The sequence below is a fragment of the Actinomyces sp. W5033 genome, assembly GCF_051303165.1.
Genome location: NZ_JBPPGD010000012.1, coordinates 11,563 through 58,060, shown reverse-complemented (window position 1 = coordinate 58,060; position 46,498 = coordinate 11,563). Strand labels below are relative to the sequence as shown.

General features: G+C 72.9%; 38 protein-coding genes, 4 tRNA genes and 2 pseudogenes. 32 read left to right on the top strand and 12 right to left on the bottom strand.

Annotated features, from left to right (window positions below; all coding sequences use genetic code 11):
• Positions 1-178 precede the first annotated feature (178 nt).
• The 8 genes from gdhA (at position 179) to purM (ending at position 10,862) form a co-directional block, all read left to right on the top strand.
• Positions 179-1,516, top strand: coding sequence for an NADP-specific glutamate dehydrogenase (gene gdhA / locus ACSJJR_RS09155; RefSeq protein ID WP_435943126.1), 1,338 nt, complete (start codon positions 179-181; stop codon positions 1,514-1,516).
• Between the two features lie 149 nt (positions 1,517-1,665).
• A complete protein-coding gene (locus tag ACSJJR_RS09150) occupies positions 1,666-2,085 on the top strand; it encodes a sterol carrier family protein (RefSeq protein ID WP_435943110.1) in 420 nt (139 codons plus the stop codon).
• A gap of 187 nt (positions 2,086-2,272) precedes the next feature.
• The gene (locus ACSJJR_RS09145) at positions 2,273-3,055 is read left to right on the top strand and encodes a DeoR/GlpR family DNA-binding transcription regulator (RefSeq protein WP_435943109.1); all 783 of its coding nucleotides are present in this window, start codon (positions 2,273-2,275) and stop codon (positions 3,053-3,055) included.
• The gene (locus tag ACSJJR_RS09140) at positions 3,052-4,062 is read left to right on the top strand and encodes a 1-phosphofructokinase family hexose kinase (protein ID WP_435943108.1); all 1,011 of its coding nucleotides are present in this window, start codon (positions 3,052-3,054) and stop codon (positions 4,060-4,062) included. Before ACSJJR_RS09145 ends, ACSJJR_RS09140 begins: the two co-directional genes overlap by 4 nt.
• Before the next feature lie 62 nt (positions 4,063-4,124).
• Complete coding sequence (locus ACSJJR_RS09135) at positions 4,125-6,227, top strand: PTS fructose transporter subunit IIABC (RefSeq protein ID WP_435943107.1); 2,103 nt, start codon at positions 4,125-4,127, stop codon at positions 6,225-6,227.
• 64 nt (positions 6,228-6,291) lie between these two features.
• Entirely contained in the window at positions 6,292-7,863 is a 1,572-nt protein-coding gene (locus ACSJJR_RS09130; RefSeq protein ID WP_435943106.1) for an RNB domain-containing ribonuclease, read from the top strand.
• Between the two features lie 153 nt (positions 7,864-8,016).
• The gene (gene purF / locus ACSJJR_RS09125; protein WP_435943125.1) at positions 8,017-9,708 is read left to right on the top strand and encodes an amidophosphoribosyltransferase; all 1,692 of its coding nucleotides are present in this window, start codon (positions 8,017-8,019) and stop codon (positions 9,706-9,708) included.
• On the top strand, positions 9,705-10,862 hold the full coding sequence (gene purM, locus ACSJJR_RS09120) for a phosphoribosylformylglycinamidine cyclo-ligase (protein ID WP_435943105.1): 1,158 nt from the start codon (positions 9,705-9,707) through the stop codon (positions 10,860-10,862). The genes purF and purM overlap by 4 nt, the downstream gene beginning before the upstream one ends.
• A 218-nt stretch (positions 10,863-11,080) precedes the next feature.
• Here the strand turns inward: purM and ACSJJR_RS09115 are convergent, their stop codons facing one another.
• The 4 genes from ACSJJR_RS09115 to ACSJJR_RS09100 all read right to left on the bottom strand — a co-directional run bounded on the left by ACSJJR_RS09115 (position 11,081) and on the right by ACSJJR_RS09100 (position 12,798).
• Entirely contained in the window at positions 11,081-11,287 is a 207-nt protein-coding gene (locus ACSJJR_RS09115) for a DUF3073 domain-containing protein (RefSeq protein WP_435943104.1), read from the bottom strand.
• 187 nt (positions 11,288-11,474) lie between these two features.
• Positions 11,475-11,807 carry a DUF3618 domain-containing protein gene (locus tag ACSJJR_RS09110; RefSeq protein ID WP_435943103.1) on the bottom strand — a complete coding sequence of 111 codons (333 nt, stop codon included), beginning with the start codon at positions 11,805-11,807 and terminating at the stop codon, positions 11,475-11,477.
• Positions 11,804-12,361: a DUF3618 domain-containing protein gene (locus tag ACSJJR_RS09105; protein ID WP_435943102.1), complete on the bottom strand. Its 558-nt coding sequence runs from the start codon at positions 12,359-12,361 to the stop codon at positions 11,804-11,806. The genes ACSJJR_RS09110 and ACSJJR_RS09105 overlap by 4 nt, the downstream gene beginning before the upstream one ends.
• Positions 12,358-12,798: a phage holin family protein gene (locus ACSJJR_RS09100; protein ID WP_435943101.1), complete on the bottom strand. Its 441-nt coding sequence runs from the start codon at positions 12,796-12,798 to the stop codon at positions 12,358-12,360. Before ACSJJR_RS09100 ends, ACSJJR_RS09105 begins: the two co-directional genes overlap by 4 nt.
• A 227-nt stretch (positions 12,799-13,025) precedes the next feature.
• Between ACSJJR_RS09100 and ACSJJR_RS09095 the strand changes: the two genes are divergently transcribed.
• Entirely contained in the window at positions 13,026-14,459 is a 1,434-nt protein-coding gene (locus ACSJJR_RS09095; RefSeq protein ID WP_435943100.1) for a hypothetical protein, read from the top strand.
• A gap of 26 nt (positions 14,460-14,485) precedes the next feature.
• On the opposite strand, the gene ACSJJR_RS09090 is transcribed toward ACSJJR_RS09095, so the two are convergent.
• The 3 genes and pseudogenes from ACSJJR_RS09090 to ACSJJR_RS09080 form a co-directional block, all read right to left on the bottom strand.
• Positions 14,486-15,469 carry a glycoside hydrolase family 3 N-terminal domain-containing protein gene (locus tag ACSJJR_RS09090; protein ID WP_435943099.1) on the bottom strand — a complete coding sequence of 328 codons (984 nt, stop codon included), beginning with the start codon at positions 15,467-15,469 and terminating at the stop codon, positions 14,486-14,488.
• Between the two features lie 235 nt (positions 15,470-15,704).
• A pseudogene (locus tag ACSJJR_RS09085) lies at positions 15,705-16,047 on the bottom strand (ABC transporter ATP-binding protein); the annotation flags it as partial.
• Positions 16,048-16,229: 182 nt separating this feature from the next.
• The gene (locus tag ACSJJR_RS09080) at positions 16,230-16,607 is read right to left on the bottom strand and encodes a metallopeptidase family protein (RefSeq protein ID WP_435943098.1); all 378 of its coding nucleotides are present in this window, start codon (positions 16,605-16,607) and stop codon (positions 16,230-16,232) included.
• A gap of 219 nt (positions 16,608-16,826) precedes the next feature.
• Between ACSJJR_RS09080 and ACSJJR_RS09075 the strand changes: the two genes are divergently transcribed.
• The 3 genes from ACSJJR_RS09075 (at position 16,827) to ACSJJR_RS09065 (ending at position 17,116) form a co-directional block, all read left to right on the top strand.
• Positions 16,827-16,902, top strand: a tRNA-Glu gene (locus tag ACSJJR_RS09075).
• Positions 16,903-16,921: 19 nt separating this feature from the next.
• Positions 16,922-16,995: transfer RNA gene (locus tag ACSJJR_RS09070), tRNA-Asp, on the top strand.
• Positions 16,996-17,043: 48 nt separating this feature from the next.
• A tRNA-Phe gene (locus tag ACSJJR_RS09065) sits at positions 17,044-17,116 on the top strand.
• A gap of 60 nt (positions 17,117-17,176) precedes the next feature.
• Here ACSJJR_RS09065 and ACSJJR_RS09060 read toward each other — a convergent pair.
• Together ACSJJR_RS09060 and ACSJJR_RS09055 are read right to left on the bottom strand one after the other, a co-directional pair.
• Positions 17,177-18,229: a permease prefix domain 1-containing protein gene (locus tag ACSJJR_RS09060; protein ID WP_435943097.1), complete on the bottom strand. Its 1,053-nt coding sequence runs from the start codon at positions 18,227-18,229 to the stop codon at positions 17,177-17,179.
• Between the two features lie 25 nt (positions 18,230-18,254).
• Positions 18,255-18,584, bottom strand: coding sequence for a PadR family transcriptional regulator (locus tag ACSJJR_RS09055; protein WP_435943096.1), 330 nt, complete (start codon positions 18,582-18,584; stop codon positions 18,255-18,257).
• A 142-nt stretch (positions 18,585-18,726) separates the two neighbouring features.
• Here ACSJJR_RS09055 and ACSJJR_RS09050 point away from each other — a divergent pair, with 142 nt between their 5' ends.
• The 4 genes from ACSJJR_RS09050 (at position 18,727) to ACSJJR_RS09035 (ending at position 22,806) form a co-directional block, all read left to right on the top strand.
• Positions 18,727-20,127: a mechanosensitive ion channel family protein gene (locus ACSJJR_RS09050; protein ID WP_435943095.1), complete on the top strand. Its 1,401-nt coding sequence runs from the start codon at positions 18,727-18,729 to the stop codon at positions 20,125-20,127.
• Between the two features lie 129 nt (positions 20,128-20,256).
• A complete protein-coding gene (msrB, locus tag ACSJJR_RS09045) occupies positions 20,257-20,688 on the top strand; it encodes a peptide-methionine (R)-S-oxide reductase MsrB (RefSeq protein ID WP_435943094.1) in 432 nt (143 codons plus the stop codon).
• Positions 20,685-21,695 (top strand): endonuclease/exonuclease/phosphatase family protein, encoded by a 1,011-nt coding sequence (locus ACSJJR_RS09040; protein WP_435943093.1) that lies wholly within the window; start codon positions 20,685-20,687, stop codon positions 21,693-21,695. The genes msrB and ACSJJR_RS09040 overlap by 4 nt, the downstream gene beginning before the upstream one ends.
• Positions 21,688-22,806, top strand: coding sequence for an AEC family transporter (locus tag ACSJJR_RS09035; RefSeq protein ID WP_435943092.1), 1,119 nt, complete (start codon positions 21,688-21,690; stop codon positions 22,804-22,806). Before ACSJJR_RS09040 ends, ACSJJR_RS09035 begins: the two co-directional genes overlap by 8 nt.
• Before the next feature lie 55 nt (positions 22,807-22,861).
• On the opposite strand, the gene ACSJJR_RS09030 is transcribed toward ACSJJR_RS09035, so the two are convergent.
• Complete coding sequence (locus ACSJJR_RS09030) at positions 22,862-23,398, bottom strand: gluconokinase (protein ID WP_435943091.1); 537 nt, start codon at positions 23,396-23,398, stop codon at positions 22,862-22,864.
• A 123-nt stretch (positions 23,399-23,521) separates the two neighbouring features.
• On the opposite strand from ACSJJR_RS09030, the gene ACSJJR_RS09025 reads away from it, so the two are divergent.
• The 3 genes from ACSJJR_RS09025 (at position 23,522) to ACSJJR_RS09015 (ending at position 26,985) form a co-directional block, all read left to right on the top strand.
• Positions 23,522-24,445, top strand: a complete 924-nt coding sequence (locus ACSJJR_RS09025; protein ID WP_435943090.1) for an EamA family transporter — start codon at positions 23,522-23,524, stop codon at positions 24,443-24,445.
• Positions 24,446-24,528: 83 nt separating this feature from the next.
• Positions 24,529-25,032: a hypothetical protein gene (locus tag ACSJJR_RS09020; RefSeq protein ID WP_435943089.1), complete on the top strand. Its 504-nt coding sequence runs from the start codon at positions 24,529-24,531 to the stop codon at positions 25,030-25,032.
• Positions 25,033-25,410: 378 nt separating this feature from the next.
• Complete coding sequence (locus ACSJJR_RS09015; RefSeq protein ID WP_435943088.1) at positions 25,411-26,985, top strand: DEAD/DEAH box helicase; 1,575 nt, start codon at positions 25,411-25,413, stop codon at positions 26,983-26,985.
• Positions 26,986-27,138: 153 nt separating this feature from the next.
• Here ACSJJR_RS09015 and ACSJJR_RS09010 read toward each other — a convergent pair.
• A tRNA-Lys gene (locus ACSJJR_RS09010) sits at positions 27,139-27,212 on the bottom strand.
• A gap of 172 nt (positions 27,213-27,384) precedes the next feature.
• On the opposite strand from ACSJJR_RS09010, the gene ACSJJR_RS09005 reads away from it, so the two are divergent.
• Genes ACSJJR_RS09005 through ACSJJR_RS08995 form a run of 3 tightly spaced genes read left to right on the top strand, consistent with a single transcriptional unit; the run spans position 27,385 to position 31,585 of the window.
• Entirely contained in the window at positions 27,385-28,014 is a 630-nt protein-coding gene (locus ACSJJR_RS09005) for a hypothetical protein (protein WP_435943087.1), read from the top strand.
• 35 nt (positions 28,015-28,049) lie between these two features.
• On the top strand, positions 28,050-30,527 hold the full coding sequence (locus ACSJJR_RS09000) for an RNA degradosome polyphosphate kinase (RefSeq protein ID WP_435943086.1): 2,478 nt from the start codon (positions 28,050-28,052) through the stop codon (positions 30,525-30,527).
• 26 nt (positions 30,528-30,553) lie between these two features.
• Positions 30,554-31,585 carry an NUDIX domain-containing protein gene (locus ACSJJR_RS08995; protein WP_435943085.1) on the top strand — a complete coding sequence of 344 codons (1,032 nt, stop codon included), beginning with the start codon at positions 30,554-30,556 and terminating at the stop codon, positions 31,583-31,585.
• A gap of 86 nt (positions 31,586-31,671) precedes the next feature.
• Here the strand turns inward: ACSJJR_RS08995 and ACSJJR_RS08990 are convergent, their stop codons facing one another.
• On the bottom strand, positions 31,672-32,613 hold the full coding sequence (locus tag ACSJJR_RS08990; RefSeq protein ID WP_435943084.1) for a tellurium resistance protein TerC: 942 nt from the start codon (positions 32,611-32,613) through the stop codon (positions 31,672-31,674).
• A 90-nt stretch (positions 32,614-32,703) separates the two neighbouring features.
• Here ACSJJR_RS08990 and ACSJJR_RS08985 point away from each other — a divergent pair, with 90 nt between their 5' ends.
• The 10 genes and pseudogenes from ACSJJR_RS08985 (at position 32,704) to ppdK (ending at position 46,421) form a co-directional block, all read left to right on the top strand.
• Positions 32,704-33,375, top strand: coding sequence for a winged helix-turn-helix domain-containing protein (locus ACSJJR_RS08985; RefSeq protein WP_435943083.1), 672 nt, complete (start codon positions 32,704-32,706; stop codon positions 33,373-33,375).
• 284 nt (positions 33,376-33,659) lie between these two features.
• On the top strand, positions 33,660-34,367 hold the full coding sequence (locus ACSJJR_RS08980) for an FABP family protein (protein WP_435943082.1): 708 nt from the start codon (positions 33,660-33,662) through the stop codon (positions 34,365-34,367).
• Complete coding sequence (ygfZ, locus tag ACSJJR_RS08975; protein ID WP_435943081.1) at positions 34,367-35,560, top strand: CAF17-like 4Fe-4S cluster assembly/insertion protein YgfZ; 1,194 nt, start codon at positions 34,367-34,369, stop codon at positions 35,558-35,560. Before ACSJJR_RS08980 ends, ygfZ begins: the two co-directional genes overlap by 1 nt.
• Before the next feature lie 10 nt (positions 35,561-35,570).
• Positions 35,571-35,948: a DUF2516 family protein gene (locus ACSJJR_RS08970; protein ID WP_435943080.1), complete on the top strand. Its 378-nt coding sequence runs from the start codon at positions 35,571-35,573 to the stop codon at positions 35,946-35,948.
• Complete coding sequence (dtd, locus tag ACSJJR_RS08965; RefSeq protein WP_435943079.1) at positions 35,948-36,412, top strand: D-aminoacyl-tRNA deacylase; 465 nt, start codon at positions 35,948-35,950, stop codon at positions 36,410-36,412. Before ACSJJR_RS08970 ends, dtd begins: the two co-directional genes overlap by 1 nt.
• 232 nt (positions 36,413-36,644) lie before the next feature.
• Entirely contained in the window at positions 36,645-39,233 is a 2,589-nt protein-coding gene (locus tag ACSJJR_RS08960) for an ATP-dependent Clp protease ATP-binding subunit (protein WP_435943078.1), read from the top strand.
• A gap of 275 nt (positions 39,234-39,508) precedes the next feature.
• Positions 39,509-40,921 carry an MFS transporter gene (locus ACSJJR_RS08955; protein ID WP_435943077.1) on the top strand — a complete coding sequence of 471 codons (1,413 nt, stop codon included), beginning with the start codon at positions 39,509-39,511 and terminating at the stop codon, positions 40,919-40,921.
• Between the two features lie 31 nt (positions 40,922-40,952).
• Positions 40,953-41,396, top strand: a pseudogene (locus tag ACSJJR_RS08950) (universal stress protein); the annotation flags it as partial.
• Between the two features lie 588 nt (positions 41,397-41,984).
• Positions 41,985-43,583 carry an MFS transporter gene (locus tag ACSJJR_RS08945; protein WP_435943076.1) on the top strand — a complete coding sequence of 533 codons (1,599 nt, stop codon included), beginning with the start codon at positions 41,985-41,987 and terminating at the stop codon, positions 43,581-43,583.
• 108 nt (positions 43,584-43,691) lie between these two features.
• Positions 43,692-46,421, top strand: coding sequence for a pyruvate, phosphate dikinase (gene ppdK / locus ACSJJR_RS08940; RefSeq protein WP_435943075.1), 2,730 nt, complete (start codon positions 43,692-43,694; stop codon positions 46,419-46,421).
• Positions 46,422-46,498 lie beyond the last annotated feature (77 nt).

Sequence of the window (46,498 nt, the reverse complement as noted above, 5' to 3'; positions counted from 1 at the left end):
GGGTCTTTTTTTTTTGTTTCGTTGCTTTTCTGTTTCTCCCTCCCCCACCACAAAACCAGCGCCCGGTGTCCCCTGGAATGAGATGTTTCATCTCAGTTTCCGGCCGAGTGGGAGCCTGTCAGTGGGCGCCGCGGCGCAGTCCCGGCCGCCCTACACGATTCGATGAATGGAGTCCCGTATGCAGGAGAGTGTCGAAAAGGTCTACGAGCAGGTCGTTGCCCGCAACCGTGGCGAGTCCGAGTTCCACCAGGCCGTCCGAGAGGTCCTCGAGTCCCTCGACCCAGTCATCGCCAAGCGTCCCGACTACGCCGACAACGCGCTCCTCGAGCGCATCGTCGAGCCTGAGCGTCAGATCATGTTCCGTGTCCCGTGGACTGACGACGCCGGCCGGGTCCACGTCAACCGCGGCTTCCGCGTCGAGTTCAACTCCGCCCTGGGGCCCTACAAGGGGGGCCTGCGCTTCCACCCGAGCGTCAACGCCGGCATCATCAAGTTCCTTGGCTTTGAGCAGATCTTCAAGAACGCCCTCACCGACCAGGGCATCGGCGGCGGCAAGGGTGGATCCGACTTCGACCCGCACGGCAGGTCCGACTCCGAGGTCATGCGCTTTTGCCAGTCCTTCATGACCGAGCTGTCCCGCCACATCGGCCCCGACACCGATGTGCCCGCCGGCGACATCGGCGTTGGAGGGCGTGAGATCGGCTACATGTTCGGCCAGTACAAGCGCCTGACCAACCGCTACGACGCCGGCGTGCTCACCGGCAAGCCCGTCGCCTGGGGTGGCTCGCTCACCCGCACCGAGGCCACCGGCTACGGCACGGTCCTGTTCGCCCAGTCCATGCTCGCCACCAGGGGCGACAGCCTCGAGGGCAAGAAGGTTGCCGTCTCCGGCTCGGGCAACGTGGCGATCTACGCCATTGAGAAGCTCCAGCAGCTCGGCGCCGACCCGGTCACCTTCTCCGACTCCTCGGGCTACGTCGTTGACGAGCGCGGCATTGACCTCGAGCTGCTCAAGCAGGTCAAGGAGGTCGAGCGCGGGCGCGTCGCCGACTACGTCGCCCGCAAGCCCGGCGCCCGCCTGGTGACGCAGGGCCGCCCCTGGGACGTGCCGGTCGATGTCGCCCTGCCCTGCGCGACGCAGAACGAGCTCGACGGCGACCACGCCGTCACCCTGCTGCGCAACGGCGTCGGCGTCGTCGCCGAGGGTGCCAACATGCCCTCGACCCCCGAGGCGGTGGAGGCCTTCCAGGCTGCGGGCATCCTCTACGCCCCCGGCAAGGCCTCCAACGCCGGTGGCGTGGCCACCTCGGCGCTGGAGATGAGCCAGAACTCCTCCCGCACCCGCTGGAGCTTCGAGGAGGTCGAGGCCAGGCTCACCGGCATCATGGCTGACATCCACGACTCCTGCGTCGAGGCCGCGCAGGCCTACGGGCACCCCGGTGACTACGTCCTGGGCGCCAACGCCGCGGGCTTCACCAAGGTCGCCGACGCGATGATCCAGCACGGCATCGTCTGAGCCGCGCCCGCCAGGGCCGCACCTTCCTGAGCCCTCGCGCCGTCCCCGAGCCACCCGCCCGGGGCACGGCGCGAGGGCTCGGCACGCGACGCCCTCGCCGAGGCCCGTCCCCGGCGGCGCCCGGGGTCCTGGGCGCTAGGGTCGGGGCCATGGCAGCACGACGACGCATTGACCCTGGCGCGGGGGCCCACGCCCTGCGCCAGTGGGCGGCCGAGCACGACGTCCGCGCCGGCGGCGGTGAGCCGCCCGCGGGCCTCAGCCCCTTGGAGCGCTCAGCCCGCCGGCGGCGCGACGCCACCGCCGTGCGCTACACCCTCGAGGAGCTCAGCGCCTGCGCCCCGGGCCGGGCGGTAGAGGTCCGGGTCCCTCCCTACGGCGTCACCCAGGCCGTGGCCGGCACCGTCCACCGCCGCGGGACCCCGCCCTCCGTCGTCGAGACCGACCCCACCACCTGGCTCGCCCTGGCCGCGGGCCGCCTCACCTGGGACCAGGCGGTGGCCGCGGGGGACCTGCACGCCTCCGGTGAGCGCTGCGACCTCAGCCCCTACCTGCCGCTCCTGCGGGTCTGAACGGCGGCGCGAGCAGGGCCCGCAGGGCTCATGCCCGCCCTCAGTCACAAGAATGCCCGGACGGACATCCAGAATCGCTTTGATTCAAACATATGACGACGTTTCCTCTTCCCAACGTGCCCGAACGGGCATACTCTGGTGATCGGACGGACAGCCGACGGTGGCTGTCCCGGCACGAGGAGGTCGGATGAGCGCCGAGCAGCGTCAGCAGGCGATCCTCGATGCCGTCGCCCGCGAGGGGCGCGTCACGGTCGTGGACCTCGCCGCGGACCACGGCGTCACGGTTGAGACCATCCGCCGCGACCTCGCCGCCCTGGACCGCGCCGGAGCCCTGCGCAAGGTCCACGGCGGTGCTGTCGCCGCCACGAGCCTCGCCCTGCCCGAGACCGCCGTCGCCGAGCGCGAGCACCTCGCCGCCCCGGCCAAGCAGCGCATCGCCTCAGCGGCGCTCACCGCCCTGCTCGAGCGGGGGGCGCTCGCCAGCGGCTCCACCCTCATCCTCGACGCCGGCACCTCAGTGGGCGCCCTGGCCCGGATCCTGCCGGAGGACCTGTCCCTGACCGTCATCACCTCCTCCGTCCTCACCGCCGCCCGCCTGGCCGGCAGGGACGGCCTCACCGTGCGGGTCCTGGGCGGTGAGGTGCGTGGTATCACGCAGGCCGCCGTCGGGCCGGAGGCCCTGGCCACCCTCGCCTGCGTGCGGGTTGACCTCGCTGTGCTGGGAACCAACGGCCTGTCCGCCGAGCACGGCCTGTCCACACCCGACCCGGACGAGGCGGCGGTCAAGACCGCCATGGTGCGCGCCGCCCGCCGCGTCGTCGTCCTCGCCGACGCCACGAAGACCGGTCAGGAGCACCTCGTCTCCTTCGCCGACCTGGCCGACACCGACCTGCTGGTCACCGATGCCCCGCCCCCCACCGCCCTGTCCCGCCGCCTCACCGACTGCGCAACGGAGGTCCTCGTCGCATGATCACCACCCTCACCCCCAACCCCTCCCTCGACCGCACCGTCACCCTGCCCGGACCGCTCCAGCGCGGCGGCGTCAACCGCCTCGCCTCCGTCACCATCGAGCCCGGCGGCAAGGGCGTCAACGTGGCCCGGGTGCTCGCCGCCTCCGGGCTCGCGGTCACCTCCGTCCTTCCCGCACCCCCCGGCGACCCCCTCCTGGCCGCCATCGCCGCCGCCGTGGTGCCCGGCGACGCCACCGTGAGGACCCACGCCGTGCCCGTCTGCGGATCCGTGCGGGTCAACACCGCCGTCACCGAGCCCGACGGGACGACGACGAAGCTCAATGAGCCCGGAGCCGGCCTCAGCGCCGCCGAGACCGAGGCCGTCGAGGCCGCCTTGATCGAGGCGGTGGCATCGCCCGCCGCGGACGCCGCCCCGTCCTGGGCGGTGCTGTCGGGCTCACTGCCCCCCGGGGTGAGCACCGACTGGTACGCGCGCCTCGTGCACCTGCTGAGGCAGGCCGCACCGGGGCTGCGCATCGCCGTGGACACCTCCGACGCCCCGCTCGCCGCGCTGGTGGCTGCCCTGCCCTCGGCGGCGCCCGACCTCATCAAGCCCAACGGCGAGGAGCTCGGCCAGCTGGCCGGGTTGTCCGCCGACAGGGCGATGGTGCTGGAGGAGGGGGCACTGGCCGGAGACCTCGGCCCCGTCGTCGAGGCCGCCCGGGTCCTCGTTGCTGCCGGCATCGGCGCCGTCATGGCCACGCTCGGCGAGGCCGGGGCCGTCCTCGTCACCGACGAGGCCGCCTGGCACGCCACCGCCCCCGCCATCGTTGTGCGCTCCACCGTCGGGGCGGGGGACTCCTCCGTCGCCGGGTACGTCCTGGCCGACACCCGGGGTGAGGACGCCCCGGGCCGCCTCGCCACCGCCATGGCCTACGGCTCCGCAGCCGCCTCCCTGCCCGGCACCCGGCTGCCGACCCCGCAGGACCTGCCCCAGGCGGGCGCCGTCGTCACCCGCCTGGGCTGACCGGGCCCCAGCACGCACCGATTCCCTCACCACCGCCAACCCACGCCACCCAAGGAAGCAGCATGTCCCCCACCTCATCCGCAACGAGCGTTCCGCTCATCATCCCTGAGCTCGTCCGGCTCGACGTGCCGGCGGGCTCCGCCAAGACGGAGGTCATCGGCTACCTCGCCGAGGTCGTCGCCTCCGCCGGCCGTGCCTCCACCGCCGAGGGCCTGGCCTCCGACGCCCGCGCCCGTGAGGCCACCGCCCCCACCGGCATCCCCGGGGGCATCGCCATCCCGCACTGCCGCAGCCCGCACGTGCTGGCCCCCTCGCTGGGCTTCGCCCGCCTGAGCGAGCCGGTCGACTTCGGCGCCGCCGACGAGCAGCCCGCCGACCTCGTCTTCATGATCGCCGCCCCTGACGGCGCTGACGACTTCCACCTCCAGCTGCTGGCCAAGCTCGCCCGCGGCCTCATGCGCAGCGACTTCACCGACGCCCTGCGCTCGGCCGCGACCAGCGAGGAGGTCGCCCGGATCGTCACCGAGCAGGTCCAGCCCGAGCTCCTCGCCGCCGAGGCGGCCCACGCGCCCGCCACCCCGGCCCCCGAGGTTCAGGCCGCTCCCGCTGCGGCGGGCCCCGGCCGCCTCATCGTCGGCGTCTCCTCCTGCCCCACCGGCATCGCCCACACCTTCATGGCCGCCGAGGCCCTCGAGCAGGCCGGCAAGGACCGCGGCGTCGAGGTCCACATCGAGGGGCAGGGATCGGGCAAGGTGGACTGGCTCGACCCCGCCCTCATCGAGCGCGCCGACGCCGTCGTCTTCGCCCACGACCTCCCCGTCAAGGGCCGTGAGCGCTTCGCCGGCAAGCCGGTGGTCGACGTCGGCGTCAAGGCGGCCGTCAACGACGCCGCCTCCCTCATCGACCGTGCGCTGGCCGCCATTGACGACCCCGCGGCCCCGACCGTGCCCGCCGGCGCCCCCGGCGCCTCAGGGGAGGCCGTCGCCGAGGAGAAGGTCCACTGGGCCCGCCGCCTCCAGCGCTCGGTCATGACCGGCGTGTCCTACATGATCCCCTTCGTCGCGGCGGGCGGTCTGCTCACCGCCCTGGGCTTCCTCTTCGGCGGCTACGACATCGGCGCCACCGCCCACACGATCGTCATGGGCAACAGCGACGAGGGGCTGGCGGCGGCCAGCCTGTGGAACCTGCCCGACCTCGCCAACCCCGCCTACGCGGCGCCCCACGCCCTGGGCGGCTCCGCCCTGGCCGCCTACCTCGGTGCCGTCTTCTCCCTCCTCGGCGGCGCCTCCATGGGGCTGCTCGTGCCGGCCCTGGCCGGCTACACCGCCTTCGGCCTGGCCGGCAGACCCGGCATCGCCCCCGGCTTCGTCATGGGCCTGGCGGCTCTCGCCACCGGGTCCGGCTTCATCGGCGGCCTCATCGGAGGCGTCCTCGCCGGGTACATGGCCGCCTGGCTCGCCGGGCTGAGCACGCCGCGCTGGCTGCGCAGCCTCATGCCCGTCGTCGTCATCCCGCTGTCGGTGACCCTCGTCGTCGGCACCGTCATGTACGTCATCCTCGCCGGCCCGCTGTCCTCCCTCATGAGCTGGCTGACCACCTCGCTGACCGCCATGGCTGACAACGGCTCCGCGGTCATCCTCGGCGTCATCCTCGGCCTCATGATGTGCTTCGACCTCGGCGGGCCCGTCAACAAGGCCGCCTACCTCTTCGCCACCGCCGGCCTGGCCGCCGCCACGACCGCCTCCTACGAGATCATGGCCGCCGTCATGGCCGCCGGAATGGTGCCGCCGCTGGCCCTGGCCCTGGCCACGACCCTGCGCCCGCGGCTGTTCACCGACGTCGAGCGCGACAACGGCCGAGCCGCCTGGCTGCTGGGCGCCTCCTTCATCTCCGAGGGCGCCATCCCCTTCGCCGCAGCCGACCCGCTGCGCATCATCCCGCCCGCCATGGTGGGTGGTGCCGTCACCGGTGCTCTGTCGATGGCGATGCACGTGGGCTCGCGTGCCCCGCACGGTGGTGTCTTCGTCTTCTTCGCGATCGACAACATCCTGTGGTTCGTCCTGTCCATCGCCATCGGCGCGGTCATCACCTGCGCCGGAGTGGTCCTGCTCAAGCAGATGGCGGCCCGCTCGCACGGTGACGCTGTGGCCGCCGACGCCGCCTGACCGGGCGGGGCATGGGCCCACCTACCGGGCCGCGCTTGGTCGGCGCCCTCGGTAGGTTCAGCCCATGCCCCGCCCCCGGCTCAGCGCCTACACCGCCCCGCCCGCCGCCGTCGTCGCCGCCCTGGACGCCCTGCGTGAGCGCCACCAGGTCGCCGAGGCCTTCCCGGCCGCGGCGCTGGCGGAGGCCGAGGCCGCCTGCCGGGACTGGCGCACGGGCGGCCCCGAGCGCTTTGTGGCCCGCGGGCACGGCGACGGCCTGCCGGTGCGCGACGCCCGCGACCTGCCACTGGTCACCATCGACCCGCCCGGCTCCCAGGACCTCGACCAGGCGCTCCTGCTCCAGCGGAGCGGCCCGCAGGACGCCGACGGCGGCTACCGGCTCCTGTACGCCATCGCCTCACCCACCACCTTCATCACCCCCGGCGGCGCCCTCGACACCGAGCTGCGGCGGCGCGGCGAGACCGTCTACGCCCCCGACCGCGCCTGTCCGCTGCACCCCGAGTCCCTGTCCCACTCGGTTGCCTCCCTCCTGCCGGGAGCCGACCGCCCCAGCTACCTGTGGAGCATCGGCCTTGACGCCGCCGGGGCCGTGACCAGCGCCCACGTCGAGCGCGCCCTCGTGCGCTCACGCGCCCGGCTCTCCTACGCCCAGGTCCAGGACGCCGTCGACGGCGCCTCCTGCCTTCCCGCGCCGGTCCCGCAGGACCTGCCTGAGCTGCTGAGCGAGGTCGGCAGGCTGCGTGAGCAGCAGGAGGTGCTGCGCGGGGGCGTGTCCCTGTCCGTGCCGGAGCAGGAGGTGCGCCGCGTGCCGGTGGGCGGGGCCGACGGCGCTGAGGCGGCCTACCGCCTGGCCTACCGCGCCGCCCTGCCGGTGGAGAGGTGGAACGCCCAGGTCTCCCTCCTGACCGGCATGTGCGCGGCCCGGATCATGGTGCAGGCCGGCGTCGGCGTCCTGCGCACCATGGCGCCGGCCGAGCCCGACGACCACCGGCGCCTGCGGCGCGTGGCGCGGGCGCTGGGCGTGGACTGGCCCGAGGACCTGCCCTATGCCGGGCTCGTGCGCCGCCTCGACCCTGCTGTCAGCGCCCACCTCGCCTTCATGGACCAGGCCGCGGGCCTGTTCCGCGGCGCCGGGTACCTCGCCTTCGGCCCCGGCTGCGGGCCGACGCCCACGGCGAGGCAGGAGGCGGTCCACTCGGCCATCGCCGCCCGTTACGCGCACGTGACCGCGCCGCTGCGCCGCCTGGTGGACCGCTACGGCGAGGAGGTGTGCGTGGCGGCCTGCGCGGGGGCTCCGGTGCCCGGCTGGGTCCTGGACGCCCTTCCCTGCCTGCCCGGGGCCATGGCCCAGGCGGGCCGCCGCTCACGCGCGGTCGAGCGGGGCGCGGTCTCCGCCGTCGAGGCGCTTGTGCTCGCGGGCCACATCGGCGAGGTCTTCGACGGCGTGCTGCTGTGCGGGCACGAGGGCCGCGGCGAGGTCATGCTCACTGAGCCGGCCGTGGTCGCCGCCGTCCGCGTTGAGGACGGGACGCAGGACCCCGCGGCCCCGGGCATGCCGGTGGGCGAGGCCGTGCGGGTACGGCTGGTGGAGGCCGACGTCGCCAGCGCCCGCACCTCCTTCACCCTGGTGCGCTGACACGCCTCCCGCGGTGCCCGGCTGCCGTCGGGGCCTGTGGCAGTGGGACGCGCCTCCTCCTACGCGGGGCAGGGCCGGGTTGACGTGTGGGAGGATGTGCCGGTGAGCGTCGGTGACACCACCCAGACCACCCCTCCCGCCCCCACGAGCCTGATGAACCCTGGTGACCTCGTCGAGGCCTCCGTGCGTGAGGAGTGCGGCGTCTTCGGCGTCTGGGCCCCGGGTGCGGACGTCTCGCGCCTGAGCTACTTCGGCCTGTTCGCCCTGCAGCACCGGGGCCAGGAGTCCGCTGGCATCGCCACGACGGACGGCTCCAAGATCCTCGTCTACAAGGACCTCGGCCTCGTCTCCCAGGTCTTCAACGACCAGATCCTCACCAACCTGCCCGGGCACATCGCCGTCGGGCACACCCGCTACGCCACCCAGGGCGCCACCACCTGGGAGAACGCCCAGCCGATGCTCGGGCCCGTCTCCGGCGGCTCCACCCTCGCCGTCGCTCACAACGGCAACCTCACCAACACCCGCCAGCTCATGGAGCGCATCCGCGCCACCAACGGCGAGGACCTGCGCGGCGAGCTGGGCCGTGGCTCCTCGACGGACACGGCCGTCCTCGCCTCCCTCATGGCCCTGGTCTCCGAGCGCGGCTTCCTCGAGGGCTGGGACGACGTCGAGGACCTTGTGTCCACCGGCGTCGAGCCCGACGTCGATCTCATCGCCACCAAGCCGCCCCTGACCGTCTCGCAGACGGCCCGCCGCGTCCTGCCCATGCTGCGCGGCGCCTTCTCACTCGTCTTCATGGACGAGCACACGCTCTACGCCGCCCGCGACCCGCACGGGGTGCGTCCCCTGGTCCTGGGCCGCCTCAGCAGTGGCTGGGTGGTGGCCTCCGAGACCGCCGCCCTCGACATCGTCGGCGCCACCTTCGTGCGTGAGATCGAGCCCGGCGAGCTCCTCGAGATCGACGCCGATGGCGTGCGCTCCACGCGCTTCGCCCAGCCGCGCCGCGCCGGCTGCGTCTTCGAGTACGTCTACCTCGCGCGCCCCGACACCAAGATCGCCGGCCGCTCGGTCATCGCCGCCCGCAACGCCATGGGGGCGGCGCTCGCCCGTGAGCACCCCGTGGACGCCGACCTCGTCATCGCGACCCCCGAGTCCGGTACGCCCGCCGCCATCGGCTACGCCCAGGCCTCGGGCATCCCCTACGGCCAGGGCCTGTTCAAGAACGCCTACGTGGGCCGCACCTTCATCCAGCCGACCCAGACGCTGCGCCAGCTGGGCATCCGCCTCAAGCTCAACCCGGTGCGTGAGGTCATCGAGGGCAAGCGGCTCGTCGTCGTTGACGACTCCATCGTGCGTGGCAACACCCAGCGTGCCCTGGTCAAGATGCTGCGCGAGGCGGGGGCCGCCGAGGTGCACGTCATGATCTCCTCCCCGCCGGTGCTGTGGCCCTGCTACTACGGCATCGACTTCGCCACCCGCGCCGAGCTCATCGCCACCGGCATGAGCGTGGAGGAGATCCGGCAGTCCATCGGTGCCGACTCCCTCGGCTACCTGTCCGTCGAGGGGATGGTCGAGGCCACCGGTCAGCCGCAGGACGAGCTGTGCACCGCCTGCTTCACCGGCCGCTACCCCATCGCACCACCGATCGAGGGCATTGCCGTGGGCACGGTGCCCGTCAACCGGGTCCCCACCGCCGTCCGCCGACGTCCTGCCACGGTGAACGACGACGTCGTGGCCCCCCGCACGGTCACCCTCCCGGACCTGTCCAACGGCTCCGCCGTCACCACCGCCTCCCCGGCTTCCACCGCACCGACACCCCTGACCGACGAAGGACCCCGCACGTGAGCACCGCCCCCACCCAGCCCTCCTCCGGCATCACCTACGCCTCCGCGGGAGTGGACACCGCGGCGGGTGACCGCGCCGTCGAGCTCATGAAGGCCTCGGTGGCCGCGACCATGACACCGGCCGTCGTCGGCGGCGTGGGCGGCTTCGCCGGCATGGTGGACGTCTCCGAGCTGCGCGCCTACCGCAGGCCCCTGCTGGCGACCTCCACCGACGGCGTGGGCACGAAGGTCGCCATCGCCCAGGCCATGGACGTGCACGACACCATCGGCCAGGACCTGGTCGGCATGGTTGTGGACGACATCGCGGTCACGGGCGCGCGCCCGCTGCTCATGACGGACTACATCGCCTGCGGGCACGTCGTGCCCGAGCGCATCGCTGACATCGTGCGCGGAGTGGCGCAGGCCTGCGCCCAGGTGCGCACCCCCCTGCTGGGCGGGGAGACCGCCGAGCACCCCGGCCTCATGGGCCCCGACGAGTACGACGTCGCCGGCGCCGCCACGGGCGTGGTCGAGGCCGAGCGGATGCTCGGCGCCGAGCGGGTGCGCGAGGGGGACGTGCTCGTCGCCCTGGCGGCCTCCGGCCTGCACTCCAACGGCTACTCCCTGGTGCGCCGCGTCGTCGAGCACGCCGGGTGGGCGCTGGACCGCCACGTGCCCGAGCTCGGCCGCAGGCTCGGCGAGGAGCTGCTGGAGCCTACGCGCCTGTACTCGGCCCTGTGCCTCGACCTCGTGGAGGCCATCGACCCGGTCGGCTCCTGCGACCCCGGGGCGCTGCGCGTGCGCGCCTTCAGCCACGTGACCGGAGGCGGTCTGGCCGCCAACCTCGCCCGGGTCCTGCCTGCCGGCCTCGTGGGAGAGGTGGACCGCGGCTCCTGGACGGTGCCCGCCGTGTTCGACCTCGTGCGCACGCTCGGCGGCGTGCCGTGGGACGACCTGGAGTCCACGCTCAACCTGGGGGTGGGCATGGTCGCCGTCGTCGCCCCCGAGGCCGTGGACGAGGTGCTGCGGGTCTCGGCAGCGGCGGGTGCGCCGGCCTGGGTGCTCGGCTCGGTGCACGGTGCCGAGCAGCACGTTCCGCGTGGGCGCGTTGTCGCGGGCACGAAGGGCGTCGATGCCGGCGCCGTGGACATCCACGGCAGCTACCGCACCGCCTGAGGTCTGGCGCAGCCTGTGGGCCTCCTGCTGTCTAAGGCCCACAGGATCCTCCGCGGGGAGGTGACAGCCCTCCTTCGGGGGTGGCCGCCTGCGGGCTCAGGGGTGTGGGCCCCAGAGCGCTGGACGTCCAGACAGCACAAGGGCCGGCAGGTGTGTTCCCTGCCGGCCCCTGCCTGCGACGGGTGCCTCCCCTCGCCGGAGCGGTGATGGTGAGCGGGTCACTTCTCCTCTGAGTCGTCCCACTCGTCGTCGTCCACGTTGTACTTGGAGGCCAGCTCCTCGTAGTCGGTCTCGCCGTCAACCTCGGCACCGCTGGACGCGCTGACGAGCTCGCGCTCGAGAGCCGCGTAGTCGGTCTCCGGGCTGAAGTACTTGAGCTTGCGGGCGACCTTCGTCGCCTTGGCCTTCTGACGGCCGCGCCCCATAGGCTCGACCCCCTCCAACAATCTCTGGCGCGCGAGGCGCGCATCACGTGGGCAAATGTGTCGTGGGGCGAGCCTATATCCACGCCGCCGCAAATGGCTATTCGGCGCCATGTGAGGGACAACGCCCCGCGGGCCGTCGATGGCTCAGGCGGTGGCCGACGGCGGCCCGCGGGCCCGCCCTCGGGCCTCAGCGGCGGCGGGAGCGGCGCAGGAGGGAGGCGAGCGCCGCCGCGGCCACGGTGCCACCGGCCACTGCCGTGACCGTGCGCCGAGCGTCCTCGTCGCCGGCCTGCGCCCGCTCGACCGTCTCCACGACGCGGTGGTGCAGCGCGCTGACCCGGTCCACGAGCCTGTCGCGCTCCTGGGCCAGGCGCGCGCCCCAGCGCTCGCCGGCCGCACGGGCCTGGGCCTGAGGGGAGACGCGCTGCGCCAGGGCGTCCACGCTGGCGGCGAGCTCGGCCCGTGCGGTGCGCAGCCGGGCCTCGATCTCCTCCGGGGTGGGGGACGGGGTCTGGCTCATCGGCGCAGAGCCTTGACCACGGCGAGCACGCTCACACCCGCCAGGACGAGGGCAGCGCCGGTGACGATCCCCAACGAGGTCGGCTCCCCGTCGCGGGCGTCGTCGAACAGGCGGTGGACCCGGTCCAGCACGCTCGGTGCCGGGGCGCAGCAGCCGGAGCCTTCATCGTCACCGGCGGCACCGGCGGCACCGGCCTGAGCGCACGTGGTGGGGCGGGAGGCGGCCAGGGCGGAGGCCATGCCCGCCCGCGCCTGGGCGACGGCCTCGCGGGCGGAGGCAGTCGCCTGCGCCTTGAGCGACTGGGGAGCCAGGCGTGCTCCCAGGGCGGTGAGGTCCGCGGTGAGGTGGGCGCGGCGAGCGGCGAGCTCGGCCTCGATCCCCTCGGGGGACCGGGCGGCCCTCGCAGCGCGTCGGGCGCGGGCCTGGGCCGCGATCTCGGTGGCGGAGGGGCCGGTGTGCCCGCCTGCCGGGGTGGTGGCCGGACGGGGTGGGCAGGGTGTGCCCACTGCTGAGGTGACCTGCGGGGAGGCGGGCTGCTGCGCGTGGGTGCTCACTTCGTGCCGCCCTTCTCCAGGCCCTCCTGCAGGGCGGCCGTGGCGACGGCGACGTCGGCCTTGAGCCCCTCCTGCGGTGCGGGGACGTCCTTCTGGGCGGTCTTGAGCCGGTTGAGGCCCAGCAGGGCGAGCACGGCCACGACCACGAGCAGGAGCACGGCGACGATGAGGTGGCCCGCCCAGGGCGAGAGCACCTCGGCGATGGCCCAGGCGAGTGCGCTGAGGATCATCCCGAAGGCGTACAGGGCGAGGACGGCGGCGGCGGCGAGCAGGCCGGCGCCCAGGCCGAGCGCGATGGCCATGCGCTTGCCCTTGGCCTTGGCAAGCTCGATCTCGCCCTTGACGAGGCCGGTGACGTTCTCAGAGATCCGGGCGACGAGCTCACCGAGGGAGGGCTGGGAGCCGGGACCACCCGAGGGTGGCTGGTACTGGGACATGTGGGACGGAGCCTTTGGTGAGGGAGTGACGTGTGCTGCGCGCAACGGTACCCGCGTGCCTGTGCCTGTGCCAGGTTCTCACACCTGCGCGGCCGCCGGGCGCTGGACCGGGACGCGTGCGCCCAGCCAGCGCCGATGTGGTCCTGGACACCTCGACGGGGTTGGTGGCTACCATTGAGGTGCGACCCGTGTGAGCCGGGGCGCTCCCGCACCGGAAGGCTCTGCCCATGGGTCCCGAACAGCTCAAGACGGCGGCCCGGGCCGCCTCCCCCCTCATCGCCGCGACGACCACCGACCAGCACCTTCAAGCAGCGATCGCCGCCGAGCGCCCGGACCTGCGCGCCGCGCTCGCGGCCAACCCGGCGATCTACCCGGGGCTGCGTGACTGGCTGGCCGAGGCGAGCCGCAGGACCGCGGCCGAGGTGGTCCTCCCACCGGAAGGTGCGCCGGTTGCCGACGACGTGGCGGGTTCCGCTGCCCCCGGCCTGCCGGAGGCAGCGGAGCTGCCCGGCCGGCAGGCCCCGACCTGGGCGGCCGCGCCTGCCGGCCAGCAGGCACCCACCGCCTGGGCCCCGCCCCAGGACCTTCCTCCGGACCATCCCACCACTGCCCATCCCGCGACCGTGTCCCCGGTTGGCGCTACGCCGGTGCGACGTCGTCGCCACCGGGTCTGGGTCGTGGTTCTTGCCGGCCTCCTCATCCTCGCCCTCGTGGGTGCCGTGACCGTTGTCGCCCTGCGGCGCTGGGATGGGAGGCCTGCGCCCTCGGCCCCGAGCGGCTCCACCGAGCCCTCGGCCTCCGCCACCGCCTTGGCCGGGGCCCCTGCCTTGCCCACGGCGAGCACCACGTCTGTCACGGTGTCCCGCTGCGCCACCGACCCGGTCTACGAGGTCCGTGCCGTGCGTGACGGTGACGGCCTCGAGGTGGACGTGCACGTGACTGCCACCTGCAAGGACGGCGACGTCCTGTCCGGCGTCTCCAACCTCGTCACCCTCATTTCCGGTCTCAAGGGCTCGAGCCTGAGCCCGTCCACCCGGGTGGCTGCCGCCGTCGCCGTCTTCGACCTGAGTACGGATCCCGTCGCCGTGCCCGCCTCGGGTGTGGACCTCACCTTCGTCTTCGGCTCGTCCTTCCACTACGTCAGTGCCGCCCAGATCGCCGTCGACAGCGCCGAGCTGTTCGTCGCCCGCGACCTGTCGGGAGCAGCCAGTGCCGGCACCGCCACCGGAGCGGTCCGACTCAGCACGGCCAGCGCCCCGGACGCCGCAACCATGGACACCATATGGATGGGCGTCCTGCGCGAACAGGCCAACGCAGACCTCGCCACGGTCTCCGGCCCGCTCGACGGCACCTGGGTGCCGCAGCTGTCATCGAAGAAGCCAGGACTCGTCCTTGACAGCACCACCTGGGACGCGCACGCCGTCTGGGAGCACTACATGAGCCTCAAGGAGGCCTACCCGAGTGCCATCCTGCTGTGCTCCGACGACTGGTCCGTCTTCGACACCGGTGGGCACTGGTGGGTCGTCGTCGTGGCCGAGCCCTTCGCCACCGCAGAGGAGGCCAACGCCTGGTGCACAGCCCAGGGCCTGCCCCGGGATGACTGCTTCGCGAAGTACCTCAAGGTCGGTGCCTCCAGCGAGGGCACGACCGTCATGCGCTGAGGCGCCCGCCCCAGGTCCGGCCGCGCTCAGGCGCCCGGGACGCCCTTGAGCGCGAGCACCCGCAGCGCCGCCCGGTCCACCAGGGCCGCGAAGTCCGCGTCGGCCCGCGCCTCGGCCACGAGGGCCTGCGCCATCTCGGGCGCCACCGAGGCGTCGGCGGAGGCCAGCACCACGTCTACGCCGGCCCGTACAGCCAGCACCGCCCGCTCGGCCGGGGACCAGTCCTGCACCTGGGCGGCCGCGGCGACGTCGTCGGTCATCACCACCCCGGTGAAGCCGAGGTCCCCGCGCAGCATGCCGGTGACGACGACGGGGGAGAAGCAGGCCGGGGCCTCGGGGTCGATAAGAAGGTAGGTGGCTGAGGAGACCATGACCGCGCGGGCACCCGCCCTGACCGCCTCGGCGAAGACGCTCACGGCCGGGTCGCCGTCTCGGGTCGTGTCCGAGTCCGTCACCTGGGCGGCGGTGTCCGTGTTCTCGGTGACGCGCCCCAGGCCGGGGAAGTGCTTGACCACCGGCTCCACGCCCGCCGAGCGCATCCCCTCGCTGAAGGCGAGGACCCCGGCCGTGGCGGTGGCTGCGTCGGTGCCGTACTGGCGGCCCCAGGTGCCTATCGGAGCGTTGTCCGACGGTGCCAGCGTGTCCACGAGGTCCGCGCAGGGAGCAAGGTTCATCGTCACCCCCGCCGCCGCGAGCTCCGCACCCCAGCCGGCGGCGCGGACGGTCAGCGCTGTGGGGTCCAGCAGCGCCTGCTGCTCGGGCGCGGGGAGCGTGGACATGCCCGGGCCGGACAAGACCTGGACCGCGCCGCCCTCCTGGTCCGTGGCGACCAGCGGCGCCGCCCGGGACGCCAGGGCCGTGTAGAAGGCGACGACGGCGCGCGTGGCCCCAGCGCCCTGGGTGCAGCGCCCGTGCAGGAAGATGCCGCCGGCGTGCACAGCTGAGACGATCTCGGCGTGCTCCTGCGAGGCGCCCTGGGCCGGCACGCCCACCATGAGCAGCTGGCCCACCCTCTCCTCCAGGCTCCATCCCTCCAAGGGGGAGGCGGGCGGGGGCGTCATCGGCTCCGGGGAGGAGGAGGCCGACGGCGTGGCCCGGGGAAAGGTCCCAGGCGATCGCCCCGTCGCCGGCCCGCTCTCCGGGGCTCTCGCCGGGGGCCCGGAGCAGGCGGCGAGGACACCGGCCGCCAGGGGCCCCGCGAGGACTGTGCGACGGGGCAGGGGGCGCGATGTCATGACGCTGACCCTAGCGGGGCGCCGGGCGCGGCTGCTGCTCCTGGCTCCAGGCCTCCCACAGGCTCGCGTACTCGCCGCCCAGTGCCACCAGACTCCTCATGCGTGCCGAGCCCGACCACCCGCCCGTCCATGACGACGGCGACCCGGTCCGCGTCCTGCGCCGTGTACAGCCGGTGCGCCACCTCGATGACCGTGCGCCCGGCCAGCGCCGTTGACAGGGTCCGCTGGAGTGTGCGGGCCGCCTGCGGGTCGAGCAGGCTCGTGGCCTCGTCAAGGATGAGCGTGTGCCGGTTAAGAAGGACCAGGCGCGCGAGCGCCACCTCCTGCGCCTGCACCGGCGTGAGCGTCAGGTGCGTGGCCGGCGAGGAACCCGCCCCATCCGTCACGTGGGTGAGGATCGCCTCCTCGCGACGGGCGCCGGCGCAGCGGCTGGGCGGCTGCGACAGTGCCGCGCCGCGTGTGGGGCCCGTGCGCTGTGGCCTCGGACGCCTCAGTGCCTCGTGGTGGGCACCAGGCCCTGGTGGCGTGGGGGCGCTCAGCCCCAGCCGAGCTCGTGCAGGCGCTCGTCGTCGATCCCGAAGTGGTGGGCGACCTCGTGGATGACCGTCACCGCGACCTGCTCCACCAGCTCCTCGCGGTCCTCGCAGCAGCGCTCCAGCGGGCCCTTGAAGATGAGGATCCTGTCCGGCAGCATCCCCGACCAGCCGCCGTCGCGCTCGGTGAGGGGGACGCCCAGGTACAGCCCCAGCAGCGCGCTGCCGTCCTGCTCGTCCTCCTGCGTCTGCTGCTCCGGCTCGTCCTGGACGAGGACGACGACGTTGTCCATGGCGTCTAGCAGGTCCGGGGGGATGCGGTCGAGCGCGTCCTGCACGGCGCGCTCGAAGTCCTCCTCCGACATCCTCACTGGGCTCATGGAAGCAGCCTGCCACGGGTCGTGGGGCAGGAGGCGCCGGGGCGCGGTTGCGGGGGCGGGCTGCCGCGGCCTGCGGGCCCCGACGCCGTCGTGCGGGCGAGCTTGACCGGCGAGCATCCAGGCCGGTGAGCAGAGTCACCTCCGAGGGATTTGCGCACCCGCGGATCCTGCCCTTAGTGTTCTACCCGGTTCGAGGCGCGACGACGCCAAGGGCAACAGGCCCCCATCGTCTAGCGGCCTAGGACACCGCCCTTTCACGGCGGTAGCACGGGTTCGAATCCCGTTGGGGGTACCAGCTCGTGCGAACTTCATATGGCCTTGTGGCGCAGTTGGTTAGCGCGCCGCCCTGTCACGGCGGAGGTCGCGGGTTCAAGTCCCGTCAAGGTCGCGGAAGCGGATCGGCCCGGTCAGCAATGGCCGGGCCGAGCGCGTCCACGGCTCTGTAGCTCAGTTGGTAGAGCGTTCGACTGAAAATCGAAAGGTCACCGGATCGACGCCGGTCGGAGCCACTGCGAAAGGCCCGGGTCCCACAAGGACCCGGGCCTTCGCTTGTGCGCGCGCCGCCGGGTTCAGCGCCCCCGGTTGCGCCGGGCCTGCGCCGTCGCCGAGGCGACGGCCGCGATCGCGCCGAAGAGGACGCCCGCGACCGGCCACACGACCCAGCTCATCCCCCACGCGTCGAAGGCGAAGGACCACACGAGGTAGGTGATGATGGTGAGCGGCCAGTAGGCGGCGGCGATGACGCCGATGAGGCCGTCCGCGCTGTGCCAGCCTTCCGGGGCGTTGGCGGCCCGGCCCTCCTTGGTGAGGGTGCTGTGCGTCGAGGCCGCCCAGTTCGTCGGCAGGAAGATCCGCAGGCCCTGGGCCACGAGCACCAGCGTGAGGGCCGCACCGAGGGGGGCGTAGTCCTGGTGTCCGGGCATGTCGGAGAGGATGCCGGCGCTGACGAGCGGGATCGCGGAGATGATCCACAGGCCCACGGCCGCGGCCAGGGTGCGCGAGCGCGGCCCCTCGTGCTCCATGCGTAGGCGCTCCGCCCAGGCTGAGACGATCGGGTCCTGGGTGAAGCGGCCGCCGAGCAGGTGTCGCGTGCTCACGAAGGCCCGGCTGCGCCGGACGAGGACGATCACGCCGGCGGCGACGAGGACCAGCGTGAGCGGCAGGCCGAGGAGGCCGGCCTCATCGGGTGTGAGCGCGAACAGGCCCTCGCCACGGGCCGTGCCGGACAGAGTGATGAGCGGGACCGCGGCCAGGACGAGCAGAGCCACGCCGTTGCCCAGGGCGCGGGCGGTGGTGCGCTTAGCCTCGGCCAGCTCCTGGGCCTCGGGCAGGGTGACGGCCGGCGGGCCCCAGGGGGCAGCGCCGTGAGCGGCCGTGCCGGCCGGAGCGCCCTGGGCCTGGCGGATCTCGGGGAGGATGCCGAGGACGGGCGCCAGCTCCTCGAGGTTGCCGAAGTCGGTGATGACCTGGCCGACGGCCTCGTTGTGCGTCTTGCCCGCGCTGAGCGCGTCGGCGTAGGCATCCTCCATCATGGTCCGCAGCTCGGCCTTCGCCTCGGCCAGGCGCGGCGTGGCGGGGTAGGGGGCGAACATGGCGTCGAGGAAGGCGGTGATGGTGTCCATCGGGGTGGTCCCTTCGGGGGAGGGGTCAGAGGGTGGTGGCGCGGGCGGCGAAGCGGTCGATGAGGGCCTTGGTGTCCTCCCACTCGCTGAGCTTGTCGCTCAGGTGGGCGGCGCCGCCGTCGGTGAGCCGGTAGTAGGTGCGGGGCTTGCCGGAGCCCGAGGTGCCCGCGTAGGAGGCGACGAGGGCGGCAGCCTCGAGGCGCTTGAGGGCCGAGTACAGCGTGGTCTGCTTGATGGTGTAGCCGCCGATCTCGGTGATGGTCTTGGCGAGCTCGTAGGCGTATGAGGGGCTGGTGCTCAGCAGACTGAGCACGATGAGGTCGATGTGGCCGCGAATGGCGTCCGCGCTGATCACGGCCGCGCAACTCCTGTCCTGAGGTTCATACGTACAGCGTACTACGTGTGGCGTAGTACGTCTCGTGGGGAAGTGATGTGCGCAGCAGCACCGGCGGTGACCCTCACAGGCCCACCACAGCCACCCCGCCTACGCTGTGCCCATGACCACCCCCACCCCCACGTCCGACGCCGTCGAGGCCGTCGCCGAGGCCACCGAGGACGTCCTGGGGCTCCTCGTCCACACCGGCGTCGGCGCCCTCGTGGGACTCGTCCTCGCCGTGGTCCTCGTCGCCGTCCTCAAGGCCCTCGGGAACCGCCGCAGCCTGTACGGCGAGGTCGCCCGCTTCGCGCGCACACCGCTCGATGTGCTCGGCGCGCTCGCCGGCGGCTACACCGGTGCCGCCATCGCCCGCCTCAACCTCTCCCTGCCCGCCTGGAGCGACCTCGCCATCCAGGCGCTCCTCATCGGGGTGATCCTCGCCGGCACCGGCGTCGCCACCGCCCTGCTCAAGGCCGTGGAGTCCTCCGTCGTCGCGGGCGTGCGCGGCGCCGGGGACCAGGGACGGGCCAACCGCGTCACCACCCAGGCCCAGGTCCTCAGGCGCGTGGCTGAGGCCGTCGTCATCGTCTGCGGTGCCGTCGGCGCCGCCATGACCTTCCCCTCCGCGCGCCTGGCCCTGGGCTCCCTGCTCGCCTCCGCGGGCCTCGTGTCCGTCATCGCCGGCCTCGCCGCGCAGTCCACGCTCGGCAACGTCTTCGCCGGCGTCCAGCTCGCCGTCACCGACGCCATCCGTGTGGACGACGTCGTCCTGGTCGGCACCGACCGCGGCGTCATCGAGGAGGTCACGCTCACCTACGTCGTCGTGCGCGTGTGGGACGGGCGTCGGCTCATCTACCCCTCCTCGTACTTCACGCAGAACCCCTTCGAGAACTGGTCGCGTCACTCCACCGAGTACACCGGCACCGTCGAGCTCGACCTCGACTGGCGCGTGCCCGTCTCCGCCCTGCGGGCCGAGGCCATACGGATCATCCAGGGCTCGCAGACCTGGGACGGCAGGACCGCCGACGTCGATGTCACCGGGACCAGCGGCGGCACGGTCACCGTGCGGGTCGCCATCTCCGCGGCCGACGCCGGGGGCGTGTGGAGCCTTCAGTGCCTCCTGCGCGAGGAGCTCGTCCACTGGCTCCAGCGCGAGGCGCCCTACGCCCTGCCGCGCACCCGGGTCGAGATCGAGCAGGTCGAGGTCTCCCAGGACCCCCGGCCCGAGCAGGTCGCCCGGCTCGCTGAGGAGCTGGCCGTCCTGCAGCAGCCTGCTGTCCAGGCGCCGACGCAGCCGCAGGAGCCCGTCGGCGCCGATCCCGTGGAGGCCGCCCGCCTGCGCGCCGCAGCCCGGGGCCGTTCCCCGGTGCGCCGCGCCCGCCGCGGCAAGGTGCGCCGACGCCGCATCCTTGCCCGCCAGGACCGCGGCGAGCAGCCGCTCCGGGATGAGGCGACCCAGGTCATCTCGACCGCGGACCAGGCCGCCTTCCTCGACGAGCGCGGGCAGGATGCGCAGGGCTGAGCCCGCGCGACGGGCGCCGAGGACGCCGGACTTGGACGCGGCGGACGCTGAGCCCGTGCGACGGGCGCCGCTGTGCCCACTGGGCGGTCGCCCTAGCCCCGGGGGCCGGGCGCGGTCCACGATGGTGACGTGGCCAGCAACGACCCCGCACCCCGCCTCGACCCCGCCGCCATTGCACGCACCGACGCCCAGTGGCGCGCACTCCTCGATCCCCTCGAGTACCACGTGCTGCGTGAGGCCGGCACCGAGCGGCCCTTCACCGGCGCCCTGCTGGATGAGCGCCGCGAGGGCGTCTACCGCTGCCGCGGCTGCGGCGCCGAGCTCTTCCGCTCCACCACCAAGTTCGACTCCCACTGCGGCTGGCCGTCCTTCTACGACCCCAGCGACAGCCGGGCCGTGACCCTCCTGACCGACACCAGCCACGGCATGGTGCGCACCGAGGTGCGCTGCGCCGTCTGCGGCAGCCACCTGGGCCACGTCTTCGACGACGCCCCCCAGACCCCCACCGGTCAGCGCTACTGCATGAACTCCGTCAGCCTCACCTTCGAGGCAGGGCAGTGACCCGTGTCCTGAGCCTCAACCTCCAGCACGGGCGCCCCGGGGCAGGTGCCGTCCACGACCCGGCGACCGCCCGGCTCGCGGGTGCGGACCTCGCCGACTCGGGCGCCGCGCGGGAGGTCCTAGCCGCCCTGGCCGACCAGCTGAGACAGATCGCCCCCGACGTCATCGCCCTGCAGGAGGTGGACCGCGGGCAGGCCCGCTCGGGCCGCCTCGACCAGGCGGCCGAGCTGGCGCGCCTGCTGGGCTGGCGGCACCACCGCTTCGCCGCCGCCTACGCCGGAGCCGTCACCGGGCTGCGGCGCCGCCCGCTGCGCTCCGCGCTGAGCTCTCCCGGCGACGATGTCCTGGGCTACCTCAGGCGAGGCGTCGGCCTGCCTCTGGCGGGCTTCGGCAACGCGCTGCTCAGCCGCCTGCCCGTCGGCTCGTGGCACGTGCGCCGCCTGGGACGCGGCCCCGCCCACGTCACCCGCCGCGACGGCGCCCCCGCCTGGAACCCGCGCTCCTACCGGGTCCTGACCTCAACAGCGCGGGTCATGCTCGCCGCGACCCTCGACACAGGTGCGGCGCCCACACCGGTGGGCGCCGGCGCCCCAGTGCCTGGAGCGCCCGCGGTCCCGCTCGCCGTCGCCTCCACCCACCTGGCCACCCGCTCAGACGTCGCCGCCGCCCAGCTCGCCGACGCCTGGGCCGCGCTGTCCACCCTGCCTGGAGCCCACCTGCTCGCCGGCGACCTCAACCTGCGGGCCGAGGCCCTCTCCAGGCTGGGCGTCGCCCGTGCGCTGGGTGAGGGCCCCACCTTCCCCGCCGCCGGGCCACGCCACCGCATCGACCACCTGCTCACCGACCCCTGGCCCCTGGGCGCCGACGGCGTGCCCCTGGGCGCGGACGACCTCATGCGTGCGGTGGCTGTCCCGCTGCGGGCGACGTCCTGGGGCACGCGCAGCCTCGTCGTGTCGGACCACGCCGCCACCTGGGCCGACCTCGAGCCTGTGACCCCGTATGGCTGAGGTCCTGGCGGGACTGACCGTCTTCGGCGCCGTCATCGCCGTGGGCTGGGTCCTCGTGCGCTTCGACGCCGTGCCCGCCGGCAGCGACACCGTGCTCACCCGCGTGTGCTTCTACGCGGCCACCCCCGCCCTGCTGGTGACCACCGTGGCGCAGGCGGACCTCGCCGCCGTCCTGTCGCGCCAGACCATCGTCGGGCTGTCCGCCGAGGTCATCGGGGTGCTGACCGCCTTCGCCCTTCACTACTGGGGCCTGCGCCGGCCCCTCGCCGAGGCCACCATCGGCGCTCTCGCCGCCGGCTACGTCAACGCCGCCAACCTCGGCATCCCCGTGCTCATCGTCCTGCTGGGCGACGCCGCCGCCATCGCCCCGGTCCTCATGCTCCAGCTCCTCGTCCTGTCCCCCGTGGCCTTCGCCGTCCTTGACTGGGCCGAGGCGAGGCGCCTGCCGCAGGAGCCCGAGGACGCCGGGGCGGGCGCCGGTGGCTGCTCGCGCCTCCGGGTGTGGATCGCGCCGCTGCGCAACCCCCTGCTGATCGGCGTCCTCGTCGGGCTGCTCGTCAACCTCGCCGGCTGGGACATGGGCGCGTGGCTGGGCGGCCTCGTCACCGGTGCGCTCGACGCCCTCGGCTCCCTCGCCGCCACCGTCATGATGATCTCGCTGGGAATGAGCCTGGCCGCCTCCTCGCCGCGCGTGCGACGCCGCCTCACCATCGCCCAGGTGACCCGACTGCGGCCGGGGGAGCGCACGAGCGCCCCCGCCTCTGTCGCCGCCGCACCCGCCACCTGTGCAGCCCCCGCCCCCACCGCCCCCGCCGTGACCGTGCCGGAGGACGACGAGGACCGCGGTGAGCGCGGGGCCGCCCTGTGGCTCACGGTCGCCTGGAAGCTCCTGGTGGTGCCGGCCCTCGCCGTCGCCATCGGGCTCGCGCTGGGGCTGCGGGGGCACGGGCTGCTGGTACCGGTGACGACGGCGGCCCTTCCCAGCGCGCAGAACGTCTTCATGTACGCCACCCGGTACAGCACCGCCAAGTCCCTGGCCCGCGACTGCGTGCTGCTGACCACCGCCGGCTTCGTGCCCGTCGAGCTGCTGGCAGCCGCGCTCCTGGGCTGAGGGGAGCGCCCCGGGCCAGGGCCTTTGCCAGGGGCTGGGCGGGCTGCCCCGCCTCTCAGGACGTCGGGCCGCTCGCCGTCGGGCCGCCGCAGCGGCGGACGGCTGCCAGCACCGCCTCGACCGTGCGGCGCGGGCCGGCGTGGGACACGAGGCGCGCCCCACGCTCGTCGGCACCCAGCGGCTCGAGCGCCTCCAGCTGCGAGTCCAGCAAGGACGCCGGCATGAAGTGCCTGCGGCGGCCTGCCAGGCGCCGCTCGAGCTCGGCCCGCGGCACGTCGAGCTCGATGAACAGGACGTCATCGCCCCCGCCGCGCAGCACGTCCCGGTAGGCGCGCCGCAGCGCCGAGCAGGCGACCACCGCCTGCTCGCCGTCGGCCGCGCACTCGTCCATCCACCGCCGTACCCGCTCCAGCCAGGGCCAGCGGTCCTCATCCGTCAAGGGGGTGCCCCCCGCCATCTTCGCGACGCTCTGCGCCGGGTGGAGGTCGTCGGCCTCGAGGAAGGGCAGGCCGAGCCTCCTCGCGACCGCCCGCGCGGTGCTCGACTTCCCGCACCCCGAGACCCCCATGACGACGACGTGCCTGCGCTCCACGGCCGCCTCCTCGCTGACGGTGCCGGCCACGGTCGTGCGCGGCTGTGGTGATGACCTCGCGACCGTGCGCCTGTGAGGCAAACATACGTGGCACCGCCACCGCGCGGGCCGACAATGGGGCGCGTGCCCGCCTGCCTCCCGCCCCGCCCCGGTCACCCGGCCCGCGTACCCGGCGCCGTCCTGCGGGCCGTGCCCGCCCCCGCCCTCGTCGTCCTGTCCGGGCTGTCGAGCTACGTCGGTGCGGGATTCGCCGTCACCTTGTTCGCCCTCATGCCCTCGACCACGGTGGCCTGGTGGCGCATCACCATCGGCGCTCTCGTGCTGCTCGTGTGGCGGCGCCCGTGGCGGCGGCGCTGGAGAGCGCGCGAGCTGGCCGTGTGCTCTGCCTTCGGCGCCGCCACCGCCACGATGAACGTCCTGTTCTACGCCTCTATCGAGCTCCTGCCACTGGGCACGGCGGTCTCACTCGAGTTCCTCGGGCCCGTCGTCGTCGCCCTCGCCACCGGACGGGGCTGGCGCCCGCGGGTCGCCGTCGTCGTGGCGCTGGCAGGTGTGGTCGCCATCGGGGGCCTGGGGCTGGACATGTCCGAGCCGGGCCAGCGCACCGGGGTCCTCGTCGCCCTGGCCGCCGGGGGCGCCTGGGCCGCCTACATCCTCACCGGACGGGCGGTGGCGGGGGCCGGCTCGGGGCTCGACTCCCTCGCGGTGGCCTCTGCCGCGGGCAGCCTCCTCTACCTGCCGCTGGCCGCCACGACGGCGGGCACCGCCCTCGTGGACCTGCCCACCGTCGCACGTGTGCTGGGCGTGGCCGTCATGTCCACGGTGGTGCCCTACGTGCTGGACCAGGTCAACCTCGGACGCCTGCGCTCGGACACCTTCTCACTCCTGCAGGCCCTGTTCCCGGCGACCTCGCTCATGGTCGGCGTCGTCATGCTCGCCCAGCGGCCGAACGCGTGGGAGTTGCTGGGCCTGCTCCTCGTCTCCGGTGCCGTCGCCCTGGGCGGCACCGGCGGGGGCAACCGGGTCCCGGCACGCAGGCGGGCGTGAGCGCGGGCCGAGACCGGGGTTGCGAGCCAACGGGGGGTACGTTCTCTCCGACCCTCGCTACTCGGCTCCTTAGGAGAGTTCTCATGCCTTCCACCCTGTCTCCCACCCTGTCGCGCCGTGTCCTTGGCCTCGGCGCCCTCAGCATCGCTGCCGCCGTCGGCCTGACCGCCTGCGGCTCCTCCGGCTCGGAGGCCTCTTCCGGCCAGAGCACGGCTGCGGGCCCTGCCGGCGGGGACGTCATCTCCGCCGACAACCACGTCATCGTCTTCGAGGTCACGAGCACGACGGCGACGTCGGCCGACATCACGATGACGAGCATCGACGCCAACGGATCCCTGTCGCAGGAGCAGCTGACCGATGAGGCGCTGCCGTTCAGCAAGAAGGTGGAGATCGACGGTGCGCTCACCATCGACCTGTCGGTGGCCAGCATCCTCGCCCAGGTCAAGGACGGCACGGATGCCACCGTCTCCATGACGATCGACGGCGGCAAGCCGCTCACCGCGACCGGTGAGGGCGAGTACGCCACCGCGATGGTGCAGGGCGACAGCGCCGGGACGGCCCAGGCGACCGCGGGCGTCGGTCTGTGAGCCTGTGACCTTCCTTCTACCTCCCTCTTCTGCCTCCCTCTGTCGCCGAGGTCGGTGGCTCGGTTTCGAGTTCGGGGGTTAGTCGCACGATCTCGGCGCGTAACCCCCGAACTCGGTGGTGGGGGAGGGGCTGGCAGGAACGGGCGGGGCATGGCAGGGTGTGTGATGTGAGGCCCGCGTCATGGCGGACGGCGCGGCGGCATGCAAGACTCAGTTCCCGGCCCGGCGACCCGCCGTGGCCAGGCTGGTGCCCCGGTTCCGGCCGCCTCCCACTGTGGAGGTGAGCCGTCGAGCCCTGAACGCCGGCACCACCCCGCACCGTCGCCCCGCCCCGAACCGGTGCGCGGGCGCACGGCCACGACTGAACGGACAGCCTTCGTGCCCACCACCCGCAGGACCGCCACCCGCGCGCCCTTCGCTTCCTCCCTCCCCGCTGACGGCCAGGCCACCTTCGCCTCCCTCGGCGTGGACCCCGACCTCGTCGCCGACCTCGACGCCCGTGGCTTCAGCGCACCCTTCCCCATCCAGACGGCGACCCTGCCGGACACCCTGCGTGGACGTGACGTCCTCGGCCGTGGACGCACCGGCAGTGGCAAGACCCTCGCCTTCGCGCTGCCGCTCGTCCAGCGCCTGGCCGACGAGGACATGGCCCGCCCCGGCCACCCCATCGGCCTCGTCCTGGCCCCCACCCGCGAGCTCGCCATCCAGATCGCCGACACCATCCGCCCGCTCGCCCAGGCCCTCGAGCTGAGCGTGGCGACGATCTTCGGGGGCGTGTCCCAGAAGCCCCAGGAGAAGGCCCTGGCCGACGGCGTGGACATCGCCGTCGCCTGCCCTGGGCGCCTGCTGGACCTCATGGGCCAGGGGCTCGTCTCACTCGACGAGGTGAGCGTCACCGTCCTGGACGAGGCCGACCACATGGCCGACCTCGGCTTCCTGCCCAACGTCCGCCGCATCATGCGCGCCACCCCCGAGAGGGGACAGCGGATGCTCTTCTCCGCGACCCTTGACAACGGGGTTGACACCCTTGTCAAGGAGTTCCTCCACGACCCGCTCCACCACGCCGTGGACCCGGCCTCCTCGCCCGTGCGCTCCATGGACCACCGCGTGTGGCTGGTCGCGGACAAGACGGCCAAGGACGCCGTCGTTGCCCGTCTCGCCTCGGGCACCGGCCAGCGCATCCTGTTCACCCGCACCAAGCACCTCGCCCGCCGGCTGGCGCGCAAGCTCGTCCTGGCCGGCGTCCCCGCGGTCGAGCTCCAGGGCAACATGAGCCAGAACGCGCGCGAGCGTGCCATGGCCGCCTTCTCCTCCGGCCAGGTGCACGTCATGGTCGCCACCGACATCGCGGCCCGCGGCATCGACGTCTCCGGGGTCGAGCTCGTCGTCCACGTGGACCCGCCGGCCGAGCACAAGGCGTACCTGCACCGTTCGGGCCGCACCGCCCGTGCGGGCGCCGACGGCGTTGTGGTGACACTCGTGCTGCCCGAGCAGAGGCACGACGTCCAGGTCCTGCTCAAAAAGGCCAAGATCAAGGCCGACATCGAGCGCGTCCGGCCCTCCGACGAGGCGGTGTCCGCGCTCGTGGGGCAGGAGGCGCCGCGTGTCGAGGTCGAGGACATGCCACAGGGCGTGGCCTTCAAGGGCGAGCACCCGGGCCGGACGAAGGAGGGACGGGCGAGCACCGTCAGCCGCCGCAGCGGCAGGGCGCGCGCCCGCTCCGAGGCGAGAAGCGGCACGGGTGGAGGCGCTGCCAGGGCCGAGACCAAGGTTGGGCAGGCCGGCGCACGCACGACGGGCAAGGCCGGCCGTATCGGCACGCCCGGGGTGCGGCCCGCCGGGAGCAAGGACCGTGGCGGGGCGGGCCACGGTGGCCGAGGCGCGCACGGGGGTGGGCGCGGAGCCTCGGGCAGGAAAAGGAGCCGCGGTGGCCGTCCGGCCGGCGGGCGCTGACAGGCACCACGGGACGGGCCGCGACCGGGCTCGGTCAACGCGGCGTCCTGTCGCTCGCCCTGCCCGCTTGGTGGCATGAGCCTGCCGCCGCGCACAGCGGGATGGCGGCACCGGTCGTCGGCGAGAGCCTGCGGGCAGCCGAGGGGCCCGTCGTACCCCCTGTGGGGCTCGAACCCACGACCATCGGATTAAAAGTCCGCAGCTCTGACCAACTGAGCTAAGGGGGCGCTGGTGGAGCGGACCCACCATAGCGCGTGCTGCGGCACCTGGGGCCATCGACCCGGCACGCGCCCTGGCGGGTGAGACGAATCCGCGCCATGAGGCCGATTGCGTCGCTGTGGTGACAGTGCCAGGGTAGCCATGGCCTGAACCGTGACACCCGCGCCCGAGGAGCCCACCATGACCCGCCCCTTCCACCGACCCGCCCGGCTCGAGGACGCCGAGTCCATCGAGGGCAGCCAGGACACGGCCGTGTCCTACGAGCTGGCCCACAGCGCCGCGCAGGCCCTCGTCGGCGGGTTCCCGGAGACTGGTCTCACGCGAGAGGGCGTGCGGGCCGTCGCCGCCCGGGGCGTGGACGAGGTCGCCGAGCTGTGGGCGGACTGCCCGGCCACCACGCTGCCCGGGACCCTGTGGCGCCTGTTCCTCGTGCGCGAGTGGCTGCGGCGCGACCCCGGGCTCGTCTCGCGCCGCTACGCCACCGTCGTCGATCTCAGCGCCGACGCCGAGGCCGCCGCGCGCTTCGAGGCCTCCGAGGCCCGCCCAGTCCCCTCACCCGAGCAGGTGCGCGCCGCGCTCGACACCGTCCTCGCCGGGGGCGCGACCGGCTCTGTCACTGCTCTCGCCCCGCTGCTGTCCGTCACGGCCTCCTTCCTACGGGCCCTCGCGGCGGGCTCGACACCCACCTGGATCGAGGACGACGCCGACGAGCTTGCCGACCACGTCACCCGGCGGGTCTCGGCGCTCACCGCCACCGCTGAGGAGCTCGCCGAGGCCTCCCGCCGCGCCGCCGCGGGGCTGCTCGACTGAGCCTGCCGCCGCCGCGCACGTGGGAGCATGAGGTCATGACGACTCCCGACGCCGAGACCACGCCCCTGCCCGAGCCGGTGCCCCTGTCGAGCTTCCTCGGCGGCTGGGCGCGCACCCAGGCCCGTCACGTGGGCGCGCCCCAGGAGCAGCCCGCGACGACGGGGCAGCCTGGGACGTCGTCGGCCTCCGTGACGACGGGGCAGCCCGCCTCGCAGGTGCACGTCCTGGAGAGCGCCGACGCCCGCGACTTCACCGATGACGCCGGGCCCGCCTATGCCGACGAGGACTTCGACGAGCCCAACGAGGACGCCGTCAGCCCGGCTGAGCAGGCCGTCCAGGAGGCCCCGCAGGAGCCGCAGGGCCCCGCTGCCGTCATCGACCTCGGTCCCGACCCCGAGGAGGGCCTGACGCCCCTGGACTCCTTCGAGGACCGCTTCACGGACCGTGAGCTGACCTGGATGGACTTCAACGAGCGGGTCCTGGAGCAGGCCGAGGACGAGGACCTCGAGCTGCTCGAGCGAGCATGGTTCCTGTCGATCTTCTCCTCCAACCTCGACGAGTTCTACATGGTGCGCGTCGCCGGGCTCATGCGCCGCATCAAGATGGGCCTGACCCCCGTGCGGGCCTCGGGCCTGGACGCCCACCAGGTGGTCGCCGAGGTCACCCGCCGCGCCAAGGCGCTCACCGCCCGCCAGTCCGACGTGTGGAACAAGGACATCCGCCCCCGGCTCGCCGAGCACCACATCGAGATCCTCGGCTGGGACGAGCTGGACGAGACCCAGCGCGAGCGCCTGACCCGCTACTTCCGCCACCAGATCTTCCCGGTGCTCACCCCGCTGGCGGTGGACCCCTCGCACCCCTTCCCCTACATCTCGGGGCTCTCGCTCAACCTCGCCGTCCTGCTGCGCAACCCGCGCTCGGGCAAGGAGCACTTCGCTCGCATCAAGGTGCCGCCGTCGCTGCCGCGGCTGGTCACCGTGCCGGGACGCGAGCTTGACACCGCCGACAAGAAGGCCGGAACCGCCCTCATCCCCATCGAGGCGGTCATCGCCCCGCACCTGGACCACCTCTTCCCCGGCATGGAGGTCCTGGAGCACCACCTGTTCCGGGTCACCCGCAACGAGAACCTCGAGGTCGAGGAGGACGATGCCGAGAACCTCCTCGCCGCCATGGAGAAGGAGCTCGAGAAGCGCCGCTTCGGCGACTGCGTGCGCCTGGAGGTGGAGGACACCATCAGCCCCTTCGTGCGCAGGCTGCTCGTGCGCGCCCTCGGGCTGGAGGACGACGACGTCTTCGAGCTCCTGGCGCCCCTGGATCTCAAGTGCCTCAACCAGCTCCACGACCTGGACCTGCCGGCCCTGAAGTACCCCCGCTACGTGCCCGTCACGGCCCCGGGGCTGGGGGAGGGGGAGTCCTCGACGCCGCGCGACGTCTTCGCCGCCATGCGTGAGCGCGACGTCCTGCTGCACCACCCCTACGACTCCTTCTCCACCTCGGTGCAGGAGTTTGTGCGCCAGGCGGCCGCGGACCCCAGGGTGCTGGCGATCAAGCAGACCCTCTACCGCACCAGCGGCGACTCCCCGATCGTGGACGCCCTGATCGAGGCGGCCGAGGCCGGCAAGCAGGTGGTCGCCATCGTGGAGATCAAGGCCCGCTTCGACGAGGAGAACAACATTGGGTGGGCCCGCAAGCTCGAGCGGGCCGGCGTCCACGTCGTCTACGGCATGGTCGGTCTCAAGACGCACTGCAAGCTCCTGCTCGTGGTGCGCCAGGAGGCCGAGGGCCTGCGCCGCTACTGCCACGTCGGCACCGGCAACTACCACCCCAAGACCGCCCGCGGCTACGAGGACCTCGGCCTGCTCACCACGGACCGCGACGTCGCCCAGGACCTCACGAGCCTGTTCAACCTCCTGTCCGGCTACGCGCCGCGCGCACGCTTCCGCCGCCTGCTCGTGGCCCCGCGCACCGTGCGCTCGGGCCTCGTGGAGCGCATCGAGCGGGAGATCGCCAACAAGCGTGCCGGCCGTGAGGCCTGGGTGCGGATCAAGGTCAACTCCATCATCGACGAGACGACGATCGACGCCCTGTACCGGGCCTCGCGCGCCGGTGTCCCGGTGGACATCGTGGTGCGCGGCATCTGCGGGCTGCGTGCGGGTGTGCCGGGCCTGAGCGAGAACATCCGCGTGCGCTCCATCCTGGGTCGCTACCTCGAGCACTCGCGGATCTACGCCTTCTGCAACGACGGCGACACCGAGGTCTTCATCGGCTCAGCCGACCTCATGCACCGCAACCTCGACCGCCGGGTGGAGGCCCTCGTGCGCCTGACGGACCCGCAGATGGTCGAGGAGATGACCTGGCTCGTGACCCACTCGGCCTCTGACAAGGTCTCCTCGTGGTGGCTCGAGCCCGACGGCTCCTGGACCCGCCACGTCCGCGGCCCCGACGGCGAGCGCCTGGAGGACATCCAGGTCACGCTCATGGAGCGTGCGACCCGCCGCAAGGGACGGCGCTGAGCGAGGGCCTGACGAGGAGGAGCACCGTGACGGAGGCACCCGCCTGCACCCGCAGGACCGTCCTGGCCGCAGGAGCCCTCGTGTGGCGCCCGTGCCCGGGCGGCGAGGACGGCATCGAGGTCCTGCTGGTCCACCGGCCCCGCTACGACGACTGGTCCTTCCCCAAGGGCAAGCTCGAGGAGGGCGAGTGCCTCGTCGCCTGCGCCGTGCGGGAGGTCCAGGAGGAGACGGGGGTCGCCGTCCGCCTGGAGCAGCCCCTGGAGACGGTGCGCTACCCGCTGGCGGACGGCCGGCGCAAGAAGGTCCGTTACTGGGCGGCCCGCCCGGTCCGCGGCGACGACCCCTGCCTCGCGGCCCGGGAGCCGGTGGAGTCGGCCTCCGCCAGGGAGATCGACGCCGTCGCCTGGGTGGAGGTGGGGCTGGCGCGTGAGCGGCTGACCCACGATGTTGACCGGCAGGTGCTGGGCCAGCTGCGGGACCTGTGGGAGGACGGCAGGCTTGACACGTGGACCTTCGTGCTCGTGCGTCACGCCCGGGCGGTCAAGCGCTCAGTGTGGAACCGCCCGGGAAAGCGCAGCGCGCAGGAGGACGAGGCGAGCCGTCCCCTCACCCGGGACCAGGGCGAGCAGCGGGCTGCCGCCCTCGTCCCCGTGCTGGCGGCCTACGGTGTCCGCACCGCCGTCACCAGCCCGTGGCGCCGTTGCGTGGACACGCTCGCTCCCTACGCCCGCGAGGCCGGCCTCAGGCTGCGTGAGGAGCCTGCAGTCACCGAGCACGCGCACGCGGCCAGGCCCAAGGACACGCGTCGGCTGGTCGAGCGGGCCCTGCGTGTCCCAGACGCCCCCCTGGCCCTGTGCACGCACCGGCCGGTGCTGCCCACGGTGATGGAGGTCGTGGCCCGGCACGCCCCGGGGCGGCTGCTTCGTGCCGTGCCGGACCGGGACCCGTGGCTGCGCACGGGCGAGGTCATGGTCATCCACATGGCCCGTCGTCCGCGTGGGCGCATCCGGGCCGTGGCGATCGAGAAGCACCGTCCCTCCCTGTCCGCCGGCCGCTGAGGCGCCGGCAGGGCTCAGGCGCCGACGACGCGTGCGGGCTGGGCGGGCTCAGCCGGTGCCGTGGGCAGCCGGTGCCGTGGGCGGGCTCAGCCGGCCAGGAAGGTGCCCATGAGCCGGGCGATGGCGTAGACAGGGCCGCCGACGGCGAGCACGGGCACGAGCGCGCTGGTGATCGCCGCCCGTCCGCCCGGCACCCAGCGGTGCGTCCACAGCACCCGGTTGCCCGCGGACATGAGGACCCCGGCGAGGAAGCCCGCCAGCAGGCAGGCGGCTGCCGACTGCAGGGCCGCGACGGTGCCCACGTGGGCAGGGCCGAAGAAGCCGACGGCGGCGAGCACGGCTCCCGCGACACCGGCGACGAGGGCCGGGACCGTGGTGGTCAGCGCCTCGAGCACCGAGGCGGGCACGTCCAAGGTGGTCAGCAGGGCGCCCACGAGCAGCGCCAGCGCGCAGGGCACCATGACGGAGGGGTCCGCGACCCCCGGCTCGAGTGCGCACCACCCAGCGCCGCAGACGACCACGAGGTTGCCCGTGACGGTGGAGGACAGGTCCTCCACGAGGCCGTGGCGCCCATCGCGCCGGACCATCTGGGAGATGAAGGCGGCCAGCACGCTCAGCGCCATCACCACCCCGGCCGAGCCGAAGTCCCCCCGCAGGGCGACGACGACGGAGGCGGTGACCCCGGTGAGGGTGATGACGGCGGTGGAGCCCGGGTCGTGGCGGGCGCGCAGCAGCGCGGGCCAGCCCTGGGCGGCCAGGGGGACGAGGATGACGACGAGGGCCAGGCGCGTCCAGGTCGGCAGCGGCGCGGTGGCGGCGAGCAGGGCGGGGACGGTGCCGGCGACGGCCAGGCGCGTCCAGGCCGGGTCCGCCAGGCCCGGGGTGATGGGCTTGTTGCCGCCACGCCGGGTGCCGTAGCCGGAGGCGCGGCGTGAGCGTGCCGGGGCGCTGGCCCGGGGGCCCGTCGTCTCCTCCGCCGGGCGGGTGGGGGCGGCGTGGCCGGCGGGGAGGGGGTTGGTGGCGCTCACGGCCGCATCGTCCCACACCCGTGGCAGGCCCGCGGGACCACTCGTGTGGAACACTGGGCAGCGGGAACCCGGCAGCAGGCAGGAGACGGAATGCGGGCCATCATGCTCACGCACGAGACCGATCCCTCCCGCGTCCTGCCGGCCGCGACCCTGCTGGACCTCACGATCACCTGCCTGGCCCCCGTGCCGGCCTCCTACAGCCACCTCGACTCCGCCGACGTCGTGCTCATCGACGCTCGTGGGGACCTCATGAGGGCCTGCGCCCTGTGCCAGCTGCTGACGGGGCCGATGTCCTGCCCGCCGGTGCTGCTCGTCATGGAGGAGGGCGGGGCCGCTGTCGTGCAGACGGACTGGGGCGCCTCGGACTTCGTGCTCGTCTCAGCCGGTCCGGCGGAGCTCTCGGCGCGGCTGAGGATGCTGCGGCCACGCGGGGCCGAGGCGGTGGCGCAGCCGGAGGACCGCCTGGAGATCGGCGACCTCGTGATCGACGCCACGGCTTACACGGTCCGCGTGCGCGGGGAGGTGCTCGACCTGACCTACAAGGAGTTCGAGCTGCTCAAGTACCTCGCGCTGCACCAGGGCAAGGTGCTCACCCGCGAGACGATCCTGGACGACGTGTGGGGCGTGGACTACATCGGCGGCTCGCGGACGGTGGACGTGCACGTCAGGCGCCTGCGCGCCAAGCTGGGCCCGGAGCACGACCACCTCATCGGCACGGTGCGCAACGTCGGCTACCGCCTGGACCCGCTGGACGCGGTCTGAGCGCGGCCGGACCGCCTGGCTGGGGCCGGCCGACGTCGCCCTGTACCCTTGAGGACGACGTCGGGCCGTGACGGGCCCCGGGCTCCACATACCGCCGCCACGAGCGGCCGACGCGCCGCTGGCGCTCTCCGGCCCGACGTCCTCCACCCCGCCGCGCTGCGTCGCCCCGCGCCCAACTCCTCGGTTTGCGTCCGAGCTCCCTGGGGTTTTGCCGTACTTTCGAGAGCAAACCGAGGATGTGGGGGCTGTGGCAGGGGCGGGCAGGCGCCACGTACCCTGCCACCATGGCTTTCTCCCTCCCTGACGACCTGGCCCCAGAGGCCTACCCGCTCGCCTGGCTCGTGGGCACCTGGCGCGGCTACGGCATCCTCACCTATGGCGAGAGCGTGCCCGAGCAGGCCGTCTACCAGGAGATGGTCTTCGACCACGACGGCGGCCCCTACCTGCGCCAGGTGACCACCACCTGGACGGTCGATGCGACTCGCTCGCAGGACCTCGACTTCGAGATGCCCGGCCTCGAGGGCGCCGGGCGCCTGGCCCCCGCCCAGGTCTGGTCCACCGAGACCACCTACTGGCGCCCCGTCGGCCAGGAGGAGCCCGACGCCGACGACGCCGACACGACGACGCCCATCACCCGCCTTGAGCTGGTCTCGGCCGACCCAGCCGGCCAGGTCGCTGTCTGGGAGGGCTGGATCCAGGGCCCGCGCGCGCAGGTCGGCACCCAGGCCGTCGGACGCACCCGCACGAGCGCCGAGGTCACGCAGATGAGCCGCATGTTCGGCCTCGTGGCCGGCGACCTCATGTGGACCCAGGACATGGCCGCCTTCGGCGCGACGGAGATGGACACCTACGCCTCCGGCCGCCTGGGGCGTGTGGAGGATGCCGACGCAGCCGAGAACCAGCCCGGCGCAGCCCTGCGCGCAGCCATCGCCGCCGACGAGGCCGCCCGCGCCGCCGCCCGGACCTCCTCCGACGCGGGCGACGCCTCCTGATGCGCCGCAGCCCTGTGCTTGACCTGCCCGGCGCCCAGCCGGGGCCCGACGGCGACCTCGACGCGAGCGTGCCCGCCCACCACGGCAACCCCCTGCGCGAGCAGGCGCTCCTGGCTGAGGGCTGCGCCGTGTGCGCGCTCGCCCGGGACGTCGTCACCGTCACCGGAGCCGACCGCCTCACCTGGCTCACCACCCTGGGCTCGCAGGACCTCAGGACCCTGGGGGCGGACGATGGCGGGGCCGAGACCCTCCTGCTCGACGCCCAGGGGCACATCAGCCACGCGCTGGCGGCCCTCGACGACGGCCAGGCGCTGTGGCTCGTCACCGAGGCCGGACGCGGCCCCGCGCTCACCGCCTTCCTCGACTCGATGCGCTTCATGCTGCGCGTCGAGGTCACCCTGCGCGAGGACGTCCACGCCCTGGGGACCATGGGCCGGGGGCTGGACCTCCTGGCCGGGGCGGCCCGGGGGCAGGAGGCCCTGCTGGGCTGCTGGCGGGACCCGTGGCCGGGTGTCGTCGATGGCGGCACCGCCTACGACGTCGGCCTGGGCTGGCCGGAGCGTCCCTTCAACCACCCCGGCAAGGGGTACGCGGCGGGGCTCGTGCTCGTGGGCGAGGACCAGGTGCGCGCCGTGGTTGACGCCAGCGGGCTGCGCCCCGCCGGGTCGCTGGCCTGGGAGGCGCTGCGCGTCGAGGCGGGCCGGCCCCGCTGGGGCCGTGAGGTGGACGAGCGGGCGATCCCCAACGAGCTGGACTGGCTGCGCACCGCCGTGCACCTGACGAAGGGCTGCTACCCGGGGCAGGAGACCATCGCGCGCACCCTCAACCTCGGCCGCCCTCCGCGGCGCCTGACCCTCCTCCAGCTCGACGGCCTCAGCGGGCGCGCGCCTGTTCCAGGCGCGGTCGTGCGGATGGGTGAGCGGCAGGTCGGCACGGTCACGAGCGTCGTGCGCCACCACGACGCCGGCCCCGTGGCCCTGGCGCTGCTGCGCCGCGCCACCCCCCTGGCCGAGCCCCTGACGGTCGATGTCGCCCAGGAGCAGGCCGACGGCGAGGCCCAGGTGGCCGCGCGGGTGGACGCCCTGCAGGAGCCACTGGTGGGACCCGAGGGCAAGGCGGGGGCCAGCCCGGCCGAGCGCCCGGGAGCGGGCTTGCGCACGTCGCTGCTCCACCAGGGCCCCGCAGGACGATAGGGTCACGGGCGTGTCTTCCCTCGTCGTCGTCGCTGTCCTCGTCGCCCGGTCCGTGCGCTGGATCTGGGTCGGCGCCCAGGTGGCCGCGGGCCTCATGGGACTGTGGGCGCTGGTGGACTGCCTCACGCGCGACCCGCAGCACTTCCTGGCAGCGGGCAAGCGCACCAAGGGCTTCTGGCTCGGCGTCAACGCGGCCGGCCTCGCCGTCGTCGTCCTCATGGGTGCCGCCTCGATGCTCGGGCTGCTGGGCGTGGTCGCCAACGCCGTCTACCTCGCTGACGTGCGCCCCGCCCTGGCCTTCTACAAGCCGGTGAGGGTGCGCTCACAGCTGCGCCGTCCCGGCGAGGGTGGCCGACCCGGGGGCGCGGGCACGGGCTGGCGCCGCTGATGCGGGCCGTCCTGCAGCGCGTCAGCCGCGCCGCGGTGAGCGTGGGCGAGGGCGAGCGGGCCGTCGTCGTCGGTGAGATCACCCGGCCGGGGCTGCTGGCCCTCGTGGGCGCCACGCATGACGACGGCCCCGAGCAGGTGGCGACCATCGCCCGCAAGATCGCCGAGCTGCGGCTGCTGGAGGGCCCTGCCTCTGGCGGCCAGCGCGGTGCGGAGGTCTCGGTGAGCGACCTTGGCGCCCCGGTGCTGGTGGTCTCGCAGTTCACGCTGTACGCGGACGTGCGCAAGGGTCGCCGGCCGTCGTGGAACCAGGCGGCACCGGGGCCGGTGGCCGAGCCCCTGGTGGAGGCGGTCGCCCAGGCGCTGCGGGAGCGGGGCCTGGAGGTGGCGACGGGACGCTTCGGCGCCCACATGCGCATCGACATGCAGGCCGATGGCCCGGTGACGGTCCTCGTGGAGGCCTGAGCGGCCTCGCCCACGCAGGGCGCGGTCGGAGCCGGAGGCGTCCTTGAGCCGGGTCCGCTCAACCTTGCTCACGCCCACTGCGAACAGCGGCATGAGGGCACCTGCCCCGCGGTTAGCCTTACCAGCACGTGCCCGCGCCCTGCCACCCCACGGGGTCTCGAGCCTGCCCCGAGACCTGGCGGGTGACCGCCGGCGCACCGACCGACCGCACGTGCCGAGGAGAAGAACCGCGATGTTCGAACGCTTTACCGACCGCGCCCGCCGCGTCGTCGTCCTGGCCCAGGACGAGGCGCGCGCGCTCAACCACAACTACATCGGCACGGAGCACCTCCTTCTTGGCCTCATCCACGAGGGCGAGGGGGTTGCGGCCAAGGCCCTGGAGTCGATGGACATCTCCCTGGACGCCGTGCGCAGCCAGGTCGTCGAGATCATCGGTGAGGGCCAGGCCGCCCCCACCGGCCACATCCCCTTCACCCCGCGCGCCAAGAAGGTCCTCGAGCTCAGCCTGCGCGAGGCCCTTCAGCTGGGCCACAACTACATCGGCACCGAGCACATCCTCCTCGGCCTGCTGCGCGAGGGAGAGGGTGTCGCCGCCCAGGTGCTGACCAAGCTGGGCGCGGACCTGTCGGCTGTGCGCCAGACCGTCATGCAGATGCTCTCCGGCTACGAGGCCAAGGAGACCGTCACCGCCGGCGGCTCCAACACCGACAACAAGCAGACCGGCTCGGCCATCCTTGACCAGTACGGCCGCAACCTCACCGCTGCGGCCCGCGAGGGCAAGCTCGACCCGGTCATCGGGCGCCACAAGGAGATGGAGAGGGTCATGCAGATCCTCTCCCGCCGCACGAAGAACAACCCCGTCCTCATCGGGGAGCCGGGCGTCGGCAAGACCGCGGTCGTCGAGGGCCTGAGCCAGGCCATCGTGCACCGTGACGTGCCTGAGACCCTGCGTGACAAGCAGCTCTACTCCCTCGACATGGGCTCGCTCGTGGCCGGCTCGCGCTACCGCGGCGACTTCGAGGAGCGCCTGAAGAAGGTCCTCAAGGAGGTGCGCACCCGCGGCGACATCATCCTGTTCATCGACGAGATCCACACCCTCGTGGGTGCTGGCGCCGCCGAGGGCGCGGTGGACGCCGCGAGCATCCTCAAGCCCATGCTCGCGCGTGGCGAGCTGCAGACGATCGGTGCCACCACCCTGGAGGAGTACCGCAAGATCGAGAAGGACGCCGCGCTCGAACGGCGCTTCCAGCCGGTGACGGTGGAGCAGCCCTCCATCCAGGAGACCATCGGCATCCTCAACGGCCTGCGCGACCGCTACGAGGCCTTCCACCGGGTGGTCATCACCGACGGCGCCATCGAGGCCGCCGCCAAGCTCGCCGACCGCTACATCAACGACCGCTTCCTGCCGGACAAGGCCATCGACCTCATCGACGAGGCGGGCGCACGCCTGCGCATCCGCCGTATGACGGCCCCGCCCGAGCTGCGCGAGATCGACGACCGCATCGCCGAGGTCAAGCGCGAGAAGGAGGCCGCCATCGACGACCAGGACTTCGAGCGCGCCGCCGCCCTGCGCGACGACGAGCACCGCCTGGTCGAGGAGCGCCGCTCCAAGGAGGAGGCGTGGCGCTCGGGCGACGCCGAGTCCGTCGCCGAGGTCAACGAGGAACTCGTGGCCGAGGTGCTGGCGATGTCCACGGGCATCCCGGTGGTCAAGCTCACCGAGGCGGAGTCCGCCAAGCTGATGAACATGGAGGCCGAGCTCCACAAGCGGATCATCGGCCAGGACAAGGCCATCCAGGCCCTGTCGAAGTCCATCCGCCGCACCCGCGCGGGCCTGAAGGACCCCAAGCGTCCGGGAGGCTCCTTCATCTTCGCCGGCCCCACCGGCGTCGGCAAGACCGAGCTGGCCAAGGCCCTGGCCGAGTTCCTCTTCGACGACGAGGACGCCCTCATCCAGCTCGACATGTCGGAGTTCGCCGAGAAGCACACGGTCTCGCGCCTCTTCGGTGCGCCCCCCGGCTACGTCGGCTACGACGAGGGCGGCCAGCTGACGGAGAAGGTGCGCCGCCGGCCCTTCAGCGTGGTCCTCTTCGACGAGGTCGAGAAGGCACACCCCGACATCTTCAACTCGCTGCTGCAGATCCTGGAGGACGGTCACCTGTCCGACGCCCAGGGCCGCGTGGTGGACTTCAAGAACACCGTCATCATTATGACGACGAACCTGGGCTCGAAGGACATCGGCAAGGCCGTCGCCACCGGCTTCCAGTCGACGGTGGGCGGCACGATGGACTACGAGGAGATGAAGGCGCACGTCAACCGTGAGCTCAAGAGCCAGTTCCGGCCCGAGTTCCTCAACCGCGTGGACGACCTCATCGTCTTCCCGCAGCTGTCGAAGGACGAGGTGCGCCAGATCGTCGACCTCATGATCGCCCGCCTGGACAAGCGACTGGTGGAGCAGGAGATGACGATCGAGCTCACCGACGCCGCCAAGGAGCTGCTGGCCGAGCGCGGCTTCGACCCGGTTCTGGGTGCGCGCCCGCTGCGTCGCGCGATCCAGCGCGACATCGAGGACGCGCTGAGCGAGAAGATCCTCTTCGGCGAGATCCAGCGCGGCCAGCGCATCGTCGTGGACGCCCAGGGCGAGGGCCTGCTGGGGGAGTTCACCTTCCGCGGCGAGCACTGGGACCCCCGGATCGGCTCCGACCCGCTCAGCGCCGAGGTCGCCGCCCAGCAGGACGCCGAGAGGGTCGTCGCCGCTGTCGGCGGTCCCGCCGTGGGCGGGCGCGACGGCGGGCCCGGCGCCGCCGCCCAGGCGATCTGACGGCCGGCGATCCTCCCGCCCTCCGGCGCATCCGCTTCCGGCCCCGCCGCCCCGATCCGGGCGGCGGGGCCGGAGCGCGTCGGGGCGCCGGCCGCGCCGCTCCGACCCCGCCGCGCGTCCGCCCCAAGAGGGGACCAAGAGCCTATTAATCGTTGAACATATTGGGTGGATCATAGTTCCGCCCCCTCCTCGAGCGACCCGCCGCCCCGTTCGGCGCCCGCCCCGGGACCCGGACACCGTCGACCATCCCCGCCTGCCCAGGACAAGGACGACCCATGGCACAGTTCTCCCACGACGGGAAAGTGGATCTGGCGCACAAGCCCATGATGACCACGCCCCAGATCCTGCTGATGAACGTCGGCTTCTTCGGCATTCAGTACTCCTTCGGCATGCAGCAGAACGTCATGTCGCCCATCTACCAGTTCCTCGGGGCCTCCCCCGACGAGCTGCCCATCCTCAACCTGGCCGGTCCCGTCACCGGCCTGCTCATCCAGCCGCTCATCGGGGCGCTGTCGGACCGGACCTGGTCGGACAAGTGGGGGCGGCGCAAGCCCTTCTTCCTCGTCGGCGCCGTCGGCTGCTCCCTCTTCCTGTTCCTCATGCCCTTCGTCACCGCCGTGTGGATGGCGGTGCTGTGCCTGTGGCTGCTGGACGCCTCGAACAACACGGCCATGGAGCCCTACCGGGCCTTCATCGGCGACCGCCTGCCCTCCAAGCAGGTCGCCAAGGGCTTCCTCTCCCAGTCCCTGTTCATCGGCGCCGGCTCGGCCCTGGCCGCCGGGACCCTCGTCGTTCTGGAGAAGACCCTGGCGGGCGCCACCGCCGCCGGCATCCCCTACTGGGTCTTCGGCGCCTTCATGGTGGGCTCGGTGTGCTCCATCGGCTCGGTCCTCATCTCCGTGCTGTCCACCAAGGAGCTGCCGCCCACCCATGAGGACCTGGCCGAGCTCGAGCGCAAGAAGCGGGAGGAGGGCCCCTTCGGCTTCGTCAAGGACGTCGGCGTCGCCATTGTCGAGATGCCCCGCGGCCTGAAGAAGATGGCCCTGGTCTTCCTCTTCCAGTGGTACGCCATGAACGTCTTCTGGCAGTACCTGGGCCTCATGTGCGCCGTCACCTACTTCGGCGTGAACCTGTCCGACCCGGGGTACGCCGAGACCGAGGCCTTCAACAACGCCTCCGGCTTCGCCGCCGGGCTCATGGTCGTCTACTACGTCTCCTGCACGGTCGTCGCCCTCTTCCTGGCGCGACTGGCCAACCGCATCGGCCCCAAGCACGTCCACACCGCGGCGCTGTGTCTCGCCGCCGTCTGCCTGGTCCTGCTCACCCGCATCGGCAGCCCCGGCCACACCGCGGTCCTCTACCTGCCCATGATCGGCATTGGTGTGGCCTGGGCTTCTATTACGGGCGTACCCTACGTCATGGCCATTGAGATGATCCGCAAGGAGCGCCGGGGCGTCTACATGGGCGTCATCAACATGATGATCGTCATCCCCCAGCTCATCCAGACCCTCACCTTCGGTCCCATCTTCAAGCACCTGCTGGGCAACCACCCCGCCAACGCCCTGCTCTTCGTCGCGGCGCTCCTTGTGATCGCTGGCCTGCTCATCGAGTGGATCGATACGAAGAAGGACGCGGACCCGCTGGTGCGCGGCGCCGTCGCCGCCACCACCGAGACCGCCGTCGCCTGACCAGTCCCAGAGAGGAGAGAGGATGACAACTGTGACCTACACGACCATTGTCGCCGGAGTCGGCGACCTGACGGACAACTCCCACGTCATCGACCGCGCCTGCGAGATGGCGCGCCTGAACGACGCCGTCCTGCTCCTCGTCGCGGGCTTCGACCCGGTCGCCCCCCGGGACCGGGCGCGCCTGAACGACGCCCCGCCGGGCATCCGCCCCGCCGAGGCGCGCCTGACCGAGGACGAGGCCTACGGGGTCGTGGAGAAGGCGCGCGACATCGCCGTCGAGCGCGGCGTCGACCTGGCCCAGGGCGTCGTCGTCGAGGGGGAGGCCGTCTCCGCCCTCACCCTCGTCGCCATTGAGACCCAGGCCGATCTCGTCGTCGTCGGATCGCGGGGCGTGGACTCCCTTCTGGGCAGGCTCTTCGGGGCGGTGAGCATCCAGGTGCTGCGCAAGTCCCGGTGCGACGTGCTCGTCGTCGTCGAGCCCGACGCCGCGACGGACTCCGCCGCTAAGACCGACGGGGAGCCGGCCGACGCCGGGGAGCCGGCCGACGCCGGGCAGTCGACCGACGCCGACGCCGGGAAGCCGGCCGACTGAGCCGGTCCCGACCCGGCGGCGGGGCGGTCCTGCACGGGACCGCCCCGCCGTGCTGCGCGGGCCGATGCGCGGGCGCCGTCGAGCGCGCCCCTCGCCCCGGCGCGGCGCGACCGATCTTTTTCGGGCGAACTCGGCGGGGCGGGGCCGGTTCGGGCAAAGGTGGGAGTGTTCGATGCCGAATCGTGACCTTCGCCGAGGGGCGAACCGGTCCGATGGCGCTGAGGGACGAGCACCCCGCCCGGGTGCGCGACGAGCGGACGTGAATGGAACCGAAACCAGTCACCAGGCAATACCAGAACCCCGCGGCCGAGCGAGCGCGTCATCCGCGCCGAACGCCGGGTCGAGCGCGCCCGGCGCGAGCAGAGGCGGCTGGCCTACCTGCGCCGGCGTCGGCGTCTGCGCTACGACGACGTCGTCGTCGAGGAGGCGGCCCTGCGCCGGGCCATCCTGGGCTCCGTCGTCGGCAACATTATGGAGTGGTACGACGTGGGCGTCTACGCCTACGTCGCCGTCCTCGTCGGCCGGGCCTTCCTGCCCGATGCCTCGGGCACCGCCCAGAACCTCTTCTCCCTGGCCGTCTTCGCCGTCACCTTCGTGGCCAGGCCCCTGGGCGGCATCGTCCTGGGCCAGCTCGGGGACCGCCTGGGCCGCAAGGAGGTCCTCGCCTTCACCCTCATGATGATGGCGGTGGCGACCTTCGGCATCGGCGTCCTGCCCCCGGCCGCCGTGCTCGGCGTGTGGGCCCCCGTCCTGCTCATCTGCCTCAAACTCGTCCAGGGCTTCTCCACCGGCGGGGAGTACGCCGGGGCGACCACCTTCATCACCGAGTACGCCCCGGACAAGAGACGCGGCTTCTACGCCGCCCTGCTCGACTGGGGCTCCTACATGGGCAACGCCCTGGGGGCCGGTCTGGTCACCGTCCTCATGATCGCCCTGCCTCCGGATCTCATGTCCACGTGGGGCTGGCGCATCCCCTTCCTCGTGGCCCTGCCCATGGGCGGCATTGCCCTGTACCTGCGCACCCGCATCGAGGACACCCCGGCCTTCCGCGGCGCCCGGGCCGAGGTCGACGACGAGGAGCCCGCCGACCTGGCCGCCGTCGAGACCGACATTATGCAGCCCGAGGGGCCGCTGGGGGTCGGGGATATAGTGCGCACCTACTGGCGCGAGCTCCTCACCGCCATTGTGCTGGTCGCCGGCGCCAATACGGTCGGTTACGCCCTGACCTCCTACATGCCCACCTACCTGACCACGACGCTCGGCTACGACGCCGAGCACGGCCCGCTGCTCACTCTGCCGATCCTCGTCCTGGTCGCCTTCCTCGTGCCGGCGATCGGCTGGGTCTCGGACCACGTGGGGCGCAGGCCCGTCCTGTTCTCCGCGGCGGCGAGCACCGTGGTCCTGTCCGTGCCCGCCTTCAGGCTCATGGAGCACGGCGCCGTGTGGTCGACGCTGCTGGGGCTGGCCCTGCTCGCCTACCCGGTGGCCGCCTACGTGGGCAACCTCGCCGCCTCCCTGCCCGCGCTGTTCCCGACGTCGTCGCGCTACGGCGGCATGGGCATCTCCTACAATATCACCGTGGCGCTGTTCGGCGGCACCGCGGCCTTCATTATGGAGGCGCTGGTCACCGTCACCGGGAGCGGGCTCGCCCCCGCCTTCTGGCTCATGGGGACCTCCGCCGCCGCTTTCGTGGCGATCTTCAAGCTGCGCGAGACCGCCCGCCGCCCGCTGCCCGGCTCCATGCCGGCCGTCGCCTCCCAGGAGGAGGTCGCCGAACTCGTCCAGACCCAGGAGGAGAACCCGGACCTGGACGTGGGCGAGCTCTTCGCGGCGGCCCCGGCCCACCTGGTGGACACCGAGCCCACGGTCGAGGAGGCCCGCGTGGAGGCCGAGATCGCCTCCGCGGAGGAGGAGGCCGCCTGGAGGCGCCTGGCCCACGCCCGCCGGGCCGCCGCGCAGGCCCGCCAGGCGCTGCTCGCCGCCCGTCAACGCTGGGACGTGCGGGAGATGCGCGAGAGCGGCGGTGCGGCGCGTCGACCGGGCCGTTGGTCGGATCCGGGGCCGCGGTAGCCGTTCCGGCGCTGCGCATTTGGTCTAGGACCTCAGTCACATTACAGTGACCGTGGCATGACGCGATGTCGCGTCGTCACCACGCAACGAGATCCGAGAGAGACGATGATGCCCACGTACGTGTACCGCTTCAGTGAAGGCGACAAGGACCAGAAGGACCTTCTGGGGGGCAAGGGTGCCAACCTCGCCGAGATGACTCGCCTCGGTCTTCCTGTGCCCCCTGGCTTCACCATCACGACGGACGCCTGCCGCGCCTACCTCAAGGACGGCCAGGCACCCGACGAGCTCGCCGTCGAGGTCACGACCGCCCTGCGCCAGGTCGAGGAGGAGCTCGGCCGCGAGCTCGGCTCCTCCCACGACCCCCTCCTCGTCTCCGTGCGCTCCGGCGCCAAGTTCTCCATGCCCGGCATGATGGAGACCGTCCTCAACATCGGTCTCAACGACGCCTCCGTCGTCGGCCTGGCCGAGGCCGCCGGCGACCCGCGTTTCGCCTGGGACTCCTACCGCCGCCTCATCCAGATGTTCGGCAAGACCGTCCTGGACATCGACGGAGACCACTTCTCGCGGGCCCTGGACGCCAAGAAGGCCGAGCGCGGCGTCGTCCTCGACTACGAGCTCGACGTCGAGGCCCTCACCGGGCTCGTCGAGCAGTACAAGGGCATCGTCGCCGAGCACGCCGGCATCGACTTCCCCCAGGACCCGCGCACCCAGCTCGACATGGCCATCGAGGCCGTCTTCCGCTCCTGGAACACCGAGCGCGCCCACATCTACCGCCGTCGCGAGAAGATCCCCCACGACCTGGGCACCGCCGTCAACGTGTGCACCATGGTCTTCGGCAACATGGGTGAGACCTCCGGCACCGGTGTGTGCTTCACCCGCGACCCCTCCACCGGCCGCAGCGGCGTCTACGGCGACTACCTCGTCAACGCCCAGGGCGAGGACGTCGTCGCGGGCATCCGCAACACCCTGTCCCTGGCGGACCTCGAGCGCCTGGACAAGAAGAGCTATGACGACCTGCGCGCGGCCATGCGCAAGCTCGAGACCCACTACCGCGACCTGTGCGACATCGAGTTCACCATCGAGCGCGGCAAGCTGTGGCTTCTGCAGACCCGCGTCGGCAAGCGCACGGCCGCCGCCGCCTTCCGGGTGGCCACCCAGCTCGTCGACGAGAAGCTCATCACCCTGGACGAGGCCCTGACCCGCGTCACCGGCGACCAGCTCACCCAGCTGATGTTCCCGCAGTTCGCCGCCGGCCACGACGCCGGCTCGCGTGACCTGCTCACCCGGGCCATGCCCGCCTCGCCCGGCGCCGCCGTCGGCTACATCGCCTTCAACAACGCCGAGGCCATCGCGCGCTCCGAGGCCGGCGAGTCAGTCGTCCTCGTGCGCCGCGAGACCAACCCCGACGACCTTCCCGGCATGGTCGCCGCCGTCGGCGTCCTCACCGCCCGTGGCGGCAAGACCTCCCACGCCGCCGTCGTCGCCCGCGGCATGGGCAAGACCTGCGTCGTCGGCGCCGACGAGCTCGAGGTCGATGCCGAGGCCGGCACCCTGCGCGTGCGCGGTCGTGAGGACCTGACCCTGACCTCCTCCGACGTCATCGCCATCGACGGCCAGACCGGGGAGGTCTTCCTCGGCGACGTCCCGGTCACCGACTCGCCGGTCATGACCTACCTGCGCCGGGGCCTGACCGAGGCCCTGGACACCGCTGGGGACGTTGACACCCGCGAGCTTGTCACCAGCGTGGACCGCCTCATGCGCCACGCCGACAAGGTCCGCCGCCTCGAGGTGCGTGCCAACGCCGACACCCCCGACGACGCCCGCCACGCCATCCACCGCGGGGCCGAGGGCGTGGGCCTGTGCCGCACCGAGCACATGTTCCTCGGTGAGCGCAAGCAGTTTGTCCAGAACCTCATCCTCGCCGACTCCGACGAGGAGCGCGCGGCCGCCCTCGAGGCCCTGCTGCCGCTGCAGAAGGGCGACTTTGTCCAGATGTTCGAGACGATGAACGGCAAGCCCATGACGGTGCGCCTTATCGACCCGCCGCTGCACGAGTTCCTGCCGGACCTCACCGAGCTGAGCGTCAAGGTCGCGGTGGACCGCGCCACCGGCGGCGCCGACCCTGAGGAGGAGAAGCTGCTGGCCGTTGTGCGCCGCAACCACGAGGCCAACCCCATGCTCGGCCTGCGTGGCGTGCGCCTGCTGCTGAGCATGCCGGGCCTCATCGAGCTGCAGGTGAGGGCCATCGCCGAGGCCGCCGTCGAGCGCCTCAAGGCCGGTGGCGACCCGCACCCGGAGATCATGATCCCGCTGGTCGGCTCCGTGCGTGAGCTGCAGATCGCCCGCGAGCGGGCCGAGGCGGTGCTGCGCGAGGTGAGCGAGGAGTCGGGCTACCCGCTCGACTTCCCTATCGGGTGCATGATCGAGCTGCCGCGTGCCGCCGTCTCCGCGGACACCATCGCTGAGGAGGCTGACTTCTTCTCCTTCGGCACCAACGACCTCACCCAGACGACGTGGGGCTTCTCACGCGACGACGTCGAGGGCACCTTCTTCAAGGCCTACCTCGACGAGGGCGTCTTCGGCGTCTCTCCCTTCGAGACGATCGACGAGCGCGGCGTGGGCCGCCTGGTGGAGGTGGGTGTTGAGCGCGGCCGCGCCACCAAGCCGTCCCTCAAGCTCGGCGTGTGCGGCGAGCACGGAGGCGACCCTGAGTCCATCGACTTCTTCCACCGGGTGGGCCTGACCTACGTCTCCTGCTCCCCCTTCCGCGTCCCTGTGGCGCGGCTTGAGGCGGGGCGCGCGGCCGTCGCCTTCCCGCAGGCCGGCGGCGCCGCCTGAGGCCGTGCGCCGCGTGCCCAGAGCCGGGACCCAAGTCCCCTCCCTTGTTACGCAGCGGGGGAAACGATCCTCCTCCG

Coding starts and splice junctions, on each gene's coding strand:
- ACSJJR_RS09000 (WP_435943086.1), top strand. CDS start 28,050: ATGACGACTCCCGACGCCGAGACCACGCCCCTGCCCGAGCCGGTGCCC.
- ACSJJR_RS09100 (WP_435943101.1), bottom strand. CDS start 12,798: ATGTCCCAGTACCAGCCACCCTCGGGTGGTCCCGGCTCCCAGCCCTCC.
- dtd (WP_435943079.1), top strand. CDS start 35,948: ATGCGGGCCGTCCTGCAGCGCGTCAGCCGCGCCGCGGTGAGCGTGGGC.
- ACSJJR_RS09080 (WP_435943098.1), bottom strand. CDS start 16,607: ATGAGCCCAGTGAGGATGTCGGAGGAGGACTTCGAGCGCGCCGTGCAG.
- ACSJJR_RS09110 (WP_435943103.1), bottom strand. CDS start 11,807: ATGAGCCAGACCCCGTCCCCCACCCCGGAGGAGATCGAGGCCCGGCTG.
- ACSJJR_RS09050 (WP_435943095.1), top strand. CDS start 18,727: ATGACCACCCCCACCCCCACGTCCGACGCCGTCGAGGCCGTCGCCGAG.
- ACSJJR_RS09150 (WP_435943110.1), top strand. CDS start 1,666: ATGGCAGCACGACGACGCATTGACCCTGGCGCGGGGGCCCACGCCCTG.
- gdhA (WP_435943126.1), top strand. CDS start 179: ATGCAGGAGAGTGTCGAAAAGGTCTACGAGCAGGTCGTTGCCCGCAAC.
- ACSJJR_RS09130 (WP_435943106.1), top strand. CDS start 6,292: ATGCCCCGCCCCCGGCTCAGCGCCTACACCGCCCCGCCCGCCGCCGTC.
- ACSJJR_RS09115 (WP_435943104.1), bottom strand. CDS start 11,287: ATGGGGCGCGGCCGTCAGAAGGCCAAGGCGACGAAGGTCGCCCGCAAG.
- ACSJJR_RS08960 (WP_435943078.1), top strand. CDS start 36,645: ATGTTCGAACGCTTTACCGACCGCGCCCGCCGCGTCGTCGTCCTGGCC.
- ACSJJR_RS08945 (WP_435943076.1), top strand. CDS start 41,985: ATGGAGTGGTACGACGTGGGCGTCTACGCCTACGTCGCCGTCCTCGTC.
- purF (WP_435943125.1), top strand. CDS start 8,017: ATGAACCCTGGTGACCTCGTCGAGGCCTCCGTGCGTGAGGAGTGCGGC.
- ACSJJR_RS09095 (WP_435943100.1), top strand. CDS start 13,026: ATGGGTCCCGAACAGCTCAAGACGGCGGCCCGGGCCGCCTCCCCCCTC.
- ACSJJR_RS08980 (WP_435943082.1), top strand. CDS start 33,660: ATGGCTTTCTCCCTCCCTGACGACCTGGCCCCAGAGGCCTACCCGCTC.
- ACSJJR_RS09005 (WP_435943087.1), top strand. CDS start 27,385: ATGACCCGCCCCTTCCACCGACCCGCCCGGCTCGAGGACGCCGAGTCC.
- ACSJJR_RS09035 (WP_435943092.1), top strand. CDS start 21,688: ATGGCTGAGGTCCTGGCGGGACTGACCGTCTTCGGCGCCGTCATCGCC.
- ACSJJR_RS08985 (WP_435943083.1), top strand. CDS start 32,704: ATGCGGGCCATCATGCTCACGCACGAGACCGATCCCTCCCGCGTCCTG.
- ACSJJR_RS09060 (WP_435943097.1), bottom strand. CDS start 18,229: ATGGACACCATCACCGCCTTCCTCGACGCCATGTTCGCCCCCTACCCC.
- ACSJJR_RS09020 (WP_435943089.1), top strand. CDS start 24,529: ATGCCTTCCACCCTGTCTCCCACCCTGTCGCGCCGTGTCCTTGGCCTC.
- ACSJJR_RS09135 (WP_435943107.1), top strand. CDS start 4,125: ATGTCCCCCACCTCATCCGCAACGAGCGTTCCGCTCATCATCCCTGAG.
- ygfZ (WP_435943081.1), top strand. CDS start 34,367: ATGCGCCGCAGCCCTGTGCTTGACCTGCCCGGCGCCCAGCCGGGGCCC.
- ACSJJR_RS09140 (WP_435943108.1), top strand. CDS start 3,052: ATGATCACCACCCTCACCCCCAACCCCTCCCTCGACCGCACCGTCACC.
- ACSJJR_RS08955 (WP_435943077.1), top strand. CDS start 39,509: ATGGCACAGTTCTCCCACGACGGGAAAGTGGATCTGGCGCACAAGCCC.
- ACSJJR_RS09145 (WP_435943109.1), top strand. CDS start 2,273: ATGAGCGCCGAGCAGCGTCAGCAGGCGATCCTCGATGCCGTCGCCCGC.
- ppdK (WP_435943075.1), top strand. CDS start 43,692: ATGCCCACGTACGTGTACCGCTTCAGTGAAGGCGACAAGGACCAGAAG.